Origin of the sequence: Pseudomonas sp. (assembly GCF_048265905.1) — a bacterium.
GTDB lineage: Bacteria > Pseudomonadota > Gammaproteobacteria > Pseudomonadales > Pseudomonadaceae > Aquipseudomonas.
In genome coordinates, this window is the sequence record NZ_JBLXAP010000010.1 from 115,344 (window position 1) to 161,797 (window position 46,454).

Consider the following 46,454-nt stretch of genomic DNA (forward strand, 5'->3'; position numbering starts at 1 on the left):
AAGCATCTACTGGCAAGACCTTTATCAATCTGCACCGGGCGTTGGTCGATGCGGGCCTTAGTCAACTGGAGCAGGTGGTGACCTGCGTGCTCACCGATTGGTCGGGCGGCGCTGTTCGTGACAGCATTGGTCCGTCGACACACCAGGCGTCGTTACTACAGGGTTCGTACCGTTTCAATGAGGATGTCGACGCGCCGCTGCCAGTCATGCCCGCCGTCGGCACTGTCGAGGCTGGAGATTGGCCGCTGTCAGCGAGTAACGATTGGGGGCGTCTGGGCGTTCGGCAGGTTGCCGACACCTTAGCGCCGGACTTGCAGATCAAGGCGGGTGAGCGAGTACTTGTGGTCGGCACCAGTGAGTTTGTCTGGCGTCCATTTTTGCTGGCTGAGCGTTTGGAGCGTGCCGGAGCCGACGTTTACTTCAGCTCCACAAGCCGTTCGCCCATAGCCCTTGGCCATGCCATCGGGCATGCACTGTCGTTTGCAGACAATTATGGGCTCGGTATTCCCAACTTCCTCTACAACGTCAGCCCCGGCCAGTTTGATCGTGTGCTGATTTGCTCGGAAACCCCGGCACAGGCGGTCTCGACACAATTGCTAGAAGCACTGAATGCGCAGGTGATCGTCAATGAGCAGTAATCGTCCGCTGGTATTGATCGATCTCGACGACACTCTGTTCCAAACGGCACGCAAGATGGTCGAGGGAACTCCCCGGCATACCGCGACGCTCGATATTGAAGGTCGGCCGAACGGCTACATGAGCCCGGTGCAGAAGTCTTTTGTCGAGTGGTTGCTGGCGAGCGCCGATGTGGTACCGGTCACTGCGCGCAGCGTGGAGGCCTATAGCCGGGTGCAACTGCCTTTTACCCATGGTGCAATTTGCGCGCATGGCGGCGTAATGCTCGACTCCACCGGCACCCTTGATCCAGACTGGCAGGCACAGATGACTATGGTGCTTGCGGATTATCAAGGCCGCCTGCATGACTTGAGTAAAGCCACACTGGAAATCGGCATGGAGCTTGGAATCTCGCTTCGCGGCTGGGTGGTTGAAGAGCAAGGGTTACAGCATTACGTGGTCACCAAACATAACGAATCCAACGACGATGTGCTTAATACCGTGCTGGCTGAAGTCCAGGCGCGGGGCCTGCTGGACGGCTTGCATATCCACGGCAACAGCAACAACTTGGCATTTCTGCCGATGGGGCTGTCCAAACGGCTAGCGGTTGAAGAGTGGTTGCGCCGCGATCTCGAACTCAATGGCGAGCGGCCGGTATTGGGTTTTGGCGACAGCATCACCGACCTTGGCTTTATGGATGTGTGTCATATGTGGGCGACTCCAGCGCGTAGCCAACTGGCCAAGCTGGTGGAGCGCAGCTTATGACGCTTTCTCTTGGCGAACTGAACACTGTCGGTAGCGGCAGCTATGTTGCGGATGATGTGCATTTCCTGCTGCAAGCTGTGCAGATTGAAGTGACCGATGTCGCGGAGAAGGAGCGTTTGATTCAAACCAAGCAAAAACACTACTCCGAGATGATCAGCCAGGAGCACGCGCCGACGCCAGTGCACAAGACCCTGTTTGAGCGCGCACTGCTGCAGAGCGGTGAGCGCATGGCTGCGGATGTTCAGTCTCTGGCGCTGGCACTGAACCAAGCCTGCACAGGCACCTCGATTGTGCTGGTATCCTTCGTTCGTGCCGGGCTGCCACTGGGTGTACTGCTGCGCCGTGCATTGATCGGGATGGGGCGTGATTGCCATCATTATGGAATTAGTATCGTCCGTGACCGGGGCATCGACACTGTCGCTTTGGAAGCAATTATTCAGGCTCACGGGGCCGAGAACATTGTGTTTGTCGATGGATGGACAGGCAAGGGTGCGATTTCTGCTGAAATTAGGCGTAGCCTCAAAAGTGACTCACGTTTTCCAGTGGAGCCACGTTTAGTCGTGCTTGCAGACCCTTGTGGGCGTGCCTGGTTATCAGCTTCGGCCGAGGACTGGATCATTCCGTCAGGCGTTTTAGGCGCAACCGTATCCGGCTTGGTTTCGCGTTCTATCTGGCCGACAGACGGAGGGCTGCACGGTTGCATTGTGTACGATCACCTGAGCGAACATGATGTGACCCGCGACTTCATCGAACAGATTGAAACGCAGCGCCAGGCTTTGGCTTCAGTCGTCCCGGCAACGCCGTGGACAGACGATCAGCGACGCGCACTGCAGACGGCGGCCACCAGCGTGGTTGAGTCCCTGGCCGCGCGTTTTAACATCAGCAATCTGAACCGAGTTAAACCGGGGATTGCTGAGGCGACCCGCGCAGTGCTGCGCAGGGTTCCTGACCATGTATTGGTTCGTGACCGCAATGACCACGATGTTCAGCTCCTGATGCACCTGACCGAGGCCGCTGGCATCGAGGTCGAAGAAGCCGGCAGCGATCTTGGTCCATACCGAGCGGTGACCATCATTCGGAGTGTGAGCTGATGAACAACGTATCGCCATACGCCCTCGGGGCCACGCTTTACATGCCCGCTACCCGTATCGATCTGCTCGATGTGGTTTTCGGCGCAAAATTGCCTGAGCTGCGTTCGCTGGTCGTTTGTCTGGAAGATGCAGTGGCAGAAATTGATGTCAGCACAGCGCTGAAAAACCTGAGTGGTTTGCTTAATGCGATTGCTGCCCGTGGCGGGCGTCCAAGTGACGGTCCATTGTTGTTCGTTCGCCCGCGCGACTCGGAAATGGCCGCGGTACTCAATGACTGGCCATTAATGCGCCATGTCGATGGATTTGTTGTGCCAAAACTGACGCTGGGCAATTTGCACGCCTGGGAGAAGGCCGTAACCAATCCGGACCTGTACTTGATGCCGACCCTGGAAACGCCCGACGTCTTCAATCCAAATGCGATGGTCGAATTAGGCCAGGCGCTGAAGGCCGATCTGTTTCAACGAGTGATCGCCTTACGCATTGGCGGTAACGATTTGATGGGCTGTTTGGGCTTACGTCGTACGCCGACTGCAACGCTCTACAGCACACCGATGTCTTATGTTATTCCGATGCTGGCTGGGGTGATGGGGTCGCAAGGTTTCGCCTTGACCGCCCCAGTGTTTGAGCAACTGGCAAAGCCCGACTTGCTGAAAGAGGAGCTCGAACTTGATATTGCTCACGGCTTGGTAGGTAAAACGGCGATTCATCCGAGTCAGGTCAGCATTATCCAAGACTCGCTGCGGGTGAGCCTTGAAGATTTGAACAGCGCCAAGCTGATCGTCAGTGATCTTGCACCAGCGGTGTTCAAGCACAATGATGTGATGTGCGAGCCAGCGACTCATTACAAATGGGCGATGAGAGTCCTTGAACGGGCTCGCTGGCACGGCGTTAAACCAACGGACCTTGGCAGCGGTGACGCGCCGGTCCTTCTGGCTGGAGCCGCTCGATGATGCACGAGATGCTTGGAGCTGATGCGCAAGATGAGAAGGTGCTGTCGGTCTTTGACTTTGATGGCACGCTGACACGGCGTGACAGTTTCGTCCCTTTCCTTAGATTTGCTTTCGGCAAACTCGAGTTTATTCGACGGATTTTTACCCTTGCTATACCCAGCGTTCATTTCCTCTTCCGGCGAATGAACCGTGATGAGCTTAAAGCACATTTGATCGCGAAATTTCTGACCGGTGTGGAAGTGGAATGGATCGAGCAAAAAGCATTGGATTTTTGCAATCGATATTGGACCCGGCTGATGCGTCCTTCGGGTTTGTTATCGGTTGCCGCAGAGATTGAAGCGGGTGCTGAGGTTACGCTTTGCTCGGCGTCTCCAGCCTTGGTTCTCACGCCTTTTGCGAGGCGTTTAGGGATCAAGTTGATTGCCACCGAGCTTGAAGTTGTCGACGGTGTTCTGACCGGTCGTATTAGCGGCAACAATTGTCGCTGCGAGAACAAGGTGATCAGGCTCGAGGCTGTGTATGGACTCCTCAGTGAGTACCGGCTCAGGGCCTGGGGCGATACTCGTGGCGATCTCGAACTGCTAGCCGCAGCGCAAGACGCACACTGGCGACACTTTCATTCTGCGTGGCGTCGTGGACGTATGCGCAGGGCCAAGAAGAGAAAGCAACACGCGAGCGTTCAAAAGCTCAAGTCCGAAAATAAAACGAATACTGACGATCAACAAGGAGCGTAACCAATGGCACTCACTCTGAGCAAAAATCAAACGATCTCTCTGGAAAAAACCGCTGGCAGCGGCCTGAGCAAAATCAGCTTGGGTCTTGGTTGGGACGCAGCAAAAAGCGGGTTTTTTGGCAAGTTGTTGGGTAGCGGCGGCGAGATTGATCTTGACGCATCCTGCATCCTGCTTGACAGCGAACTGAAGGCCATCGACCTGGTCTGGTTCCGTCAACTCAAGTCCAATGACGGCTCCATCCAGCACTCAGGTGATAACCGCACCGGTGAAGGCGATGGTGATGACGAAACTATCAATGTTGACCTTCAGCGCCTGCCTGAAGCGGTCAAGCACCTGGTGTTCACCGTTAATAGCTTCACTGGTCAGACTTTCGAGAAAGTTGAAAACGCTTACTGCCGTATCGTCAACGCCAGTAATAAAACGGAGCTTGCCCGTTTTAATCTGTCTGAGCGTGGCGGTCACACCGGCATTGTTATGGCGAGTCTGTCACGTGAAAGTTCTGGCTGGGAATTCAAGGCTATCGGCGTCACCACAAATGGTCGCACGGTCGATGATCTGGTTTCTCTGGCTGTTCAGGCGGTGCGTTAATGGCTGCTCTCGTACCGGGTGGTAATGCGCCAGTTGCGACCGGTCAACTCAGTGTTGATATCAAATACGCACCTATTCCCGGGGCGGACATTGATGTTTCAGCTTTTATCTTGAACGCTGCCGGTAAAGTCCGTGGCGATAGCGACATGTGTTTCTACGGCCAAACCAGTGTTCTGGGCGGTGTTGTGCAGATGACCGAGTCATCTGCCGGCCGGGCCGTGTTCACTGTTGACCTGAGCAAGCTCGAGCCTGTGGTTGAGAAAGTGGCATTGACCGCCACTATCTACGAGAACAAAGCCAGTTTTGACCGTGTTTCCCAGCTTTCACTAAGCATCACTGGCGGTATCGAAGCTCAGCTTGCTACTGCTGGCATGCAGGAGACGGCGCTGATTCTTGGCGAGTTCTATCGGCGTCAGGGTGAGTGGAAGTTCCGCTGCGTGGCACAGGGTTTCGCAGGCGGGCTTGAGCCATTGGCCAAGCACTTTGGGGTTGAGGTCGCAGCGCCTGCGCCTGCGGCCACTCCAACGCCGCCACCGGCGCCTGTGCCCCCGGCAGCGCCTCCAGCTGCAAAGTCATCGATCAGCCTGAGTAAGGTCACGCTCGATAAGACTCGCACCACAATCAGTCTGGAGAAAACCGCAGCCGGTTTTGGTGAGATCAAGGTCAACCTGAACTGGAATCAGCGGCCTGCCAAGAGCGGTGGTTTCTTCGCCCGCAGCAAATCCATCGACCTCGATGTCGGCTGCTTGTATGAGCTGCAAAATGGTCAAAAGGGTGTGGTGCAAGCGCTCGGCAAGGCTTTCGGTAGCCTGACGCACGAGCCTTATATACAGCTGATGGGCGACGACCGTACCGGCTCGGTTGCCGGTGGCGAGTGGCTGCACATCAATGGGACTAAGTGGAGCGAGGTGCGGCGCATTTTGTTCTTTGCCTTCATTTATGAAGGGGTTCCAAACTGGAAGGAAACCGATGGCGTGGTGACCATTTACATTCCTGGTCAACCTGACATTGAGGTACGCCTCAACGAGGAGGGTGGTCGTGAAGGGGTGTGCGCCATTGCTTTGCTGGAAAACGTAAATGGTGCGGTAAAAGTCACCCGCCAGGTTGATTTCCATCGCGGTCACGCGGTGATGGATAAGGCTTATGGCTGGGGCATGCGCTGGACTGCTGGTTCAAAATAATATTCATGGCGTAGTCATTTGGCTGCGCCTGTTGAGGAGAACTCAAATGCTCGAGTGGCTGAAAACAAACGCGACAGCGGCACGTGACAAGCTGACTACTGAGGTCAGCAAGTTTCGTAATCAAAAATTCATGGATGCGACTACTGCAGGCTGTGCACTAGTTGCGGCAGCCGATGGTGATATTTCCTCGGCGGAAAAATCCAAGATGGTCGGGTTTATTACTAACTCGCCTGAGTTGAAAGTCTTTGAGCTCAAAGATGTGATCAACTCATTCAACGATCACTGTGCCAAGTTCGAGTTCGATCAACAGATCGGTCGTGCTGAAGCATTGAAAGTGGTTGGCAAGCTCAAGGGCAATGATGGCGCGGCTCGCCTTTTGGTTCGCGTGGTCTCTGCCGTTGGTGCATCTGATGGCAACTTCGATGACGACGAGAAAGCGGTTTGTCGCCTGATATGCCTTGAGCTGGATCTCAATCCAGCTGATTTCGACCTTTAAAGGAACTCTACACGTGGAAACACAAATCGGATTCCCACCGCTGACTATGGCGGTTTTCGTGGGGATCGCTGTTGGTGCGCTTCTCCTCGATATGATTACCCATCGTGGTGACAAGCCAATTTCACTGACCAAGGCATCTGTCTGGTCGGTGTTCTGGATTGCAATCTCGCTGGCTTTTGCTGGCTTCCTCTACGTCCAGCACGGCCCTGAAGTTGCAAGCCTGTTCGTCACCGGCTACGCCCTTGAGAAAGTCTTGAGCGTGGACAACCTGTTCGTGTTCATGGCGATCTTCGCCTGGTTCAAAGTGCCAGATGGCCTGCGCCACCGGGTACTTTACTGGGGCATCATTGGCGCTATCGTGTTCCGCGGCATCTTCGTTGCAATCGGTACCGGGCTGCTCGCATTTGGTCCCTGGGTCGAGATCGTATTTGCCCTTATCGTAGCCTGGACTGCGGTGATGATGTTGCGCGCTGGTGGTGATGATGAGGAAGAAGAGGATTACTCCAAGCACATGGCGTATCGCTTCGCCCAGAAGCTATTTCCAGTGTGGCCGAAGTTGTATGGCCACAACTTCTTCGTCAGCCGCAAAAAGCTCGAAGTAGAACTGCAGAAGCCTGAAAACGCAGGCATGTCTCTGGCCGCTAAAGGCACGATTTTCGCGACTCCGCTGTTTCTGTGCCTGGTGGTTGCGGAAGTGTCCGATATCTTGTTTGCATTTGACTCTGTGCCTGCGGTGATTGCTGTCAGCCGTGAACCGTTGATCGTTTATTCGGCGATGCTGTTTGCAATCCTGGGTTTGCGCACCATGTACTTTGTACTGGAAGCACTGAAACGTTACCTGGTTCATCTGGAGAAAGCGGTCATCGTGCTGCTGTTCTTTATCGCAGTTAAGCTCGGCTTGAATGCGACTGACCATATGTTCCATCACGGTTACACCATCGACGCCAACACCAGTTTGATGATCGTCATGATTGTCTTGGTCATCGGTGTCGTTGCCAGCTGGATCTTCCCCGGAAAGGAAGAAGTACAGCCTGAAAACAACTGAGCAACAGTATTAACCATCCATTAAGGAGCTTTACCCATGGCACTGACTCTTCAAAAAGGCGGTAACCTGTCACTCACCAAAACCGATGCGAGCTTGACCAAGCTGCTGATCGGCCTGGGTTGGGATCCACGCGCCACCGATGGCGCTGATTTTGACCTTGATGCCAGCGCCTTCCTGCTAGGTGCGAACGGCAAGGTACGCGGCGATGCTGACTTCATTTTCTACAACCAGCTGAAGAGCCAGGATGGCTCTGTTGAGCACACCGGTGACAACCGCACGGGTGCCGGTGATGGCGATGACGAAGTGTTGAAAGTTGACCTGAGCCGTGTCGCAGCTGATGTCGATAAAATTGCCTTTGTCGTGACCATCCACGATGCCGATTCGCGTAAGCAGAACTTTGGTCAGGTTGGCGGTTCGTTTATTCGCGTCGTCAACGAGGTGACAAGTGCTGAAGTCGTGCGTTATGACTTGGCTGAAGATGCTTCGACCGAAACCGCAATGGTTTTCGCAGAGCTGTATCGCAACAACGGTGAGTGGAAATTCCGCGCCGTTGGCCAAGGTTTCGCCGGTGGCCTGAAAGCGCTGGCCAACTCCTATGGCATGAACTTCTAAATGCCCGATGACTCGCTGGCGCCTATATAGCGCCAGCCGGTTTTACCTTTCAAATCAAACTCGAATTTATTGCGCAAGGAATCTGCAAATGGCTATTAGTCTGTCCAAAGGCGGAAACGTCTCGCTGTCCAAAGAAGCACCAGGGTTGAGCGAAGTAGTGGTTGGCCTGGGCTGGGATCCACGCGTTACCGATGGCTCGCCATTCGACCTCGACGCGTCGGTTTTTATCGTCGGTGAGAACGGCAAGGTTCTCGATGACACGGGTTTCATTTTCTACAACAACAAAAAATCCGCCGATGGCTCGGTTGAGCATATGGGCGACAACCAGTCGGGTGAAGGCGAGGGTGATGATGAACAAGTCACCGTCAAACTCAACGGCCTGGCTGCTGCTGTCAAGAAGCTGGTTTTCGCGGTGACCATCCATGAAGCGGATCAGCGCAAGCAGAATTTCGGCCAGGTTGCCAATGCTTACATTCGCGTAGTGAACAAAGCTGACGGTAAAGAGTTGGCGCGTTATGACCTGAGCGAAGATGCATCGACCGAAACTGCGATGATCTTCGGCGAAGTGTATCGTGCAGGCGAAGAGTTCAAGTTCAAGGCAATCGGCCAGGGTTTCGCAGGTGGCTTGAAGCCATTGGCTGAAGCCCATGGCGTCAGCATCGCCTAAACCGCACGGCTGAACTGCAACAGTTCAACCATTGTTTGCAGGTTTCGTCCGCTGAAACCTGCAGACTGGATACTTCGTTTCGAGCACAGTGTTAAACAGCCCGGTTTAATACTGGTCACTCTTAAGTCACCTTGATCAATTACCCTGCCGGATCCCCGCCGCGTGGGTACAACGGGTTGCCGCAGCGGTTGCAGAACGCTGCATGGGGCTCGTGTGTGTCTTTCTTGCAGCTTGGGCATTCCCGCTCCAGTAATTCGCCACCATGCATGGCGCTGGCCAACTCAGCAGTGAAAATCCCGGTAGGCACGGCAATAATTGAATAACCGGTGATCATCACCAAGGTCGACAGAAACTGCCCCAATACTGTCTTCGGGACAATATCGCCAAAGCCGACGGTGGTAAGGGTGACCACCGCCCAGTAGATGCCTTTTGGAATGCTGGTAAAGCCGTGCTCGGGGCCTTCAATCACGTACATCAGGGTGCCGAACACCGTGACCAATATGGCGATGCATGAGAAGAACACGATGATCTTCTGTCTGCTGCCGCGCAATGCGGTCATCAAGAAGTTGGCTTGGCGTAAGTAGGGGCTGAGCTTGAGAACCCTGAAGACCCGCATCATGCGGATCACGCGGACGATAAGCAGGTATTGCGCGCTGGGGAAGAATAGCGTCAACAAGCCGGGCAGAATGGCCAGCAGATCAATCAAACCATAGAAGCTGAAGATATAACGCAGCGGTTTGGGTGAGCAGTAGATCCGCACCAGGTACTCGATAGCAAACAAGGCTGTGAACATCCACTCCAGCCCAGACATCCAGGCGCTGTATTGGCTGTGTACGGCTTGGATGCTGTCGAGCATTACCACGATAAGGCTGGCGAGAATGGTGACCAGCAGAATGTTGTCGAAACGTTGTCCGGCCAGGGTGTCGGTAAAGAAAATGATCCGATAGATCCGGCGGCGCAAACTCAATGTGTTTTCCATGTGCTGCTGGCGTGCTCCCTTGTTGGCGATGATCGTCGCGTTGTAAAACGCGTGTCAGCCTAGGGAGTTTAGCCTGCTTGATGCAAGTGTTGCGCGCAAGGCTATGGCTTAGCCTTGCGCGGGGCTGTTTGAGCGGCACTTTGTTTGATCAGACGCTGGCTTGCACTGATTAGCCAACAGGCGAGAATAAACGGCATGGTCAGTGCCGGAAGGCCAAGTGAGCTGAAGCCCGGCTGCAAGCCAAGAGCAATGATAATCGCCAGCAACGGCAACCATATTCGGCGGTTAACCTGGCTTACGGCAATCGCAGCTAAAACAGCGTTGTAGCCATACAGACCGGCAAGGGCGCTGTGTTGCTCCCAACCTTGATAAAGGGCAAAACCAAGGCCGAAGGCTGAGCCGACTAACCCCCAGACGGCGGCTCGGGTGTCCGCGACAAATAGGCCAAGTAACAGGCATAAACCGGACAGCGGTCGTTCAATAAACAGCACTTGCCCCAGCCCACGGGCCATTGCCGCCAAACTGTTGATCAGGTCAAGCTGTTGCGACTCGAGCATAGCGCTTGGCTGCAGCTGCAACTGCAAAGGCGTCGCCAGTTCGAGCAATAGCCAACTGAGTGCGACAAAGGGGAAGGTGAAGGCAGGCAGCCATTGGCGAGTACGCATCCGCGCCAACCACGGGGCAAGTATCAGGCTCGACAGGCCTGCGCTGACGATAATCAGCAACGGCACGCTCGCCGACCATTGAAACTGCATGCTGATCAGCATGCCCAGCAGTACGCCGTTGTAGCCATACAGACCTTGCTCGATGTCAGCGCTGGCATAGCCGCGACGTTGTGCAGTGAGCGTGCCGGTTAAAGCGCCGAGCAGCGCGCCGCCAAGCAGTTCTGGTGCGCCAACTGCGATGCCCAGCAAAATCAGCAGGCCACAACCCGGATCGTTTTGCAGGAATACTTGGCTGAAGCCGCTTAATAATGCTCTGAAGCCGCGCAGGGCTGGCGTTGGGAGTGGCCGGGTGGGCATCTGTTAACCGCTTGGATGAGTTTGCTGTTAAATCAAAAAACGCCCGCAGTTGCAGCTGCGAGCGTTCGGTATTCTTGTTTGTGCGGCTTGTCAGTCTTAGGTGAACATCCCTGTCCGGTGGAGCCTTAAGGTGTCCTTCCCTTGAGGCGCCGTGAAGCAAATAGCGTTGTTAGTGAAGGGTTTCTATTCGCAGGCTGTTGGTGCTGCCAGGTTGGCCGAACGGTACGCCAGCGGTAATCACCACGGTATCACCGCGCTTGGCCATGCCTTGCGCTTGAGCGATTTCGAGTGCGGTGCTGGTGATTTCCTCGACCTTGTGCAAGCGCTCGTTGACTACCGAGTAGATGCCCCATGCAACGGTTAAGCGGCGCGCAGTATTAAGATTCGGGGTGAGGCTCAGAATCGGTGACTTTGGCCGCTCACGTGAGGCGCGCAGGCTCGATGCGCCAGACTCGGTGTAGTTGACCAAGGTGGCGACTGGCAAGATAGCGTTGATGCGCCGAATTGCGCAGCTGATTGCATCCGATGCGGTGGCTTCCGCATGGGGGCGGCTGACGTCCAGCTGGGCTTGAAAGTCAGGACCATTTTCAACCTGGCGGATGATTTTACTCATCATGCTGACCGCTTCCATCGGGTAATCACCCGAGGCGGTTTCAGCCGAGAGCATTACCGCATCTGTACCTTCGGCGACAGCATTGGCAACGTCGGTGACTTCAGCGCGCGTGGGAGCAGGAGAGAAGCGCATGGATTCGAGCATCTGCGTGGCGACCACGACCGGACGCCCCAGTTGGCGGCAGGTGCGGATAATGTCTTTCTGGATACGCGGCACATTTTCAGCCGGTACTTCAACGCCCAAGTCGCCGCGCGCAACCATGATCGCATCGCACAGCTTGGCGATTTCTTCGAGATGTTCGACCGCCGAGGGCTTTTCGATTTTAGCCATCAGGAAGGCTTTGTCCTTAATCAGTTCGCGTGCTTCGATGATGTCTTCCGGGCGTTGCACGAAAGACAGCGCCACCCAGTCGACACCCAACTCAAGGCCGAAGCTCAGGTCGCGACGGTCCTTCTCGGTCAGCGGGCTCAACTGCAATACTGCTTCGGGTACGTTTACCCCTTTGCGGTCACTCAATTCGCCGCCGGCAATCACCTTGGTGTCCACTGCATCGGCGTGTTTGGCCGTTACTTGCAGACGCAGGCGGCCGTCATCAAGCAGCAGGCTCATGCCCGGTTGCAGGGCTTCGATGATTTCCGGGTGCGGCAGGTTTACCCGTTGGGCTGTACCCGGCGTTTTGTCCAGGTCAAGACGCAAGCTGTCACCACGTTGCAGCATGACCTTGCCGTCGGCGAAACGACCGACACGCAGTTTCGGGCCTTGCAGGTCCATGAGAATGCCGATCGGGTAATTCAGTTGCTTTTCGACTTCGCGAACCCAGTTGAAGCGCTCGGCATGATCAGCATGCTCGCCGTGGCTGAAGTTGAGGCGGAACAAGTTGACGCCTGACTCGACCAGTTGACGAATATCGTCAATGCCTTTGATGGCCGGGCCCAGTGTTGCGAGGATTTTTACGTTCTTGTCAGGTGTCATTATTCATTGCTCTCAAGAATCAAAATAGCGCGAAAGTCATTCACGTTGGTGCGAGTTGGCCCGGTCATGATCAATTCATCGAGCGCCGCGAAGTAGCCGTAACCATTGTTGTTATCCAGCTCGTCACTGGCGCTGAGGTTTTGTAAGCCTGCGCGGGTGTAGCTGAAAGGCGTCATGATGGCGCCGGCGTTGTCTTCGGAGCCGTCGATGCCGTCGGTGTCACCCGCGATGGCATATACGCCCGGCATGCCTTTGAGGCTGTCGGTTAGGCTGAGTAGAAACTCCGCATTGCGCCCGCCACGGCCGTTGCCGCGCACAGTGACTGTGGTTTCCCCGCCGGACAAGATGATGCACGGCGCTTTGATCGGCTGGCCGTGCAAGCGGATTTGCTTGGCGATCCCGGCATGGACCTTGGCCACTTCGCGGGATTCACCTTCAAGGTCACCCAGAATCAACACTGGGAAACCGGCGGACTCAGCCTTTGCGGCTGCGGCGTCGAGGGATTGTTGCGGCGTGGCGATTAACTGAAAGTGGCTGCGAGCAAGGCAAGGGTCGCCGGGCTTGACTGTTTCAGAGCGTGGGTCTTGCAGCCATTGGCGAACATTGGCGGGAATCTCAATGCTGTAACGGGCCAGAATCGCCAATGCTTCGGCGCTGGTGCTGGGGTCTGCAACCGTTGGGCCTGAGGCGATGACCGTGGCTTCATCACCGGGCACATCGGAAATCGCATAGGTATTGACTGTGGCTGGCCAGCAGGCTTTGGCCAAGCGGCCGCCTTTTATAGCGGAAAGGTGCTTGCGCACGCAGTTCATCTCGCCAATAGTCGCGCCTGATTTGAGCAGGGCTTTGTTGATCGCCTGTTTATCTTGCAGGGTAATGCCTTCAGCGGGCAGGGCGAGCAGGGAAGAGCCACCGCCGGAGAGCAGGAAAATAACCCGATCGCTTTCAGTCAGGTTGCTGACCATCGCCAGTACGCGCCTGGCGACACGTTCGCCAGCGTCATCCGGGACCGGGTGCGCAGCCTCAACCACTTCAATTTTTTTACAGTTGGCGCCGTGCTCGTAGCGCGTCACGACCAGTCCTGAAACCTCGCCTTGCCACTCACGCTCGATCACCTCGGCCATGGCTGCGGCTGCTTTGCCTGCGCCGATTACAATCACTCGGCCGCTGCGGTCAGCGGGTAAATGGTCGGCCAGCACGTGACGCGGATGGGCAGCGTCGATGGCGGTGTTAAAGAGCTCACGCAACAGGTTTTGCGGGTCGATGGACATGGCAGACTCTCTTATTTCTAAGGGGCGAATTTGTTGTCGTTAGAGTGTTTAAGCTTTTGCGCGTACGGTTTTGTCGATTGCAGTCCGCAGGCGTCATTCAAGACGACTCTGGATTGGAATCGACCCTCCCGGTTTGCAGGCCGTGACACCGCGCCCCGGGGAGGTCGAAAGGGTCAGGCGACTTGTCCAACCTACCTTGGACGCACCGCCTGATTTGTTGCTCTGTTGCCAAGCCCTGAGCGGGGAAGTTTTACCTTGTCCCGCCCAAGGGTGCAGATGTTGCTTTCGTAGGGTGGGTGACGCTTTTTCAGCCACCATTTGTGACAACGGATATTCGAATTGCCATGCATTGCGGTGGACAAGCTTCGCGTTGTCTCACCCTACGGGCATTACTTGTCGCGGATCGAGAAGTTGGCCATGTGCTCCAGGCCTTTAACCAGCGCGGAGTGATCCCAGTTGCTGCCGCCGATAGCCGCGCAGGTGCTGAACACTTGCTGGGCGTTGGCGGTGTTTGGCAGGTTAAGGCCCAACTCGCGTGCGCCAGCCAAAGCCAAATTAAGGTCTTTCTGGTGCAGGCTGATGCGGAAGCCCGGATCAAAGGTGCCTTTGATCATGCGTTCGCCGTGTACTTCGAGAATCTTCGAACCGGCAAAGCCGCCCATCAGTGCTTCACGCACCTTGGCTGGGTCTGCGCCGTTCTTGGCAGCAAACAGCAAGGCTTCAGCAACCGCCTGAATGTTCAGCGCGACGATGATCTGGTTAGCCACTTTTGCAGTCTGGCCGTCACCATTGCCGCCAACGCGGGTGATGTTTTTACCCATCGACTGGAACAACGGCAGGACACGTTCGAAGGCTTTTTCACAGCCGCCGACCATGATCGACAAGGTGGCTGCCTTTGCGCCAACTTCACCGCCGGACACTGGCGCGTCCAGATACGCTGCGCCAGTCGCTTTGATTTTTTCAGCGAAGGTTTTGGTCGCGCTTGGCGAGATCGAGCTCATGTCGATCACGACTTTGTTTGGACCCACACCATCAGCAACGCCATCTTCGCGGAACAGCACGTCTTCAACATGCGGGGTGTCTGGAACCATGACGATGATGAATTCAGCTTCTTGCGCTACTTCTTTTGGGTTGGCCAGCGCTATAGCGCCTGCAGCGACCAAGTCAGCGGGGGCTTCGTCGTGGTGAGTTGAAAGAAACAATTGATGACCTGCTTTTTGCAGGTTTTCGGCCATGGGCTTGCCCATGATGCCAGTACCGAGAAATCCGATTTTAGCCATGACAGTGCTCCTTAAATTGCGTTATGCGCTTTCATCCAGCCGAGGCCGGCAGCGGTGGTGGTGGCTGGCTTGTATTCACAGCCAATCCAACCCTGGTAGCCAATGCGGTCCAGGTGTTCGAACATGAAGCGGTAATTGATCTCGCCCGTGCCCGGCTCGTTGCGGCCCGGGTTGTCGGCCAGCTGTACGTGGTTGATCACAGCAAGGTTGTCGCTCACGGTGCGGGCCAGATCGCCTTCCATGATTTGCATGTGATAGATGTCGTATTGCAGGTACAGATTGCTGCTGCCGACTTTGTCGCGAATCGCCAAAGCCTGGGCCGTGGTGTTCAGGTAGAAGCCTGGAATGTCGCGGGTGTTGATCATTTCCATGACCAGCTTGATTCCGGCGTCAGCCAGTTTTTCGGCGGCAAACTTTAGGTTGTCGACAAAGGTTTGCTCGACTGTTGCGCAGTCATAACCTTGCGGACGAATACCGGCTAAGCAGTTGATCTGGCTGTTGCCCAGTACTTTTGCGTAGGCAATTGCGGTGTCGACACCGGCGCGGAACTCTTCAACTCGATCCGGGTGGCAGGCTATGCCGCGCTCACCTTTAGCCCAGTCACCGGCAGGTAAGTTGAACAGCACTTGTTCGAGCTTGTTGTTGTCGAGTTCGATTTTGATATCGCCAGCAGCGAAGTCGTACGGAAACAGGTATTCAACACCGCTGAAACCCGCGTCGGCGGCAGCAGCGAAACGATCCATGAAGTCCACTTCAGTGAACAACATGGACAAATTGGCAGCGAAACGAGGCATAAATGTCTCCTCTGGATTGGCTCCCTCTCTGGTGGAAGAGGGAGGTTTTGATCGGTTTTAGTCGAGCATGGAGATGGCGGTCGGCGCGTCAGCACCACGGGCAGCCAGTTCTTCAAATTCGTTAATCGCGTTGATTTCAGTGCCCATGGAAATGTTGGTTACACGCTCCAGAATCACTTCAACCACAACCGGTACGCGGTGCTCTTCCATCAGCGCTTTGGCTTTGGCGAAGGCAGCCTGCAAGTCGTTAGGCTCGAACACGCGGATGGCTTTACAGCCCAAGCCCTCAACCACTGCAACGTGGTCGACACCGTAACCGTTGAGTTCTGGGGCGTTGATGTTCTCGAACGCCAACTGCACGCAGTAATCCATCTCAAAGCCGCGCTGTGCCTGACGAATCAAGCCCAGGTAGGAGTTGTTCACGACTACGTGGATATACGGCAGGTTGAATTGCGCGCCGACGGCCAGTTCTTCAATCATGAACTGGAAGTCATAGTCGCCAGACAGGGCGACAATGTTGCGGCTTGGGTCAGCCTTGGCCACGCCCAATGCAGCCGGAACGGTCCAGCCGAGCGGGCCCGCTTGGCCACAGTTGATCCAATGGCGCGGTTTGTAGACATGCAAGAACTGCGCGCCGGCAATTTGTGACAAACCAATGGTGGTGACGTAGCAGGTGTCTTTGCCGAAAAACTCGTTCATCTCTTCGTATACGCGCTGCGGTTTTACCGGCACGTTTTCGAAGTGAGTCTTGCGCTGCATGGTGCGCTTGCGCTCGCGGCATGCATCAACCCAAGCGCTGCGATCTTTCAGTTTGCCAGCGGCTTTCCACTCGCGGGCAACTTCGAGGAATGCATCAAGCGCTGCGCCTGCATCCGAAACAATGCCTAGATCTGGGTTGAATACACGACCGATTTGCGTCGGTTCGATATCGACGTGGATGAATTTGCGGCCCTCGGTATACACCTCAACGGTGCCGGTGTGGCGGTTAGCCCAGCGGTTACCGATACCGAATACCAAATCGGATTCCAGTAGCGTGGCGTTGCCGTAGCGGTGCGAGGTTTGCAGGCCAACCATGCCAACCATCAATTTGTGGTCGTCCGGGATCGAACCCCAGCCCATCAATGTCGGGATAACCGGCACACCAGTCAGCTCGGCAAATTCGACCAGTTTGTCAGCCGCGTCAGCATTGAAAATACCGCCGCCTGCAACCAGTAACGGGCGATCCGCTTCGTTGAGCATGCTCAGGGCTTTTTCAGCTTGTACGCGAGTGGCCGCTGGCTTAGCCAGAGGCATTGGCTCATAAGCGTCGATATCAAATTCGATCTCGGCCATTTGTACATCAAACGGCAGGTCGATCAGCACGGGGCCGGGGCGACCTGAGCGCATTTCATAAAAGGCTTTCTGGAACGCACGTGGCACTTGGCCAGGCTCCATTACCGTGGTCGCCCATTTGGTCACAGGCTTGACGATGCTGGTGATATCAACGGCCTGGAAATCTTCTTTGTGCATACGCGCACGCGGCGCTTGGCCGGTGATGCACAGAATCGGGATGGAGTCAGCGCTGGCTGAGTACAAGCCAGTCACCATGTCAGTACCTGCTGGGCCTGAAGTGCCGATACACACGCCGATGTTGCCAGCGTTGGTGCGGGTGTAGCCTTCGGCCATGTGCGAAGCACCTTCGACGTGACGGGCCAGGACGTGGTCAATGCCACCCACTTTGTTCAGCGCTGCGTACAGCGGGTTGATGGCAGCGCCGGGGATGCCAAACGCGGTGTCAACACCTTCGCGACGCATCACCAGTACGGCGGCCTCAATTGCTCTCATTCTGGCCATTTCTTGTGCCTCTTTTATTGTTAAATTGTATACAAGTTGCTGTGATAGATTCTATTCATGGCATGACTTTCCGGTCAACTATTTTTGGGGGAATAGACGTTTTAAGCGGAATTTCTTTTAAAACAGGTGTTTTAAAGGATGTTTTGGCTATGTTCGTTAGCTGGCTTATTATTTGTATACAAAATACAAATAAATTGTATTTATGTTTTGAGTTTTTTGTATCTGGTGAGATAGTGGTGTGGATTTTTGATTGCCTTGCCCGCACTGCTGGCGTGGTGAGGTGTTTCTTTGATTTTTCACTTCATTAAGGATGGCCTTGCCATGAAGACTTTAACCTTGGATGTCGCAACAACCATTAGCCAACGGGCGCTTGCCATAGCGCGCGAGATCAAAACCGCGCCATTAACGGTTGCCGTTTTGGATGCGGGTGGACACTTGATCAGCTTGCAACGTGAGGACGGCGCCAGTTTGTTGCGCCCGCAGATTGCAGTGGGTAAGGCCTGGGGCGCGCTGGCGCTGGGCAAGGGCTCGCGAGCCATTGCGGTGGACGCGCAACAGCGCCCGACGTTTATTGGCTCGGTGAATAACCTGGCGGATGGTAATCTGGTGCCTGCGCCGGGCGGGGTGCTGATTCGCAGCAGTGGCGGGGAGATTCTCGGTGCAATCGGAATTACCGGCGACACCTCGGATATCGACGAGCAATGTGCGGTTGGCGCTGTTGAGTCGGCAGGTCTGCATGCAGATGCTGGCGCCGCGGCCTAGCGCTGAGCATGGAGCAAACACGTCACTGCATCGGCGTGTTTGCTCAGTGGTGATTGAGGCTGCTGTGCAAGGCTGTATCCCACGGCGGCACGGGGCCAAAACGTGACTTCAGGAACTCGAGTAACAATCGGCTTCGCGAACCGGTTTCACGGTCCAGACGCAGGGCGTAAATACCGCTGGGTTCGGGCGCTGGGAGTCCGCCATCACAGAACAGCGGAACCAGTTCACCGCGTAGCAAATGCTCGCTGATCAACCAGCTTGGCAAGTGGGCGATGCCAAGGCCGGACAGTGCGCTGAACAGCAATGTTTCAGCATTGTTGGCGGTCATGCGCATACGTTGGGGTTTGAAAATATTGAGCTTGCCGTCTTGCTCGAATCGCCAGGCATAGGGCGGCGCCAAACTGTCCCAGTCAAGGCCGTCATGCTCAATAAGCTCGCTGGGTTGGCGCGGAATGCCCCGTTGCGCGAGGTAGTCGGGGCTGGCGCATACTATCCGCACCAATGGCGAAAGCGCAGTGGCCACCAAGCGTGTGTCCTGCAAAGGGCCGATCCGCAAGACCACATCCACTTCACCCAAGTGCGCGCCATGCAGGTCAACAAAACTGTCGATCAGGCGTAACTGCACATCCAGTCCAGGATAGGCCAACAGAAAGTCGGCAATTGCCGGGGCCAAGTGGCGGCGGCCAAAAGGTGAGGGTGCATCAATGCGAATCAGGCCTTCGGGCTCGCTGCTAAGTGATACCGCTTCGGCGCGCGCCAGATTCAGTTCATTGAGAATACGTTTTGCCCGCTCGGCGAAGGCGATACCGGCTGGCGTTACGCGTACCGCATGGGTGGTGCGATTAAACAGGCTGCTGCCCAGCGAGCGTTCCAATGCATCAATCCGTCGGGCGACTGCTGATGGGGTGAGCGGATGGCGTCGTGCAGCAGCCGAAAAGCTGCCCGTTTCGAGCACGTCAAGAAATAGAGTCAGTTGATGGGTCAGGGCGTCGGGATTCATCTCAGGCTCGCTTGTGCGAAGTATGCATAGCCATTGTGCGCTGCTGTGCGTTTCCAGACTAGTAGCAAGGCTATAGCATGTGCGGCACCCTTGAGCGGAACGCAGAGATTTATGAGTCTGTTGGATTTTGCAATTAATGTTGTGTTGGGTGCCATGCTCGGCTCACTTGGCGGTTTGTTCGGTATCGGCGGCGGTTTGATCGCGATTCCTGCACTGGGAATCCTGTTTGGTCTTGATCAGCAATTGGCTCAAGGCACAGGTCTGGTGATGGTCGTGCCCAATGTGTTGTTGGCTCTCTGGCGCTATCACCAGCGCAACCGTATCGATATTCGACATGCCCTGATACTGGCCATCAGCAGTTTTTGTTGCGCGCTGCTGGGTGCTGGCTGGGCAGTCAATATTGATGCTGAGCGCATGCGGGTTGGCTTTATTGTGTTTTTGCTGGCGCTGGCGGCGTATAACGTTTCGCGCTTGTTCTACCGCCCCGTGGCGGGCGGTACTGAACTGCGTCATCCATGGCCGTGGTTGGGCGTGCTGGGTGGCGGCGCGGGTTTGCTTGGCGGCTTGCTTGGGGTGGGTGGTGCAGTGGTGGCCACGCCGGTATTGACCAGTGTATTTGGCACCACGCAGGTGGTCGCTCAAGGATTATCGCTGGCGCTGGCGGCGCCAAGCACTGCGGTAACACTGGTCACTTATGGCTTGCACGACCACGTTGACTGGATGATGGGCTTGCCACTGGCTATCGGCGGTTTGCTCAGTATCAGTTGGGGAGTAAAGCTGGCGCACGCTCTGCCTGAACGGGTGCTGCGCGCCATGTTTGCGGGGTTCCTGGTGATCTGTGCAGTGCTATTGGCGTTTAAAGTTTAAAACCTTCGATGATGTGCTCGGCCAGCGTTTCAGTCACTGGCGAGTGACTCTTGTTATTGCGTAATAAAACGATGCTGGCCATCGGCATTGCAGGCAGACCTTCATGCTCACCGATAATTCGCATGTTCGGGGTGATCAGGCTCTGCAATTGCGCGGTGACTGCAAGCCCTGCACTGACTACCGCCATAATCGCCGACAGGCTCGGGCTGGTGTAGGCGATACGGTATTCCCGTTCACTTGCATCCAGTGCGTTGCAGGCCCATGAGCGGCAAAAGCATTCGGAGTTGAACATCGCCAGCGGCAGCGGTGTCTGCTCATGCGGGTTGAAGCCTTCCGCTTCGGCCCAGACGATCCGTTCTTGGCGCAACAACTGGCCGATTTCAGTACCCGGTTCGCGGGTGACAATGGTCAAGTCCAGGTCCTGGCGTTGGAGCAGTTGGAACGACGGCTCGCAGTGCAGCTCGACTTGGACCAAGGGATAGGCCTGAGCAAAACGCGAGAGAATTCCCGGCATAAAGCGCATTACGTAGTCGTCGGGAGTGCCAATACGCACTGATCCGACCATGTGCGGTTCGCGCAAGGTGGTCATGACTTCGCCATGCAATTTAAGGATCCGCCGTGCATAACCGAGCAGCACCTGGCCCTCAGCGGTGAGGCTGAGCTGGCGGCCGTCACGCTGGAACAACGGGCGCTGCATGACGTCATCCTCAAGGCGCTTCATCTGCATGCTTACCGCTGACTGAGTGCGATTAACTACCTCGGCAGCCCGGGTAAAGCCACCGTAATCGGCAATCGCGACAAAGGTACGCAACAATTCACTGTCGATGCTGGGGTAGTTGGCCATTGATCAATCTCGGAGATGTATTGCATAAGAAACATTCGTTGGATTGATCATAGGTCAAGTTGGAGACTGTCGCTATCCCTAAAGGAGGGCGACAAGATGAAAGCTCAAAAAGGTTACGCAATCGCAGGTGTATGGTCGGTAAAAGACATGTCAGTTCGCGCTTATGCGCGGCTGGTCTGGGCGCAAATCAAGCGCTGGAATCAACTGGCTAAAGAGCGTCATCAACTAGCTGCATTGGGTGATGCAGCGCTTAAAGATATTGGTTTGAGCCGTGCAGATGTCATGCAGGAAGTCGAGCGGCCATTCTGGGATGATCCGCTCAAGCACCGCTCTTGATGAGTGCCTCTAAACCTCAACAGGCGCAGTTGTTTAGACCTGCTGCGTCTGTTCAGTTGTGCTCCGCTCAGCTAGGGTAAAGCACTCAGTTGAGGAGAGCCGCATGCGCGAAACCCAATCGCTATCACTCAAGCAGGCCCGCCGACTGGTGTTGGCTGCCCAAGGTTTTAATGCACGACAACCGAAAGCGGTCAAGATCGCTCACCTCAATGCAACTATCGAACGGCTTGGTGTGGTGCAAATTGACTCGGTCAATGCGCTGGTGCGTTCGCATTACCTGCCGCTGTATTCACGTCTGGGACATTATTCGCCAGCGTTGCTTGAACGGGCGGCGTGGAGTTCCGGTCGTCAGCGAAAACTCTTCGAGTATTGGGGGCATGAGGCGTCCTTACTGCCTCTGTCGTTTTATCCACTAATGCGCTGGCGCATGCAGCGTGCCGAGCGCGGTGAAGGCATTTATAAGCAGTTAGCCAAATTCGGCCGGGAACAGCAGCCGTTGATTCGCTCAGTTTTGCAGTCAGTCAGGGAGCGCGGCGCACTGGGCGCTGGCAGCTTGGCTGCGGGTGATAAGTCGAAAGGCCCGTGGTGGGGCTGGAGCGATGAAAAACATGCGTTGGAATGGTTGTTTGCTGCGGGGCATGTAACGGTCGCCGGTCGCAATGGTTTCGAGCGTTTATATGACTTGCCGGAGCGGGTCTTGCCCGCCGCTGTGCTTAATCACGCAGAGATAGATGAGGCCACGGCGCAGCGCCAATTATTGATGCATTCAGCGCAAGCGCTCGGCGTTGCCAGTGAAGTTGATCTGCGCGACTACTTTCGTCTGGACCCGCGCGACAGTAAGGCGCGCATCAACGAATTGCTTGAGTCAGGCCAGTTGACCGAGATTGCCGTGCAAGGCTGGAACAAGCCCGGCTATCACCCGACAGCCAGCTTGAAAATTCCGCGTAAAGTGACAGCAAGTGCCTTGCTTTCGCCGTTTGATTCATTGGTTTGGCAGCGTCAACGTACCGAGCGCCTGTTTGATTTTCGTTACCGTCTGGAAATTTATACGCCGCAACACAAGCGCGTGTATGGCTATTACGTGCTGCCGTTTTTACACAATGAACAGTTGCTCGCACGGCTGGATTTGCGCGCCGAACGGGCCAAGGGTTGCTTGGCTTTGCACGCGCTGCACAGCGAGCCGGGTGGGCTGGATGACAGCGCCATTGCAGCCATGGCCGAGCAACTGCAGAACATGGCGGGATGGCTGGGTTTGTCGCATGTTGCGGTCAATTGCCAGCGACCTGAAGCGGCGCGTTTGCAAGCGCAGTTGCAGATTATTGCCGGGTAGCCCGTCGGCGTCCGATTAATCAGGCGGTAACTGGTTGTCGCTTCGGCTACAATGCGCGGCGAAATTGACCACGAGAGCCCGACCATGTCCGATTGCCAGACTCCAATCATCGTTGCTTTGGATTTCCCGACCCGTGATGCCGCGCTAGCCTTGGCTGATCAGCTCGATCCTAAGCTGTGCCGGGTCAAGGTCGGCAAGGAGCTGTTCACGCGCTGCGGCCCTGAAATCGTTTCTGTGCTGGGCAATAAAGGTTTTGAAGTTTTCCTCGACCTTAAATTCCACGACATTCCCAACACCACGGCCATGGCTGTCAAGGCGGCCGCTGAAATGGGTGTGTGGATGGTCAACGTGCATTGCTCTGGCGGCTTGCGCATGATGAGTGCTTGCCGCGAAACCCTCGACAGCCTGAGCGGGGCCAAGCCATTGCTGATTGGTGTGACCGTGCTGACCAGCATGGAGCAGCAGGATCTGGCGGGCATCGGTCTTGATGTTGCGCCGCAGGAACAGGTGCTGCGTCTTGCCGGTCTGGCGCAACAGGCAGGTATGGATGGTCTGGTGTGTTCGGCACAAGAAGCGCAAATCCTCAAGCAGCGTTTTGCCCAGTTGCAACTGGTCACTCCAGGGATTCGTCCAGCGGGCAGCGCTCAGGATGACCAGCGCCGTATCCTGACGCCAAGCCAGGCAATGGCGGCTGGTTCAGACTATCTGGTAATCGGTCGCCCAATCAGCCAGGCAGCCAATCCCGCGCAGGCGTTAATTGACGTTGTTGCCGAACTGTCTTAACCGCTGCATGTTTCACAGGTAATCAATATGCATCCTGCTGCTGAAGATTCGCCGCTGGGTAAGTCCAGCGAATACATCGCCACTTACACGCCGTCGTTGCTGTTTCCAATCCCGCGCGCACCTAAGTGGGCCGAGCTGGGCCTGAGCGCCGAAACCTTGCCTTATCAGGGTGTGGATTTCTGGAACTGTTTCGAGCTGTCCTGGCTACTGCCTTCGGGTAAGCCGGTGGTGGCCATTGCTGAGTTTGCAATCCCTGCCGACTCGCCGAACATCATCGAGTCGAAGTCATTCAAGCTGTACCTCAACTCGCTGAATCAGAGCGTCTTTGCCAGCACTGCTGAGCTGGTTGAGGTGATGAGCAAGGACTTGTCTGCGGCTGCTGGCAAGCCGGTTTTAGTCAAGGTGCGCAGCCTTGAAGATGTGGCCGCCGATGGCGTCGCGTCACTGCCGGGTTTGTGTATTGATGATGCCGAAATCAGCATCAGCAATTATGAGCAGCCACAACCGGAGTTGCTGCGTTGCGATACGCAGCGCGTGGTCAGTGAAACCCTGTACAGTCATTTGCTCAAGTCCAATTGCCCGGTAACTGGACAGCCGGATTGGGGGACGGTGGTCATCGAATATCATGGCCCGGCGTTGGATCAAGGCAGTTTACTGGCGTATTTGGTGAGTTTCCGCCAGCACGCCGACTTCCATGAACAGTGTGTCGAGCGGATCTTTCTCGATATCCAGCGTTTGCTCAAGCCGGGCTCATTAACGGTATACGCACGTTATGTGCGCCGTGGCGGCTTGGATATCAATCCGTATCGCAGCACCGGGCCGATTAATCCAGAGAATCGGCGGCTGGTTCGTCAGTAAGCAAAAAGCCCAGCAAATGCTGGGCTTTTTGGGGCTAGCGAGGCACTTCGCTAGCATGACGCCTTTTTACCCACCATTAACGCTGCAAATATTCGGATAATTTGCCGGGTTGTGGTGGACAAGCTTCGTGTTGTCACACCCCACAGGGATCTATTAGATCCCCATATTGGCCAAGCTCTGCACAATATTACGCAGGGTGCCGGCCAATGTTGGGTGGCTGACTTCAAAACGCTCAACTGCCAGGTTGACACCGTCAACAAGGGTCGCATCCGGCGCGGCTGCAGCTTCGCGCGCCAGTTGCAGTTCGATCTCTTGAGACAGAACGTAGAGTTCCGCGCGCTCATCCTCGCTTAGAGGTGAGTCTTGGGACAGCTGCTCACGCAGTTCATCGAGTTGCTGCTGCAAACGGCTAGCAGGCATATGGCGCTCCCTTTTCAAATAGATAAGGAACCTCTGAAAAACTACTGCGCTCGATATTACTGCGTTAAAAAACTGCTCAAAATGCTCATTTACAACACGTAAACTCCGCTTTTTCGCAGTTTTTTGCCTTGTCCTACCGTCGCTCGCTACCTTTTTCAGAGGCTCCATAAAACAATAGACCTTTGGCGGCTGCGAAAGATCCTTGCCTATATCATCAGGATAATCCACCTGCAGGTGCTTTGCTTGTTTAGGATCAAGCTTTGACACAATTTAGCCAGGGGCTAACAGCCAACGCAGGACAGTTGTGGCTTCAGTTGGCTGCGAGTAAGGCTTTTTCAATATGGGGGTAAAAATATTCAAGGCTTGGGGTTTTCATTTGTGGGTCTTTGCCCAAATCATCCAAGCGCCGCAGGGTGAGTGCATCTTGCGCGTAGGGCGCGCGTAGAAACGCCTCTATTTCACGGTCATTAAAAGGCCCGCCTTGCAGTTGCAAGCTATGGCGCGACGCGTCTGACAAGCCTGCGTGGTACAGCGGGTCCACCGCGCATAAATAGCGCTTGGCGGCGACATGCAGGCGAATGGGTTGCCAGACTGAGTCGGCAAACAGCGTACGCAGTAACTCGGCTCCGCGTTCTTCATGGCGCATGTCTTCGCTCAAACCACGTTCAGGGTCATCGAGTAAGTGGCCGATATCATGCAGTAACGCGGCGACAACCAAGCTATTACGACAGCCTGAACGCTCGGCGAAAGTTGCACACTGCAGCGCATGCTGGGTCTGGCTAATGTCTTCGCCATAAGGCAGGTTGCCACGATTGCCGAACAGGGCGCTGAGCTGCTTAGTAAATTGCGTCAGGCTCAGGGTCATGGCCTTTCTCCCTTGAGTCGACGCAGGTTGAGATCACTCAAGCAAGGGCCCAGCTCTGTTAGTTGATCGGTCACGGCATGCACGCCGAGCCGATAAAGCGCCAGTGTTGCCTGGGCGCGCAAACGCTCACGCTCTGCGGCTTCAAGCGCTTGCCAGTCGCTCAGGGTTTTGCCACAAAGTTGCCCGCAGGCCGCCAAGCCAATGGTCCATAAGCCCGCATTAAGGCCCGCCTGGAGCAAGCGCGGTTCGCTACTCACCAGCACACAACCGTCGAGTTGGCTGACATTCAGCTCCATCAATGCTTGCCAGCAGGCATCGGGTGCCGGCCAGGAGCGGGCAGGGCGATTGCTGGCTTTGATCCACTCGGGCAGTTTGCTGCTCAGTTGCGTGCAGGCTTGCTCGGGTAATTCATCAAGCCAAGCGCAGGGGACTTTGTGCTGGTGCAGGTCATTGAGCAGTTCATGCGCGCCGGGTGCTAATTCGGAATGACTGGCCAATTTAGCTTCTGCGGCCATGCCTGAGCTGAGACTGGAGGGCTGTGCACGGGCACCAAAATCGACCAAGCAACCACTTAGTCCAAATAATACCGCTGTGAATTGAGGAGAAGTGGCTGGCGCGTTCATTCCGTCATCCTTGAAATGGTCTAGTCCAGATACTAAACAGTCAAGGTGACGGGTGGATGAATGGCATGTGACAGAATTAAGTCACCGCGTCGACGCTCAATATGGTGGGGTGAGTTGACGACGCAGATGCTCGGGAAGCGGCACTGATTCAGTGCTTGCGTGATCAACCCAGACCAACTTGCAATGACCTTCGCCGTAGGTTGTATCAGGGGATTCAACGGTGGATAGGCGATGCTCAAGCACCAAGCTGCTACGGCCGATGGCGCCTAAAAATAGCTCGACCTTGACTGTGGCAGGGTGGGTGACCGGTTTCAGGTAGGTGTGTAGCGTCTGCAATACCACAGGAGCAATTGCGCTGCTGTTGAGGCTGATCCCGGCACATTCGAACCAGGCGACCCGAGCTTCTTCGAGGTATTGTAAATAGAGAGTGTTATTGACGTGGCCGTAACTGTCCATATCGCCCCAGCGAACCGGGATCAATGCAGTGTGAAGTACTTGCTTGTTTTCAGCCATCTGGAAAGGTCACTATGCTGCAACGGGTGGGTGATAAGCATTATACTGCGCGACTTTATAAGGCAGGCTCCGACACCGGCGCTTAATTTTCAAGGAGATTGATTAATGCGAGACACCAGAAATAGCTGGTTGGAGCGCCTGAGTGTATGGGCTGCCTGCGCAAGCGTTGCACTGCTTTCAGGTGCAGTGCAAGCCTCGGAAGAGGATGACCCGTGGATTGGTTATAACCGGGTCATGTTCAACATCAATGACACCGTTGATACCTACACCCTGAAGCCATTAGCAAAAGGCTATCAGGCGGTTACGCCGCAGTTTTTAGAAGATGGTGTGCATAACTTTTTCAACAACATCGGCGAAGTTGGCAACTTGGCCAACAACCTGTTGCAAGGCAAGGTTTACGACGCGGGGATCGATACCAGTCGTTTTATCTTCAATACCACGCTCGGTTTGCTTGGCTTTGTTGATGTAGCCACGCGCATGGGCTTGCAGCGTAACGACGAAGATGTCGGCCAAACCTTGGCGGTCTGGGGCATTGGCAGCGGACCTTATCTGGTGCTGCCACTATTTGGCCCGAGTACTGTGCGCGACGCTGTAGCTCGCGTGCCTGATGGCTTGCTGGCAACCGGGTTGTTCATCGACCACGTGCCTACGCGTAACGTGGTGTATGGCGTTAACTTGGTCGATACGCGGGCTAGCCTGTTCCCGGCTGAACGTTTGATTGTTGGCGATCGCTATATTTTTGTACGTAATGCTTATTTGCAGAATCGCGAGTTCAAAATCAAAGACGGTGTGGTTGAAGACGACTTTTAACGCCTGATGGCCGATAGAATCGGCTCAATAAAAAGGCGCCTTGCAGGGCGCCTTTTGCATTTTTACGTTTTGAAAATATTTTAAAGGTTCATCAACGCATCGATAGTACGTTCACGCCGATGATTTGTTTGTCGCTGTCGCCACTGTTGACGCGGACAACTTCGGCCTCAGCCGTCAGGCCTTTTAGTTGTGGATGCTCGGATTCGATACTGATTCTGACCTTGTCGCCGACCTGCAAACTGCAAGCGGCTTCCAGCTGCATTCCCGTGGCAGAGAGGTCGCGGCAGAGCGCTGGGATAGCCTGGCCAGCATGGTGCAGCGTGGCTGGGGTTTCCACCTGCATACGAATGTATTCGCGTTTTTCACTGTATTCGTGATTGCTTTGGCTCATGCGGACTATCCTCTTGTCATTGGGACTTGTTCTCAGAGTTTATAGCTCCCCTATGTTTAGGGTGTAAAGAAGCTTCTTGCCAGTCAGGGGTGCTTGAATCGAGGTGCGGATGGGAGTACCGTCTGCGCCTTAATCCGAACCGAGTGCGCGCCTGCCGGTCTTGGCCTGACGTATACGTCAAACCAACCGCGACGCAGTTTGCCTGGATACCCCATGCAGAAAACCAGTGCCACACTGCTGATCATTGATGACGACCAAGTAGTCCGCGCCAGTCTTGCGGCTTATCTGGAAGATAGCGGCTTTATCGTCTTGCAAGCTTCAAATGGATTGCAGGGCTTGGAAGTTTTTGAGCAGAAAAACCCAGACTTGGTGATTTGCGATCTGCGCATGCCCCAAGTTGACGGTTTGGAGCTGATTCGCCGCATTAACGCTCTGGGTTCCGAGACGCCAATTATTGTGGTTTCCGGTGCTGGCGTGATGACCGACGTGGTCGAGGCTTTACGCCTCGGCGCTGCTGATTACCTGATTAAGCCCCTTGAAGACCTCGCAGTGCTTGAGCATTCGATCAACCGCGCGCTTGATCGCGTTAGGCTGCGTCTGGAAAACAAGCATTACGCCGAGCAGCTTGAAGCCAGTTTGCACCTGTTGCAAGAAGACCAGAATGCCGGTCGCCAAGTGCAGATGAATATGCTGCCTGAAACACCGTGGGAGATAAATGGTGTGCATTTCGCGCATCAGATAATCCCTTCGCTGTACTTGTCAGGTGACTTTGTTGATTACTTTCGCGTAGATGACCGACGAATTGCCTTTTATCTGGCGGATGTTTCCGGGCATGGCGCCTCATCGGCTTTCGTCACCGTGCTGCTCAAGTTTATGACCACGCGCCTGCTCTATGAATCGAAACGGGCCGGGCGCCTGCCTGAGTTCAAGCCATCCGAGGTGCTTGGGCATATCAACCGTGGCTTGATCAACTGCAAGCTGGGCAAGCATGTGACCATGCTTGGCGGGGTCATTGATGAAGAAACCGATACCTTGATTTACAGCATTGGCGGGCACCTGCCGCTGCCAGTGATGTTTAGCGAAGGTAAGGCCAATTACATCGAAGGTCGCGGTCTGCCTGTTGGTTTGTTCGAAGAGGCGGAGTACAGTGATCAAACTATGCAACTGCCGAAAAGCTTTAGTCTGACGTTGTTGTCCGACGGTATTCTCGACTTGTTGCCAGGCGACACCCTGAAAGACAAAGAAACGGTGCTTCCGCAGTTGGTTACAGAGGCGGGCGGCACGCTTGAAGGTCTGCGGGACGTGTTAGGACTGGCCAACTTGGCGGAGATGCCGGATGATATTGCATTGCTTGTGTTAAGCAGGAATCTTGCATGAACCCTGGGATAGGCCCTGGCCGCATCCAATTTGCAGAGCAGGACGGAACATTCGTCCTTAAGTTCATAGGTGAAGTACGCTTGACCCTGTGTTCAGCGCTCGACTACACGATCGAGAAAATCTTCACTTCAATGAATTTCTCCGCGATCGTTATTGACCTCACCGAGACGCGCAGCATCGACAGCACCACCTTGGGTTTGCTGGCGAAGCTGTCTATTTTGTCGCGGCAAAAAATCGGTTTGCTGCCGACTGTGGTCACGACTCACCCAGATATCACCCGGCTTTTACAGTCGATGGGTTTTGATCAGGTGTTTAATATTGTCGACCGCCCGATTCCCTGTCCTGAAGCCTTGGATGATCTACCTTCGCAAGACCAGACCGAAGAGGTGGTAAAAGCCAAAGTGCTTGAAGCCCACCGGATTCTTATGGGCTTGAACGACTCCAACCGCGAAGCCTTCCATGATCTGGTCAACGCGCTAGAACACAGCTAGCCGAACTCGCATACAAAAAAACGGGGCATTGATTAATTCATTGCCCCGTTTTTTATTCAGTTGTTTCATACGTAGGGCGGAAGACGCTTCATCCTTCCACCATTGGCCGTCACGTCCAGATGCTTGGTGGACAAGCTTCGCGTTGTCGCACCCTACGGAGTGGTCTCGGCTAGTTGCTCAGTAGCTGCTCCAGTTTCTGCTGGTCTTTGGCAAACTGACGAATACCTTCGGCCAGCTTTTCAGTGGCCATTGGATCTTCGTTCATTGCCCAGCGGAACTGTGCTTCATTCAGCGTTTGCTTGGCTTCGCTCGCCGCGCCAGGGCTCAGCTTGCGCTCAAGATTGCCTTGGTCGTCTGCCAACTGCTGCAGCAACTCTGGGCTGATGGTTAAGCGATCGCAGCCTGCCAACTGCTCGATCTGGCCAAGATTCCGGAAGCTGGCGCCCATGACCACAGTGTTGTAGCCATTGGCTTTGTAGTAGTTGTAGATGCGTGTGACCGATTGCACGCCGGGATCCGCCATGCCAACAAAATCGCAGCCTTCGGCTTTTTTATACCAATCGTAAATACGCCCCACGAATGGCGAGATCAAGAATACACCCGCATCCGCGCACGCCTGGGCTTGAGCAAAAGAGAAGAGGAGGGTCAGGTTGGTTTGCACGCCTGCTTTCTCAAGCTGCTCGGCGGCCTGAATGCCTTCCCACGTGGATGCGATCTTGATCAGGATGCGCTCGCGACCAATCCCTGCTTGCTCGTACAACTCTACAAGGCGCTCAGCGCGGCGCAGCGTTGCATCGGTATCAAAAGATAGGCGTGCATCAACTTCGGTCGAAATACGCCCCGGAATGATTTTCAGAATCTCTTGGCCAACGGCGACCCCAAAACGGTCACAGGCAAGGTTCAAGTCGCCATTACAGCCCTCAACTGAGTTTTTCAGCAACTCAGCGTAGCGCGGCATAGCCGCAGCCTTAAGCAGCAGCGAAGGATTGGTGGTGGCATCGACCGGTTTTATGCGGGCAATAGCATCTAAATCGCCAGTATCAGCGACAACGGTAGTGAACTGCTTAAGTTGATCCAGCTTGCTAGTCATGACGAAACCTTGTCGTTGCGGATCCCATGACATTACCCGAGGGCGAATCCGGGCTCAATGTCCTTCGAGCAATTGAGCGGCCTGATCGAACAGCTCCATCGGGTCACTGGCCTTGTGAATATCCACCGAGAGCAATTGGCGAAACCGCCTTGCGCCCTTGAAACCTTGAGCCAGACCCAGCATGTGACGCGTGACGTGGTGCATGGCCGCGCGCTCTTCCTGTAAATGCCGGGCAATATAATCACGCATGCTCAACATGGCTTCATAGCGACTAATCATCGGTTTATCGCAGCCAAACAGGGCCTGATCAACTTGGGCTAGCAGGTACGGGTTGTGGTACGCCTCGCGACCAAGCATCACGCCGTCGAAACTTTCGAGATGGGTTGTGCAGTCCTCGAGCGTCTTGATGCCGCCATTGAGGATCAACTCAAGATCAGGAAAGTCCTTCTTCAACTGCGCCGCTACGTCATAACGCAAAGGCGGCACTTCGCGGTTCTCCTTCGGCGACAGGCCCGAAAGAATCGCAATGCGCGCGTGCACGGTGAAACTCTTGCAGCCAGCATCGCGAACCGTGCCAACGAAGTCACACAACTCCGCATAGCTGTCGCGACCATCAATACCGATGCGGTGTTTGACCGTGACCGGGATATCAACTGCATCAATCATCGCTTTGACGCAATCAGCCACCAACTGCGGATGAGCCATAAGGCATGCGCCAATCATATTGTTCTGCACGCGATCACTCGGGCAGCCGACATTGAGGTTCACCTCGTCATAGCCCGCCGCCTCAGCCAGCTTGGCGCACGCGGCTAAATCAGCAGGCGAACTGCCACCCAGTTGCAGCGCAAGCGGATATTCAGCCACGTCATGGCGCAAAAAACGCTGCGTATCACCATGCAACAGCGCCCCGGTTGTCACCATCTCGGTGTACAGCAGGGCATTGCGTGAAAGCTGACGCAGAAAGAATCGGCAATGACGATCCGTCCAATCCATCATCGGCGCAACGCTGAAGCGGCGGGATAGAGGTTGTGCTGGAGCTATTTGTAGGGGCATTGGGACATCTGGTTCGGCGAGGCGATGGGGCTAGTTTATCAGGAACGGAGTGCAGTTGATGACGGTATAAACCTCGAGAATTGGTTGTATGGGGAATCCCCTCATTTTAGTGCTCGCCAGCAGTAGAGGTTAGGTCGCTAGGGCCGGTCAAGCTGGCGATCTTAGCCGCGTGGCGGTAGGCAATAACGGTTCAAGCGCTTTATTCTGTTTGGTAAGGCCCATGTAGCCTCCTTATGACTTCTACCAATGCTTATTTTTTGGAGTCATAATTTTTCATGATTTCTTTCCATATATAGCCATAGCTATAGCGAAGCCATGCAACTTTTAGCTTGTCAAAGGCTCGGCGTATCAAACTAGATTCTCGGGCCTTGAGTTCGTTTTCTATTTCATTTAATAGCCAGTCGTCATTGAAGCCAGTCCATATAGGAGGGACTGGTGTTTCAAGGTTGCTGAAGCATACAGGAGCGACTTCTGAATACAGAATTTCTTCCACGATTTTTAAGTCATAGCCGCGAATGCGTTCTGCGATATGAGCGTAGTCGACGACGCTATCTACAAAAGTTTCAGCCAGTGCTATCTGGATACTCGCTTTCTCTTGCGGAGTCAGAATATGTCCCAATGCGAAAGCTCCTCCAGTTCATCATCGAAAGTATCGGCGATCACTCCGCCAGCTACACCTCCCGCAGCGCTTCCGATCAGTATGACGGCTATGGCGCATGCAGGAGCTGCGGGGCCACAAATAACAGAAACGCCTAGTCCGGCCAGAAACCCTCCTGCGGCACCAGCGCCTAAGATAGTCGCTTGACGGGCGCTCTCTTTGACCTTGTTGTCTGCTTCAAGAATTTCGGAGTAATAGGGGGACAGACCACGGTTTTGCTAAATTTCGATTCAAACGTGGTCTGTCCCCCTATTACTGGCTATTGATGACGCAAATAATTGCAGCCCAAGCGAAAGTCCCTGCAACCATTATCAATAATGTATAGAGCTTGCGTTTAAGGCTAGGGTCGAATTTGTCGGCTTCTGATTTATCTAGGTATCCCTTTTGGCTGAGGTACTTAGCACTAAGTAATGTGCCGCCGATCATACATAGCAATAGATAGCGGCTAGCTCCCCCTTTGCTATGCAGTGCCCAAGTCTTAATTTGTTGACTTGATTGTAATGCATGGATCATTTGATCTAGGTGCCTACTTGCAAGGATTTGGCTATAAACAAAAGAAACTATGCCCAGTGGCACAAACCCTCCGATCAGAATCAGCTCCAAAATAGGGGAGGCAGAATCAAGTGCAGTCATTCTGGAGCCATTTCATATATATGTTCACCTAAGTATTCGCCAGCTCCCGAGCCGACTCCTGTGCCTATAAAACTGCCTGCTCCTATAAGAACTGCGGCGCATACTACCCCGCCAACACCCGTGAAACTCAAGGCCGCACAAGCTGTAGCTGCCCCGGCAGAAGCAATACCACCCGCTGCTCCGGCTACAATTACCGAACCCGCGAACTTGCTTCCCTCAACAACCTTAACTTTTTTGCACTCTGAGCTTTCTACCCCACTGCAAACCTCTTTCACCGCTAGTGTGGAAGAGATGGCTCCGGCCCCAATAGCAAGGTAGCCGCCATACTTCATGAACCTCGCATAGCGTGCGATGGGTTCGATATGGGTTGCATAGCCAGGGATTTGTCCTGGCGCACCTGCCTTGTCCCACTGATGAACTAGGCTTCGGCTTGAGATGCCTAGTGCCGATTTCAATTTTGGGTGATCCCCTAGGGTCGTTTGTGCACGCACTTTGGTCGAATTGAGTAAATGGCTATCGAGTTGACTAATTAATCTCTTCCGCTCAGCGAAAAACTCAGCTGACTTGAGGCCTCCGGTTTTACGGTAGGTCTCCTGATGAAGCGTTTCCATCGCTTTCAATGTTGATGTCATTCTGTCTAGATGTGATTGCATTACTGATGCGCTAACGCCTAACCAAGTTGATGTTTCTCCAGAGAAGCTTGCTATTTCATGGCGATGGCGGTACATGAAATCTGCATCGGTAGGAGATAACGGCTCAAGCGCTTTATTCACCGTCTCTGCGACCTGCATTAACTGCGCTTCAGAGTAAGTGCAGGAGGTATTTTTTGGATCGCTCAGTACGACAATGCTTGCAGCTTTAATCATCCCACCAAGCCCTGGATTCAAGGCGCTGAATTTGGCCATTGCAGCGGGAGGCATGTTGTCAAACAAGTCATCGTAAAGCTGTTTGGCTGTGACGCTCTTAGGCACGATATAGAACCCAGGTTCCTCGCCGCTGCTCTGGGCAGGAGTATGTGTTTCACGAGGGGCTGGGGTTGGTGGTGTCTGGACGCTGGGGGCTACTCGGGAGCGGGAAGCTACTGGGTTGGGGCGGGCAGGTTGTAGTACTGGTGGGTATACCAGGCGCTCGCCATTGAGGTCGGTAGTGACTTTATTTCCATTTGAACCAGCCATTATGTCTATTCCTTTAGATGGTGAGGCTCCGCTTTACCCTTAAGCTGTCAGAGCATTACTGCCAAGCATATATACAAACAAAGCCAAAAAACCATATCGATCCATAGAACTGGTTATTTGCCTCACGTTTTGAATATATCAGGCGAGCAATGTTGCAAATTTGCCTCTTCTGCCCCGTGTTTTTTGATCCTCTAAAGCTCTTCCATTCGTAAAAGAAGCGACCGGTCCAAGTGTTCGAGCACCTGAACCGGCCACTTAACCTGCAGCCATACCTGCAAGCCAAGCCAAGGCTTCTCACTCCGTGCACGAAGCGGGGGAGATCCTAGAACCTGTTTATTTATACAGTAAAGGTTTGCTATCTATGACTAACCCCATCGTTCCATGGCTGGGCGGCAAACGCCGTCTGGCAGACCGACTGATCCCGCTGTTTCCACCACATGAATGCTACGTCGAAGTTTTCGCTGGTGGGGCTGCGCTGTTCTTTCTGCGGCCACAGCCAGCCAAAACCGAGGTGCTGAATGATCTCAATGGCGACCTAGTGTGTTTGTACCGCGTGGTGCAGAGCCACCTGGAGGAGTTTGTGCGTCAATTTAAGTGGGCGCTATCGAGTCGGCAGATCTTCGAGTGGCAGAAAATCACCCGGCCAGAGACGCTGACCGATATCCAGCGTGCCGCCCGGTTCTTTTACCTGCAGCAGCATGCGTTCGGAGGCAAGGTCAGCGGGCAGTCATTCGGTACCGCCACCACTGGCCCGTCGATCAACTTGCTGCGTATAGAGGAAAACCTATCGGCGGCTTGGCAGCGCTTGGCCGGAACCTACGTTGAGAACCTGTCGTGGCTGGAGTGCGCTGAGCGCTACGACCGCCCGCATACCTTCCATTACATGGACCCGCCGTACTGGGAAACCGAAGGCTATGGCGTGGACTTCCCCTACGACCAGTACCTGCAGATGGCTGACTTCATGCGGCGCTGTAAAGGCAAAGTGATGGTCAGCATTAACGATCACCCTGATATCCGCAAAGCATTTGAAGGCTTTCACATGGAAAGCCTAGATATCCGCTATAGCTGCACAAACCAACGCCAAGGCGTGGCCGAAACCACGGGTGAACTGGTGATCACTAACTGGAAACCGGCTGAGCTGGGCGGGCTATTCGATGGCATCTGATTCGCTTGCTATGTGTCGGCACCAGAGCGTTACTGGTGTCAGCCAAATCAATAAAGGACAAGCACCATGAACCTCCACGAACACCTGCAGCCGCTCCCAACTGAACTGCTGATCGCCATGGCCAAAGGCGAAGTTGATACCCAAGCCATCGCCGCCAAACTTGTTGCTGAGCGGGGGCTTGATAAGGATAGGAAGTGGGTGGGGTTTGAGAAGGCTGCAGAGGTTTGGATGGCTAAGATGTAGAGCTATTGATCGTATAAGAGGCCCGGTGCTGCAGGGAATCCCCTGCGGCACCGGGCCTTTTTTTGTGCTTGGCAATCAATTTATGGCGGAGAATCTCGACTCAATAGGTCTTTTATTCGCTCTTCCTCCAGTAGCGTGAATCGGGCATGTAAGAGAGGAATAAATACGCGTTCGAAAGTAGTTCAGCTACGAAGACATCGACTACCCGCACCGGGTTAGTGTCCGTCACGTAATCATCCAAACTCTCGGGGAGCAAGGTAACTTGAGTCCGGCTTTCGCCTTGAATGAATCGCCGCACTGGCATCTCCTGCTGAGATGAAGACTGGTCAAATCATATCAAGATTGCTGCCTACGTTTTTACACACTCTGGGGCGGTAGTTGACTCAGTCACGATCGGCAGATATCGGCCAATAATCAACATACGTAGAGTGGTCAATTTTAGTCTCAGCTTTATCATCGGGTATCGTTACACTAGACACTCACACTTTGTGTAGCCCAGCCAATGGATATCGACCTCACCCGAACTTTTCTAGAAATCGCCCGGCAGGGGAGTTTCATTGCGGCGGCGGAACGCTTGCATTTGACGCAAACGGCGATCACCGCACGGGTTCAAAAGCTTGAAGCTCATCTCAACTGTAAGTTATTTATTCGCAACCGCGCGGGTGCCAAGTTAACAACTGATGGCGAGGCATTTGTGTTGTTTGCTACGCAAATGCAGGAAACCTGGGAGGCGGCGCAGCGTGAACTGCCGCTGCCTGATGGATTCCACCATGTGCTGCACCTTGGGGCGGAGGTCAGCTTGTGTAACCCGCTGATGTTGAAATGGATTAGTGCGCTACGTCGTCAGATTCCCAACCACGCCATCCGCTCTGAAATGGCCGACGGAACAACGCTATTGAGGCAGTTGGAGTTGGCCGTGCTCGATGCGGCGGTGGTCTTTCAGCCTGTCTACTGGCCTGGATTACAGGTTGAGCAGTTGTACGAAGAAAAGCTGGTAATGGTCCGCGCCGCTAATCCCGAGCCTTATGTCTATGTCGATTGGGGGGAAGGGTTTCGTCGCCAGCATGACAGCGCTTTGCCCGATAAAGCCAAGGCGTCAGTCAGCATTAACCTTGGCCCGCTGGCTTTGCAGCATATTCTTGAAAATGGCGGATCGGGTTATTTTCGTTCGCGCGTTGTCTCCAGTTACATCGAAAAGGGCTATCTGACGCGCGTGCCAAGGGCGCCTGAATTCAGCTACCCAACCTATTTGGTCTATTCGCGCGAGCGCGATTCGCAGATATTGCAGCAAGCGTTTAGCGCGCTACGTGAGGTGATTGCGGGTGATACTGATTGGTCGCAGCGCTGGGAGCCGTTAATCTGATTACAGCAGCGTGAAACGTGGTGAGCTCAGTTCAAGTGGCTGAGCAAATCACGGTGCAGGGCTGCGATTAGGTCGGTCTGCGTAATCACGCCGATCATTTTGCCCTGCTCAATCACCGGTAAGCAGTGCAGACCTCGGTCAGATAGTAACGGGATCAATTCAACCGCGTGGGCTTGACTGTTCACGCAGCTCACCGGGCTGCTCATGATATCGCCTAACAGAACTGCATTGCGTTTGCGCAAACCCGCCCAACGGTGCGTTTTAGTGCTGTGCAGGCTAGGTTCAACCAAATCGACCATACTAACGATGCCAATAAGCTGTTGTTTTTCATCGAGAATCGGCAGCGCTTTTAGGTGATACAACAGCAGCATGCGTAAACCTTCTTGTGCTGTTGTTTGCGGCTGCGCCCAGATCACATCGCGAGACATCACTTGAGCGGCTCGTATGTCGCCCATGCTGCGGCGTAAAGCATGTTTTTCTGTGCTGCGGATAATGGCTTCAAGGTCATCGCGGGTAACATCGACAAATTCACCGAGTTCTTCCAGTGCTTGATCTAAATCTTCGCTGTTAATACCCACGCGTGACTGTGGCGTAAGGTCATTGGTGTGATGAACACTGGTTGCCGGCGTCGCCGCGTGATGACGCGGGTAACGCACGCGGGTGAGGTTGTTGTAGATCAAAGCACAAGCGAGCAACGTACCACCGCTGACGACAACAGGTAACAATGCTTGAGCCCCCATTGCTGTGAGCTTGGGGTTAGCGAAAACCACGCACAACGTCAGTGCTCCGCCGGGTGGATGTAGGCAGCGGGCCATACACATCACTATTAGGCTCAGGCTGAGTGCGACGCTGGCACTGAGCAAGGTGTAGCCAAACAAGTGAGTGATGCACAGTGCGACCAGTGTGGCGACCAAATAGCTGCCAATAATTGACCAAGGTTGTGCCAGCGCGCCCGATGAGACAGCAAACAGCAACACCGCCGATGCGCCTATTGGGCCGACCAAGTGTCGAGCTGTTTGTGGATCAAACATGACGCTGCACAGCCAGCCACTCAATAACACTGCGGTTCCGGCACCCACTGCAGCGCGTAACCATTCCGTGGGACGTGTGTGTGTAGGGGCTGGCGCAAAGGTGTGCAGCCAGGCCGTAATCTGCTGAGTACGACTCATAGATAAGAGCACTTTAAAAAAGGCTCAGCCAATATGTTGGTGAGCCGTGAAAGTGCCTAGGGCACCGGGAGTACCATCCCTGGTATGGAAATATGGGGCTATGCGTCGAGGTAATTCGCAGGTGAATGGCTTGGATCTATCCCCGGGGTAAACGTCTTCTCGCAGTGCAAACCAGTCGCGAGTTCCACGCGGTTGGCTGCCTCTGGGTCATCAGCGAATGGCAACAAACTCGCCTGAGTAATGTCGTTGTGATCGCTAGCACGAAGGTTGTGATACAGGCCCCACAACGAGGCTGCGGTGGCGATAAAGATAATCGACAGATGCATGATTCGCTCCTTATACCGCAACAGGTTGTTGGTCTGGCTCGATGTTGAAGTTCTCCAGTGGTTCGCCAGCACGAACGGTCAACCATGTGTTGAAGGCCATTAACAGCATGCCGCTAGCAAAAATAGCGCCGCCAACCAAGCGCACCAGATAACCTGGATGGCTAGCCTGTAGTCCCTCAACAAACGAGTAAGTGAGCGTGCCATCGTTATTTACGGCTCGCCACATCAAGCCTTGGGTGATGCCGTTGACCCACATTGCGGCGAGGTAAAGTACCGTGCCGATAGTCGCCATCCAGAAGTGCACATTGATTAACTTGATGCTGTGCATCTGCGCGCGACCATAGAGTTTGGGCAACATGTGATAGAGCGCGCCGATGGATATCATCGCCACCCAACCAAGAGCGCCTGCATGCACATGGCCAATAGTCCAGTCGGTGTAATGAGAAAGCGAGTTGACAGTTTTAATCGCCATCATCGGTCCTTCAAATGTCGACATACCGTAGAACGCTAACGCGACCACCAAGAAGCGCAATATCGGGTCGGTGCGTAATTTATGCCACGCGCCAGAAAGCGTCATCATGCCGTTAATCATGCCGCCCCAGCTTGGCGCCAACAACACAATAGACATCGCCATACCAATTGACTGAGCCCAGTCCGGTAATGCCGTGTAGTGGAGGTGATGCGGACCCGCCCAGATATACAAAGTGATGATTGCCCAGAAGTGCACGATGGACAGTCGATAGGAGTAAATCGGCCGTTCAGCTTGTTTCGGTACAAAGTAATACATGATGCCGAGAAAGCCGACGGTGAGAATAAAGCCCACCACGCTATGCCCATACCACCACTGAATCATTGCATCGGTGGCGCCTGAGTAAATCGAGTAAGACTTAAACAAGCTCACCGGAATAGACAGATGGTTGATCACATGCACCATGCCGGTAACGATGATGAAGGCACCAAAGAACCAGTTGCCAACATAAATGTGCTTTACCTTTCTGCGTGCAATCGTGCCGAAGAACAAATATGCGTAAGCGACCCATATAACTGCCACCAAAAGCGCAATCGGCCATTCCATCTCGGCGTACTCTTTGGAGGTGGTAATACCAAGCGGGTAGCTGATTACTAGGGCTATGAGGCTGGCTTGCCAACCCCAAAAGACAAAGTTGGCGAGACCGTCGGAATTGATTCTGACCTTGCTGGTGCGCTGGACGATATACAAAGAGGTCGCGAACAACGCACTGCCGCCAAATGCAAAAATAACCAGGTTGGTGTGGATGGGCCGTAATCGACCGAAGGTTGTCCATTCCAAGCCAAAACTCAGCTGTGGCCAAACCAGTTGGGCGGCAATGAGTACGCCCATGAACATACCGATAATTCCCCAGAACAGTGTGGCTAAGGTGAAACGGCGGACAACCTCATAGTTGTAAGATTGATGGATTAAGGTGCTGCTTTGAGTCGTCATTTTATTGAGTCGCACGCAAAATGTTTTGAGGGCCTTGCTTTCATCTTTTTTAGTTGATGATCGATATTGCTCGAAGCCTAAAACGCTTTTTCAGGCTCCGTACAAGGGCTGGAAACATAGTTTGAATGTGCGGAAATTATTCATCCAATGAATAATAATGAACTATAAGTGCATTTATACTGATTTAAAGTGTTGTGTATTGAATCCAACATTTTTCAAAAGGCATACATGAAGGGAGGGGTTGAAGGTTGCTGCCGACCCCCAACCCCCAACCCCCAACGCCACCAAAGGTTTACTTGCTTGCGGTAAGTGTGCTGTAGCTAGTGATCAGATTCCGATAGTCTGGGATATGGTTAGAGAACAGGGTGCCTAAACCCTCAATATCGTTGCGCCAGTCGCGGTGTAGCTCGCAAGCCAAACCGAACCATGTCATCAACTGCGCGCCTGACACGGACATGCGGTTCCAGGCCGACTCACGGGTGATTTCATTGAAAGTGCCTGACGCATCTGTCACTACAAAAACGTCAAAACCTTCTTCAAGTGCAGAAAGAGCAGGGAAGGCCACGCAGACTTCGGTCACCACACCGGCAATGATCAGTTGTTTCTTGCCCGTAGCCTTTACTGCCTTCACGAAATCTTCGTTATCCCAGGCATTTATCTGGCCAGGACGGGCAATGTAGGGGGCATCGGGAAATAGCTCTTTAAGCTCTGGAACTAATGGGCCATTAGGCCCTGTTTCAAAGCTTGTAGTGAGAATTGTCGGCAACTGGAAGTATTTGGCCAGGTCTGCCAGTGCCAGCACATTATTCTTGAATTTGTCAGGATCCTGATCGCGAACCAGAGACAGCAGTCCGGCTTGGTGATCTACCAGAAGGACGGCAGCATTATTCTTGTCTAGACGCTTGTATTGAGTAGTCATGATGTTCTCCAAGTATTGATTAAGGCACTTCACAAACTATATTTGCAGTGCGTTCTAGCGTTGTGAATCCAAGACCTCACCGTCTTGTGCCACCTGTTGTGCTTTTTGGTAACTCTCAATCAACAGTTGATAGTGCGGAAATATATGGCTGTATGCCTCTGCCCACTGGGCAGCATCCGGCCGATTCCAGCTTTGCTGGATTTCTGAGCAGACAGAAGCTGTGTCCATCGGCACCACGCCAGCTTGAACGACTCGGGCCATGGTGATCTCTTGTGCCATTTTCGAATAGGTACCAGATGCATCGATTACTGCGAATACGCGGTAGCCGGCAGCGACTGCGCTAATGCTTGGAAATGCCATACATACGCTGGTGATAGTGCCTGCGATGATCAGTGTTTTTTTGCCTGTGCGCTCTACTGCAGCCACAAAGTCTGGGCTATCCCAGGCATTGATTTCGCCTTTGCGGGCTACATACTGGGCTTGCGGTGCGGCCTCATGAATTTCTGGTATGAGTGGTCCATTTGGACCTTGCGGAACTGAAGCTGTTGTAATCACTGGTATATTGGCCAGCGTCGCGACCTTGGCTAAGGTGATGGCATTGGCGCGAAGCTCGGTCATGGGCATGTCTTTAACGGTTTGGAACAAACCGCTTTGATGATCGATCAGGAGCAGTGCTGAATCATTGGGGTCGATTTTTGGAGTCGCTCCATCGAAGTTGGCGACCTGTGCAAAGGTGCTACTCATTTTCGTATCCTCTTTCCTAGGGTGTTGGCCATCCCGACCACACAAGCTCTTGCTTGCAAGCCCATAAGTCCTTTTATGGGTGTTATTCAGGCTAGCTCGCTCGCTAGCTTGGGTGAGACCTTTAGTCGTGAATCTGACCAAATTGGCCATTACGCAAGTCTTCGATGGCCTGTTGAATTTCTACCTCGGTATTCATAACGAAAGGACCGTAATTGACTACCGGTTCGTCGATAGGCTCGCCACTCAGAAGCAGCACCACCGCATCGCTATTGGCTTCCAGTAGCACTTCATCTCCGCTCCGCTCGAGTAAGACCAGCTCGCCTTCACGTGCAAGGTCTTCACCGTTTACTTGGATGGCTCCTCGGAGAATCACCAATGCGCTGTTTCGGCCTTCATGTAAACGCAAGCTCGTCGGTATAGCTGGCCTCAGACGAATATCCCAAACATCCATCGCCGTAAACGTCTGAGCAGGGCCGTGCTTGCCAGAATACTCACCGGCAATTAGTCGCAAATTTCCAGCTCCCTCCGGCAAGGGGAGAGTGGGAATATCGGCATTGAGCAATGTCTGGTAGTTAGGTGGTGCAAGTTTTTTGGCTGCAGGAAGGTTGACCCATAGCTGCACCATCTCCAGCGTACCTCCTTGGCGAGCAAAATCAGCGGAGTGGAACTCCTCATGCAATATTCCCGAGGCGGCTGTCATCCACTGCACATCACCCGGTCCAATTCGTCCGCCACTGCCGGTTGAGTCGCGATGCTCCAGCTCGCCTTGATAAACAATGGTCACTGTTTCGAAGCCGCGATGAGGATGTTGGCCAACACCACGTTGATGTGTGGCAGGGCTAAATTGATGGGGGCCGGCGTAATCAAGCAGCAAAAAAGGACTGATGTGCTGCCCTAGGGTTTGATAGGAAAACAGTGAGCGAACCGGGAATCCATCTCCTACCCAGTGCTGGCCAGGGTTGCTGTAGATACCGATGACTTTTTTCATGTTGTGTCTCCTTAAATGCATTGGAAACACGATAAAACTGCAACACAATGTCCGGTAGGCCTAATAAATAGCTTCAGCGTTCTATATGGAGAACACTGGTGGAAGACCTCAATGATATGTATTACTTCGCCCAGGTGGTGGAGCACGGTGGTTTCGCACCAGCTGGGAGAGCGTTAGATATTGCAAAGTCTAAGCTAAGTCGGCGGGTCGCCAATCTTGAGGAGCGATTAGGTGTGCGCTTGATACAGCGTTCAACTAGGCACTTTTCTGTCACAGAAATTGGTCAGGAATACTACCGTCACTGCATTGCAATGATGGTAGAAGCTGAAGCAGCTGCAGAGGTGATCGAACGTAATCGCTCAGAACCACAAGGATTGGTCACTTTAAGTTGTCCTATTGCCTTGTTGAACTTCTGGGTGGGGCCAATGTTGGTCAGTTTTATGTCGCGATATCCGTTAGTGGAAATACGGATCGAGAGTACGAATCGACAAGTCGATCTGATTCAAGAGGGCATTGATGTTGCGTTACGTGTGCGCTTTCCTCCGTTGGAAAGCAGCGAAATGGTTATGCGGGTTCTGGGCAATAGTCGTCAAGCAGTGGTCGGCAGCCCTGTCTTGCTTCATGGAAAGTCAGGGGCAGCATCTCCAGCAGATTTAGCAGGTTTGCCTAGCCTCCACTGGGGATCAACACAGCGTGAGTACGCTTGGGTATTGGAGGCAAAAGACGGATCTGTTGCCACAATCAAGCATAGGCCGAGGATGGTAACTGATGACTTAACCCTGCTGCGTCAGGCAGCACTTGAAGGCCTCGGGATTGTTCATCTGCCAGAGGTGGTGGTGCGTGATGATATTCAAAGCGGCAAGCTGATCAACCTCCTTCCGCAATGGGCTCCAACTACAGGAATCGTCCATGCTGTATTTCCGTCAAGACGAGGTTTGCTGCCGTCAGTCCGGGCGTTGATCGATCACCTAGCTAATGAATTTAGCAGAAGCAATATGAGCTGAGTGTCAATCTGCTTATCGCTGTCTTTATGGGCGAGAAAAAGTTGATTGGACAGATTCGCCCTTGCTTGAATTTTGCTACAGCAAAACAATTCGTGATTATAAGTTGCTGAAATTCATATGTATTTTTATTTAATCAGCTCGATCCAACATGGGCGCCACGCTGAAGCGACGTGATAGATCTGGGGTAGAGCCTGTAAACATGGTGACTTCTCTCACTTGAGGTTGCTGTTCTGGCGGGGAGTTAATGGGTAAATCGATACCGACAGAATGGCTGCTACCTGCAATATCAAAACACGGAACAGAGCGCGAGTTTATCAAGAATACTGTTGGGCTACGCTGTGGTTGTTAAGGGTCGTCGATCAAGAGCTGCGGGCGTGTTGTATCGAGTTAATTTTTTAACGCGGCCAAAAAAACAGGCCATCAGATAACTCCGATGGCCTGTCTTAAACCAATCGCCTCCGTTGAGACGTTATGGCGTCACAATGTTGAACCAGAAGTCGAAGTTATCCATGTAGCTCATTAGCTCTTCGAGCTTGCCTTTGTCACCTTCGATTTTGATGTCGCCTGAGCTTTCCGCATCTTTTAGCGTGGTCTGTTTTAGCATCACGTTATTAAGGGTTTCACGCGTTAAGGTGACGGTCGCGTCGGCGTTCTTAGCTTGCATGCCTTCGGTGTGGTTGAGCACACCGTTTACCATCTCGAGCGTGTACTTCTGTTTGAGATCGGTAAAGTCAAGGTTGAGAGTGATGTGCTTGTCGGCAACATCAGGCCCTTTCAAACGCATGGCCAGGAAGTCGAAGAACAAATCCAAGTCCATCGCCTTGACGGTGTCAGGACTTGCGGTATCGGGTGTCGGAAGTTGTTGCACGCCATTGCGAAGTTCCTGCGCACCTGTGAGGTAGAAGTTGCGCCATGGGCCGCTCTCAGCTTGATAACCCAGCTGTTCCAGCGCGTCGGCTTGCATATTTTTTGCCGCTTGATTGTTCGGTTCAGCAAAGACCACATGGTTGACTACCTCGGCTACCCAGCGGAAATCACCTTTGTCGTAATACTCCTTGGCTTTTTTCAGCACAGCGTCAGCACCACCCATCATTTCAACGTAACGCTTAGCCTTGTCTGCAGGTGGCAGCTCCCACAATGTGGCGGGGTTGCCAATGAACCAGCCAAGATACAGAACATAAGTGGCTTTGACGTTGTGATTCAGTGAGCCGTAGTAACCGCGGTTGGAGAATTTTGTAGCAATTTTCTTTGGCAGTTTCACCTGCTCCGCGATTTCGGTCATGGTGTAACCCTTGTTCGCTAGGCGAAGGGTTTCATCATTGATGTAGCGGTACATGTCGCGTTGTAGCGATAACTGCTCGCGCACTTCTTTGTTGCCCCACACCGGCCAGTGGTGCATGGCATACATCACTTGAACGTCATCACCCCAGAGTTTCAGTGCTTCGTTGAGGTACTTCGACCAAGCGAGTGGGTCACGGATCTTGGCGCCACGAAGCGAGTAGGTATTGTGCAGCGTATGCGTGGAGTCTTCTGCAGCGTTAAGGGCTTTCTTCTCCTTGATGTAGTAGAGCATCTCCGCCGGGGCTTCACTGCCAGGCGCATACATGAACTCGTAAGTGAGACCGTCGATTACGTGGGTTTCACCGGTTTCTTTGATGATGTCGGTTGGTGGAATCAGCGTTACTGTACCTGCCGATGTGGTGGTACCCAGACCAGCGCCTAATTGCCCTTTGGCGTCTGGCGGCAGCAGGTTACCGTACATATAGCTGGCCCGGCGGCTCATGGCAGTACCTGCCATAACGTTCTCGGCCACGGCGTGCTCAAGGAAACCTAACGGTGCGTAGATCTTAACCTTGCCGGCCTTAACATCTGCCTCATCGACAACACCGCGCACGCCGCCGTAGTGGTCAACGTGGCTGTGTGTGTAGATGACTGCAACCACAGGTTTTTTCGGCCGATGTTTGTAGTACAGGTCGAGCGCTGCCTTCGCTGTTTCTTGTGAAATCAGTGGGTCGAATATGGTGATGCCATCTTTGCCTTCGACGATGGTCATGTTCGACAAGTCATAGTTGCGGACTTGGTAAATGCCGTCGGTGACTTCAAACAGGCCAGAAATATTGATTAGTTGAGATTGGCGCCACAAGCTTGGGTTGGTCGTGTCCGGCGCGGCTTCACCTTCTTTAATAAAGCCATATTTGCTTGGGTCCCAGATCATATTGCCCTTTTCGCCTTTGATCGGTTCTGCAGGCAGGGGAGCAATAAAGCCTTTGTGCGCTAAGTCGAAGGAGGTCTTGTCGTCAAATGGCAGCTCTTTGAGCAAAGCATCGTTAGCGGCTTTGGTCGCATCCGTTGCGGGCTTAGCTGTTTCTGCAGCCCAGCTTTGACCAGATACTATGATGGATGCGGCAAGCAAAAACGAGGTGCTGAATTTCCATAGTTTGACTGGGGATGACCGGCCCTCATGCGTTGCGGTCGATAGAGCATTCAGTTTCATTACAAACTCCTTTTGGCTTGATCTGCTGGACCGTAATCACGGCAACTACCAGCAATTTTCTAGGATGTTGCGTAGTGAAAAATTGCAAAAAATCCAAGGCTCTATTGGGCAATATGACCCGTCCTGAATAAGGTTTACACCTTCTAGGTTCTTTTTCAGGAGAGTCCCATGACTGAAGGTGTACGACGAA

At 53.9% G+C, this 46,454-nt stretch carries 51 protein-coding genes and 2 pseudogenes (1 of these 53 only partly in view); 24 read left to right on the plus strand and 29 right to left on the minus strand.

Features of this window, described 5'->3' with window-relative positions:
* The 11 genes from ACN0UH_RS14470 to ACN0UH_RS14520 form a co-directional block, all read left to right on the plus strand.
* Positions 1-638: the 3' portion of a phosphoribosyltransferase domain-containing protein gene (locus tag ACN0UH_RS14470; protein ID WP_417662710.1), read on the plus strand. The gene continues 490 nt to the left of window position 1, outside the view; only the last 638 of its 1,128 coding nucleotides appear in the window; its start codon lies off the left edge, out of view; its stop codon occupies positions 636-638.
* Entirely contained in the window at positions 628-1,380 is a 753-nt protein-coding gene (locus ACN0UH_RS14475; RefSeq protein ID WP_417662711.1) for a trehalose phosphatase, read from the plus strand. The genes ACN0UH_RS14470 and ACN0UH_RS14475 overlap by 11 nt, the downstream gene beginning before the upstream one ends.
* On the plus strand, positions 1,377-2,471 hold the full coding sequence (locus ACN0UH_RS14480) for a cysteine protease StiP family protein (RefSeq protein WP_417662712.1): 1,095 nt from the start codon (positions 1,377-1,379) through the stop codon (positions 2,469-2,471). Before ACN0UH_RS14475 ends, ACN0UH_RS14480 begins: the two co-directional genes overlap by 4 nt.
* Positions 2,471-3,421, plus strand: coding sequence for an HpcH/HpaI aldolase/citrate lyase family protein (locus tag ACN0UH_RS14485; protein ID WP_417662713.1), 951 nt, complete (start codon positions 2,471-2,473; stop codon positions 3,419-3,421). Before ACN0UH_RS14480 ends, ACN0UH_RS14485 begins: the two co-directional genes overlap by 1 nt.
* A complete protein-coding gene (locus ACN0UH_RS14490) occupies positions 3,418-4,155 on the plus strand; it encodes an HAD family hydrolase (RefSeq protein ID WP_417662714.1) in 738 nt (245 codons plus the stop codon). Before ACN0UH_RS14485 ends, ACN0UH_RS14490 begins: the two co-directional genes overlap by 4 nt.
* 3 nt (positions 4,156-4,158) lie before the next feature.
* Positions 4,159-4,743, plus strand: coding sequence for a TerD family protein (locus ACN0UH_RS14495; RefSeq protein WP_417662715.1), 585 nt, complete (start codon positions 4,159-4,161; stop codon positions 4,741-4,743).
* The gene (locus ACN0UH_RS14500) at positions 4,743-5,924 is read left to right on the plus strand and encodes a TerD family protein (RefSeq protein WP_417662716.1); all 1,182 of its coding nucleotides are present in this window, start codon (positions 4,743-4,745) and stop codon (positions 5,922-5,924) included. The genes ACN0UH_RS14495 and ACN0UH_RS14500 overlap by 1 nt, the downstream gene beginning before the upstream one ends.
* Before the next feature lie 46 nt (positions 5,925-5,970).
* Entirely contained in the window at positions 5,971-6,420 is a 450-nt protein-coding gene (locus tag ACN0UH_RS14505) for a tellurite resistance TerB family protein (RefSeq protein WP_417662717.1), read from the plus strand.
* A gap of 46 nt (positions 6,421-6,466) precedes the next feature.
* Positions 6,467-7,465 (plus strand): TerC/Alx family metal homeostasis membrane protein, encoded by a 999-nt coding sequence (locus ACN0UH_RS14510; protein WP_417662760.1) that lies wholly within the window; start codon positions 6,467-6,469, stop codon positions 7,463-7,465.
* Between the two features lie 36 nt (positions 7,466-7,501).
* Positions 7,502-8,077: a TerD family protein gene (locus ACN0UH_RS14515; RefSeq protein ID WP_417662718.1), complete on the plus strand. Its 576-nt coding sequence runs from the start codon at positions 7,502-7,504 to the stop codon at positions 8,075-8,077.
* Positions 8,078-8,165: 88 nt separating this feature from the next.
* On the plus strand, positions 8,166-8,744 hold the full coding sequence (locus ACN0UH_RS14520; RefSeq protein WP_417662719.1) for a TerD family protein: 579 nt from the start codon (positions 8,166-8,168) through the stop codon (positions 8,742-8,744).
* 139 nt (positions 8,745-8,883) lie between these two features.
* On the opposite strand, the gene ACN0UH_RS14525 is transcribed toward ACN0UH_RS14520, so the two are convergent.
* The 7 genes from ACN0UH_RS14525 to gcl all read right to left on the minus strand — a co-directional run bounded on the left by ACN0UH_RS14525 (position 8,884) and on the right by gcl (position 17,508).
* The gene (locus ACN0UH_RS14525) at positions 8,884-9,723 is read right to left on the minus strand and encodes an ion transporter (protein ID WP_417662720.1); all 840 of its coding nucleotides are present in this window, start codon (positions 9,721-9,723) and stop codon (positions 8,884-8,886) included.
* 101 nt (positions 9,724-9,824) lie between these two features.
* The gene (locus ACN0UH_RS14530) at positions 9,825-10,745 is read right to left on the minus strand and encodes an urea transporter (protein WP_417662721.1); all 921 of its coding nucleotides are present in this window, start codon (positions 10,743-10,745) and stop codon (positions 9,825-9,827) included.
* Between the two features lie 169 nt (positions 10,746-10,914).
* Complete coding sequence (gene pyk / locus ACN0UH_RS14535; RefSeq protein WP_417662722.1) at positions 10,915-12,330, minus strand: pyruvate kinase; 1,416 nt, start codon at positions 12,328-12,330, stop codon at positions 10,915-10,917.
* Entirely contained in the window at positions 12,330-13,601 is a 1,272-nt protein-coding gene (locus ACN0UH_RS14540) for a glycerate kinase type-2 family protein (protein ID WP_417662723.1), read from the minus strand. The genes pyk and ACN0UH_RS14540 overlap by 1 nt, the downstream gene beginning before the upstream one ends.
* 389 nt (positions 13,602-13,990) lie before the next feature.
* Positions 13,991-14,881 carry a 2-hydroxy-3-oxopropionate reductase gene (locus tag ACN0UH_RS14545; protein WP_417662724.1) on the minus strand — a complete coding sequence of 297 codons (891 nt, stop codon included), beginning with the start codon at positions 14,879-14,881 and terminating at the stop codon, positions 13,991-13,993.
* A gap of 11 nt (positions 14,882-14,892) precedes the next feature.
* Positions 14,893-15,675, minus strand: coding sequence for a hydroxypyruvate isomerase (gene hyi / locus ACN0UH_RS14550; protein WP_417662725.1), 783 nt, complete (start codon positions 15,673-15,675; stop codon positions 14,893-14,895).
* A gap of 57 nt (positions 15,676-15,732) precedes the next feature.
* Entirely contained in the window at positions 15,733-17,508 is a 1,776-nt protein-coding gene (gene gcl / locus ACN0UH_RS14555) for a glyoxylate carboligase (protein WP_417662726.1), read from the minus strand.
* 321 nt (positions 17,509-17,829) lie between these two features.
* Here gcl and ACN0UH_RS14560 point away from each other — a divergent pair, with 321 nt between their 5' ends.
* A complete protein-coding gene (locus ACN0UH_RS14560; RefSeq protein ID WP_417662727.1) occupies positions 17,830-18,270 on the plus strand; it encodes a GlcG/HbpS family heme-binding protein in 441 nt (146 codons plus the stop codon).
* Positions 18,271-18,313: 43 nt separating this feature from the next.
* On the opposite strand, the gene ACN0UH_RS14565 is transcribed toward ACN0UH_RS14560, so the two are convergent.
* The gene (locus ACN0UH_RS14565) at positions 18,314-19,270 is read right to left on the minus strand and encodes a LysR family transcriptional regulator (RefSeq protein ID WP_417662728.1); all 957 of its coding nucleotides are present in this window, start codon (positions 19,268-19,270) and stop codon (positions 18,314-18,316) included.
* Positions 19,271-19,381: 111 nt separating this feature from the next.
* Here ACN0UH_RS14565 and ACN0UH_RS14570 point away from each other — a divergent pair, with 111 nt between their 5' ends.
* Positions 19,382-20,137, plus strand: coding sequence for a sulfite exporter TauE/SafE family protein (locus tag ACN0UH_RS14570; RefSeq protein ID WP_417662729.1), 756 nt, complete (start codon positions 19,382-19,384; stop codon positions 20,135-20,137).
* Here the strand turns inward: ACN0UH_RS14570 and ACN0UH_RS14575 are convergent.
* The gene (locus ACN0UH_RS14575) at positions 20,127-20,981 is read right to left on the minus strand and encodes a LysR substrate-binding domain-containing protein (RefSeq protein ID WP_417662730.1); all 855 of its coding nucleotides are present in this window, start codon (positions 20,979-20,981) and stop codon (positions 20,127-20,129) included. The two genes, ACN0UH_RS14570 and ACN0UH_RS14575, sit on opposite strands and share 11 nt — an antisense overlap.
* Positions 20,982-21,128: 147 nt before the next feature.
* Between ACN0UH_RS14575 and ACN0UH_RS14580 the strand changes: the two genes are divergently transcribed.
* The 4 genes from ACN0UH_RS14580 to queF all read left to right on the plus strand — a co-directional run bounded on the left by ACN0UH_RS14580 (position 21,129) and on the right by queF (position 24,288).
* Complete coding sequence (locus ACN0UH_RS14580; RefSeq protein WP_417662761.1) at positions 21,129-21,317, plus strand: DUF1127 domain-containing protein; 189 nt, start codon at positions 21,129-21,131, stop codon at positions 21,315-21,317.
* 103 nt (positions 21,318-21,420) lie between these two features.
* On the plus strand, positions 21,421-22,647 hold the full coding sequence (locus tag ACN0UH_RS14585; protein WP_417662731.1) for a winged helix-turn-helix domain-containing protein: 1,227 nt from the start codon (positions 21,421-21,423) through the stop codon (positions 22,645-22,647).
* Positions 22,648-22,731: 84 nt separating this feature from the next.
* Positions 22,732-23,430, plus strand: coding sequence for an orotidine-5'-phosphate decarboxylase (gene pyrF / locus ACN0UH_RS14590; RefSeq protein ID WP_417662732.1), 699 nt, complete (start codon positions 22,732-22,734; stop codon positions 23,428-23,430).
* Positions 23,431-23,457: 27 nt separating this feature from the next.
* On the plus strand, positions 23,458-24,288 hold the full coding sequence (gene queF, locus ACN0UH_RS14595; RefSeq protein WP_417662733.1) for an NADPH-dependent 7-cyano-7-deazaguanine reductase QueF: 831 nt from the start codon (positions 23,458-23,460) through the stop codon (positions 24,286-24,288).
* Positions 24,289-24,441: 153 nt separating this feature from the next.
* Here queF and ACN0UH_RS14600 read toward each other — a convergent pair whose 3' ends face one another.
* The 4 genes from ACN0UH_RS14600 to ACN0UH_RS14615 form a co-directional block, all read right to left on the minus strand.
* On the minus strand, positions 24,442-24,708 hold the full coding sequence (locus tag ACN0UH_RS14600; protein ID WP_417662734.1) for a DUF4404 family protein: 267 nt from the start codon (positions 24,706-24,708) through the stop codon (positions 24,442-24,444).
* A gap of 310 nt (positions 24,709-25,018) precedes the next feature.
* Positions 25,019-25,573 (minus strand): phosphonate degradation HD-domain oxygenase, encoded by a 555-nt coding sequence (locus tag ACN0UH_RS14605; protein ID WP_417662735.1) that lies wholly within the window; start codon positions 25,571-25,573, stop codon positions 25,019-25,021.
* Entirely contained in the window at positions 25,570-26,196 is a 627-nt protein-coding gene (locus ACN0UH_RS14610; RefSeq protein ID WP_417662736.1) for an HAD family phosphatase, read from the minus strand. Before ACN0UH_RS14610 ends, ACN0UH_RS14605 begins: the two co-directional genes overlap by 4 nt.
* Positions 26,197-26,292: 96 nt before the next feature.
* The gene (locus tag ACN0UH_RS14615) at positions 26,293-26,709 is read right to left on the minus strand and encodes an acyl-CoA thioesterase (RefSeq protein WP_417662737.1); all 417 of its coding nucleotides are present in this window, start codon (positions 26,707-26,709) and stop codon (positions 26,293-26,295) included.
* Between the two features lie 105 nt (positions 26,710-26,814).
* Here ACN0UH_RS14615 and ACN0UH_RS14620 point away from each other — a divergent pair, with 105 nt between their 5' ends.
* Positions 26,815-27,519 carry a VacJ family lipoprotein gene (locus ACN0UH_RS14620; RefSeq protein ID WP_417662738.1) on the plus strand — a complete coding sequence of 235 codons (705 nt, stop codon included), beginning with the start codon at positions 26,815-26,817 and terminating at the stop codon, positions 27,517-27,519.
* Positions 27,520-27,610: 91 nt separating this feature from the next.
* Here ACN0UH_RS14620 and ACN0UH_RS14625 read toward each other — a convergent pair whose 3' ends face one another.
* Positions 27,611-27,910, minus strand: a complete 300-nt coding sequence (locus ACN0UH_RS14625; protein ID WP_417662739.1) for a PilZ domain-containing protein — start codon at positions 27,908-27,910, stop codon at positions 27,611-27,613.
* Between the two features lie 213 nt (positions 27,911-28,123).
* On the opposite strand from ACN0UH_RS14625, the gene rssB reads away from it, so the two are divergent.
* Both rssB and rssC read left to right on the plus strand, forming a co-directional pair.
* Positions 28,124-29,287, plus strand: a complete 1,164-nt coding sequence (gene rssB / locus ACN0UH_RS14630) for a two-component system response regulator RssB (protein WP_417662740.1) — start codon at positions 28,124-28,126, stop codon at positions 29,285-29,287.
* An 8-nt stretch (positions 29,288-29,295) separates the two neighbouring features.
* Positions 29,296-29,778 (plus strand): anti-sigma factor antagonist RssC, encoded by a 483-nt coding sequence (rssC, locus tag ACN0UH_RS14635; protein WP_087519107.1) that lies wholly within the window; start codon positions 29,296-29,298, stop codon positions 29,776-29,778.
* 169 nt (positions 29,779-29,947) lie between these two features.
* Here the strand turns inward: rssC and tal are convergent, their stop codons facing one another.
* The 6 genes and pseudogenes from tal to ACN0UH_RS14665 form a co-directional block, all read right to left on the minus strand.
* Positions 29,948-30,868 carry a transaldolase gene (gene tal, locus ACN0UH_RS14640; protein WP_417662741.1) on the minus strand — a complete coding sequence of 307 codons (921 nt, stop codon included), beginning with the start codon at positions 30,866-30,868 and terminating at the stop codon, positions 29,948-29,950.
* 54 nt (positions 30,869-30,922) lie between these two features.
* Entirely contained in the window at positions 30,923-31,921 is a 999-nt protein-coding gene (gene dusA, locus ACN0UH_RS14645) for a tRNA dihydrouridine(20/20a) synthase DusA (RefSeq protein WP_417662742.1), read from the minus strand.
* A gap of 250 nt (positions 31,922-32,171) precedes the next feature.
* On the minus strand, positions 32,172-32,540 hold the full coding sequence (locus tag ACN0UH_RS14650) for a hypothetical protein (RefSeq protein WP_417662743.1): 369 nt from the start codon (positions 32,538-32,540) through the stop codon (positions 32,172-32,174).
* A pseudogene (locus tag ACN0UH_RS14655) lies at positions 32,525-32,767 on the minus strand (hypothetical protein); the annotation flags it as partial. The gene ACN0UH_RS14650 and the pseudogene ACN0UH_RS14655, both read right to left, overlap by 16 nt.
* A gap of 64 nt (positions 32,768-32,831) precedes the next feature.
* Positions 32,832-33,212, minus strand: coding sequence for a hypothetical protein (locus ACN0UH_RS14660; protein WP_417662744.1), 381 nt, complete (start codon positions 33,210-33,212; stop codon positions 32,832-32,834).
* A complete protein-coding gene (locus ACN0UH_RS14665) occupies positions 33,209-34,183 on the minus strand; it encodes a hypothetical protein (RefSeq protein WP_417662745.1) in 975 nt (324 codons plus the stop codon). The genes ACN0UH_RS14660 and ACN0UH_RS14665 overlap by 4 nt, the downstream gene beginning before the upstream one ends.
* 565 nt (positions 34,184-34,748) lie before the next feature.
* Between ACN0UH_RS14665 and ACN0UH_RS14670 the strand changes: the two genes are divergently transcribed.
* Positions 34,749-35,552 (plus strand): DNA adenine methylase, encoded by an 804-nt coding sequence (locus ACN0UH_RS14670; RefSeq protein WP_417662746.1) that lies wholly within the window; start codon positions 34,749-34,751, stop codon positions 35,550-35,552.
* Between the two features lie 66 nt (positions 35,553-35,618).
* A complete protein-coding gene (locus tag ACN0UH_RS14675; protein ID WP_417662747.1) occupies positions 35,619-35,795 on the plus strand; it encodes a hypothetical protein in 177 nt (58 codons plus the stop codon).
* A 178-nt stretch (positions 35,796-35,973) separates the two neighbouring features.
* Here ACN0UH_RS14675 and ACN0UH_RS14680 read toward each other — a convergent pair.
* A pseudogene (locus ACN0UH_RS14680) lies at positions 35,974-36,093 on the minus strand (hypothetical protein); the annotation flags it as partial.
* Between the two features lie 204 nt (positions 36,094-36,297).
* Between ACN0UH_RS14680 and ACN0UH_RS14685 the strand changes: the two are divergent.
* Positions 36,298-37,158: a LysR family transcriptional regulator gene (locus tag ACN0UH_RS14685; protein ID WP_417662748.1), complete on the plus strand. Its 861-nt coding sequence runs from the start codon at positions 36,298-36,300 to the stop codon at positions 37,156-37,158.
* 26 nt (positions 37,159-37,184) lie between these two features.
* Here the strand turns inward: ACN0UH_RS14685 and ACN0UH_RS14690 are convergent, their stop codons facing one another.
* From ACN0UH_RS14690 to ACN0UH_RS14715, 6 genes are all read right to left on the minus strand, one after another.
* On the minus strand, positions 37,185-38,327 hold the full coding sequence (locus tag ACN0UH_RS14690) for an HPP family protein (RefSeq protein ID WP_417662749.1): 1,143 nt from the start codon (positions 38,325-38,327) through the stop codon (positions 37,185-37,187).
* A 98-nt stretch (positions 38,328-38,425) separates the two neighbouring features.
* Entirely contained in the window at positions 38,426-38,653 is a 228-nt protein-coding gene (locus tag ACN0UH_RS14695) for a hypothetical protein (RefSeq protein ID WP_417662750.1), read from the minus strand.
* A 10-nt stretch (positions 38,654-38,663) separates the two neighbouring features.
* Positions 38,664-40,115, minus strand: a complete 1,452-nt coding sequence (gene ccoN / locus ACN0UH_RS14700) for a cytochrome-c oxidase, cbb3-type subunit I (RefSeq protein ID WP_417662751.1) — start codon at positions 40,113-40,115, stop codon at positions 38,664-38,666.
* 292 nt (positions 40,116-40,407) lie between these two features.
* Positions 40,408-41,034 carry an isochorismate family cysteine hydrolase YcaC gene (gene ycaC / locus ACN0UH_RS14705; RefSeq protein ID WP_417662752.1) on the minus strand — a complete coding sequence of 209 codons (627 nt, stop codon included), beginning with the start codon at positions 41,032-41,034 and terminating at the stop codon, positions 40,408-40,410.
* Positions 41,035-41,088: 54 nt separating this feature from the next.
* Positions 41,089-41,778, minus strand: coding sequence for a hydrolase (locus tag ACN0UH_RS14710; RefSeq protein WP_417662753.1), 690 nt, complete (start codon positions 41,776-41,778; stop codon positions 41,089-41,091).
* 121 nt (positions 41,779-41,899) lie between these two features.
* Positions 41,900-42,766: a pirin family protein gene (locus ACN0UH_RS14715; protein WP_417662754.1), complete on the minus strand. Its 867-nt coding sequence runs from the start codon at positions 42,764-42,766 to the stop codon at positions 41,900-41,902.
* Between the two features lie 95 nt (positions 42,767-42,861).
* Here ACN0UH_RS14715 and ACN0UH_RS14720 point away from each other — a divergent pair, with 95 nt between their 5' ends.
* A complete protein-coding gene (locus tag ACN0UH_RS14720; RefSeq protein WP_417662762.1) occupies positions 42,862-43,770 on the plus strand; it encodes a LysR substrate-binding domain-containing protein in 909 nt (302 codons plus the stop codon).
* A 469-nt stretch (positions 43,771-44,239) separates the two neighbouring features.
* On the opposite strand, the gene ACN0UH_RS14725 is transcribed toward ACN0UH_RS14720, so the two are convergent.
* Positions 44,240-46,264, minus strand: coding sequence for an alkyl/aryl-sulfatase (locus tag ACN0UH_RS14725; RefSeq protein ID WP_417662755.1), 2,025 nt, complete (start codon positions 46,262-46,264; stop codon positions 44,240-44,242).
* On the minus strand, positions 46,230-46,454 hold a 225-nt coding region (locus tag ACN0UH_RS14730; protein ID WP_417662756.1), incomplete at its 5' end, for a hypothetical protein. The genes ACN0UH_RS14730 and ACN0UH_RS14725, both read right to left, overlap by 35 nt.

Excerpts from the sequence above, each read along its gene's own strand:
- ACN0UH_RS14475 (WP_417662711.1), top strand. The coding sequence starts at position 628 with ATGAGCAGTAATCGTCCGCTGGTATTGATCGATCTCGACGACACTCTG.
- ACN0UH_RS14480 (WP_417662712.1), top strand. The coding sequence starts at position 1,377 with ATGACGCTTTCTCTTGGCGAACTGAACACTGTCGGTAGCGGCAGCTAT.
- ACN0UH_RS14485 (WP_417662713.1), top strand. The coding sequence starts at position 2,471 with ATGAACAACGTATCGCCATACGCCCTCGGGGCCACGCTTTACATGCCC.
- ACN0UH_RS14490 (WP_417662714.1), top strand. The coding sequence starts at position 3,418 with ATGATGCACGAGATGCTTGGAGCTGATGCGCAAGATGAGAAGGTGCTG.
- ACN0UH_RS14495 (WP_417662715.1), top strand. The coding sequence starts at position 4,159 with ATGGCACTCACTCTGAGCAAAAATCAAACGATCTCTCTGGAAAAAACC.
- ACN0UH_RS14500 (WP_417662716.1), top strand. The coding sequence starts at position 4,743 with ATGGCTGCTCTCGTACCGGGTGGTAATGCGCCAGTTGCGACCGGTCAA.
- ACN0UH_RS14505 (WP_417662717.1), top strand. The coding sequence starts at position 5,971 with ATGCTCGAGTGGCTGAAAACAAACGCGACAGCGGCACGTGACAAGCTG.
- ACN0UH_RS14510 (WP_417662760.1), top strand. The coding sequence starts at position 6,467 with ATGGCGGTTTTCGTGGGGATCGCTGTTGGTGCGCTTCTCCTCGATATG.
- ACN0UH_RS14515 (WP_417662718.1), top strand. The coding sequence starts at position 7,502 with ATGGCACTGACTCTTCAAAAAGGCGGTAACCTGTCACTCACCAAAACC.
- ACN0UH_RS14520 (WP_417662719.1), top strand. The coding sequence starts at position 8,166 with ATGGCTATTAGTCTGTCCAAAGGCGGAAACGTCTCGCTGTCCAAAGAA.
- ACN0UH_RS14525 (WP_417662720.1), bottom strand. The coding sequence starts at position 9,723 with ATGGAAAACACATTGAGTTTGCGCCGCCGGATCTATCGGATCATTTTC.
- ACN0UH_RS14530 (WP_417662721.1), bottom strand. The coding sequence starts at position 10,745 with ATGCCCACCCGGCCACTCCCAACGCCAGCCCTGCGCGGCTTCAGAGCA.
- pyk (WP_417662722.1), bottom strand. The coding sequence starts at position 12,330 with ATGACACCTGACAAGAACGTAAAAATCCTCGCAACACTGGGCCCGGCC.
- ACN0UH_RS14540 (WP_417662723.1), bottom strand. The coding sequence starts at position 13,601 with ATGTCCATCGACCCGCAAAACCTGTTGCGTGAGCTCTTTAACACCGCC.
- ACN0UH_RS14545 (WP_417662724.1), bottom strand. The coding sequence starts at position 14,881 with ATGGCTAAAATCGGATTTCTCGGTACTGGCATCATGGGCAAGCCCATG.
- hyi (WP_417662725.1), bottom strand. The coding sequence starts at position 15,675 with ATGCCTCGTTTCGCTGCCAATTTGTCCATGTTGTTCACTGAAGTGGAC.
- gcl (WP_417662726.1), bottom strand. The coding sequence starts at position 17,508 with ATGGCCAGAATGAGAGCAATTGAGGCCGCCGTACTGGTGATGCGTCGC.
- ACN0UH_RS14560 (WP_417662727.1), top strand. The coding sequence starts at position 17,830 with ATGAAGACTTTAACCTTGGATGTCGCAACAACCATTAGCCAACGGGCG.
- ACN0UH_RS14565 (WP_417662728.1), bottom strand. The coding sequence starts at position 19,270 with ATGAATCCCGACGCCCTGACCCATCAACTGACTCTATTTCTTGACGTG.
- ACN0UH_RS14570 (WP_417662729.1), top strand. The coding sequence starts at position 19,382 with ATGAGTCTGTTGGATTTTGCAATTAATGTTGTGTTGGGTGCCATGCTC.
- ACN0UH_RS14575 (WP_417662730.1), bottom strand. The coding sequence starts at position 20,981 with ATGGCCAACTACCCCAGCATCGACAGTGAATTGTTGCGTACCTTTGTC.
- ACN0UH_RS14580 (WP_417662761.1), top strand. The coding sequence starts at position 21,129 with ATGTCAGTTCGCGCTTATGCGCGGCTGGTCTGGGCGCAAATCAAGCGC.
- ACN0UH_RS14585 (WP_417662731.1), top strand. The coding sequence starts at position 21,421 with ATGCGCGAAACCCAATCGCTATCACTCAAGCAGGCCCGCCGACTGGTG.
- pyrF (WP_417662732.1), top strand. The coding sequence starts at position 22,732 with ATGTCCGATTGCCAGACTCCAATCATCGTTGCTTTGGATTTCCCGACC.
- queF (WP_417662733.1), top strand. The coding sequence starts at position 23,458 with ATGCATCCTGCTGCTGAAGATTCGCCGCTGGGTAAGTCCAGCGAATAC.
- ACN0UH_RS14600 (WP_417662734.1), bottom strand. The coding sequence starts at position 24,708 with ATGCCTGCTAGCCGTTTGCAGCAGCAACTCGATGAACTGCGTGAGCAG.
- ACN0UH_RS14605 (WP_417662735.1), bottom strand. The coding sequence starts at position 25,573 with ATGACCCTGAGCCTGACGCAATTTACTAAGCAGCTCAGCGCCCTGTTC.
- ACN0UH_RS14610 (WP_417662736.1), bottom strand. The coding sequence starts at position 26,196 with ATGAACGCGCCAGCCACTTCTCCTCAATTCACAGCGGTATTATTTGGA.
- ACN0UH_RS14615 (WP_417662737.1), bottom strand. The coding sequence starts at position 26,709 with ATGGCTGAAAACAAGCAAGTACTTCACACTGCATTGATCCCGGTTCGC.
- ACN0UH_RS14620 (WP_417662738.1), top strand. The coding sequence starts at position 26,815 with ATGCGAGACACCAGAAATAGCTGGTTGGAGCGCCTGAGTGTATGGGCT.
- ACN0UH_RS14625 (WP_417662739.1), bottom strand. The coding sequence starts at position 27,910 with ATGAGCCAAAGCAATCACGAATACAGTGAAAAACGCGAATACATTCGT.
- rssB (WP_417662740.1), top strand. The coding sequence starts at position 28,124 with ATGCAGAAAACCAGTGCCACACTGCTGATCATTGATGACGACCAAGTA.
- tal (WP_417662741.1), bottom strand. The coding sequence starts at position 30,868 with ATGACTAGCAAGCTGGATCAACTTAAGCAGTTCACTACCGTTGTCGCT.
- dusA (WP_417662742.1), bottom strand. The coding sequence starts at position 31,921 with ATGCCCCTACAAATAGCTCCAGCACAACCTCTATCCCGCCGCTTCAGC.
- ACN0UH_RS14660 (WP_417662744.1), bottom strand. The coding sequence starts at position 33,212 with ATGACTGCACTTGATTCTGCCTCCCCTATTTTGGAGCTGATTCTGATC.
- ACN0UH_RS14670 (WP_417662746.1), top strand. The coding sequence starts at position 34,749 with ATGACTAACCCCATCGTTCCATGGCTGGGCGGCAAACGCCGTCTGGCA.
- ACN0UH_RS14675 (WP_417662747.1), top strand. The coding sequence starts at position 35,619 with ATGAACCTCCACGAACACCTGCAGCCGCTCCCAACTGAACTGCTGATC.
- ACN0UH_RS14685 (WP_417662748.1), top strand. The coding sequence starts at position 36,298 with ATGGATATCGACCTCACCCGAACTTTTCTAGAAATCGCCCGGCAGGGG.
- ACN0UH_RS14690 (WP_417662749.1), bottom strand. The coding sequence starts at position 38,327 with ATGAGTCGTACTCAGCAGATTACGGCCTGGCTGCACACCTTTGCGCCA.
- ACN0UH_RS14695 (WP_417662750.1), bottom strand. The coding sequence starts at position 38,653 with ATGCATCTGTCGATTATCTTTATCGCCACCGCAGCCTCGTTGTGGGGC.
- ccoN (WP_417662751.1), bottom strand. The coding sequence starts at position 40,115 with ATGACGACTCAAAGCAGCACCTTAATCCATCAATCTTACAACTATGAG.
- ycaC (WP_417662752.1), bottom strand. The coding sequence starts at position 41,034 with ATGACTACTCAATACAAGCGTCTAGACAAGAATAATGCTGCCGTCCTT.
- ACN0UH_RS14710 (WP_417662753.1), bottom strand. The coding sequence starts at position 41,778 with ATGAGTAGCACCTTTGCACAGGTCGCCAACTTCGATGGAGCGACTCCA.
- ACN0UH_RS14715 (WP_417662754.1), bottom strand. The coding sequence starts at position 42,766 with ATGAAAAAAGTCATCGGTATCTACAGCAACCCTGGCCAGCACTGGGTA.
- ACN0UH_RS14725 (WP_417662755.1), bottom strand. The coding sequence starts at position 46,264 with ATGAAACTGAATGCTCTATCGACCGCAACGCATGAGGGCCGGTCATCC.